The organism is Sunxiuqinia indica, assembly GCF_009847015.1.
GTDB lineage: Bacteria > Bacteroidota > Bacteroidia > Bacteroidales > Prolixibacteraceae > Sunxiuqinia > Sunxiuqinia indica.
In genome coordinates, this window is record NZ_WVEM01000002.1 from 461,996 (window position 1) to 519,666 (window position 57,671).

Genomic DNA, 57,671 nt, shown 5'->3' on the forward strand with positions numbered 1-57,671 from the left:
TAAAGCTTAATTTAGATAAATGAGAGCGAACGGAGAGAGGTGGTTTTTCTTAAAATCTGAATAATGTTATGCAATTTAAGTGTCAGTAAATAATGTTGATATTTGACTAAATGTAAATAGCTTTGTTGTCACTAATTTTAAAAGGATGTCAATTTCGTATGTGAAAAGAAAAATAGGTCAATCCTATCTGGTATGGTTGCAAAACTCGAATTTGTATTTTTTGCTTGAAGAACCAGCGTGGTATGTGTTTAGCCGAGTAGCCAAACGATACAAAACGGAGACAATCGCGAGAGATTTTTCTCATCGTTATTCCGTTGATTTAGCTGAAAGTTTAACTTTTGTGCGAGATATAAGAGCACGAACGGAAAAGATGAACCAAATGAAAGCTTGGGTTGAGGGAGATTTTCAATCCAGTTCCGAGATTTCGAATTTTCGTAATCCGTGTTTTTCGTCGGCTTATTATATCCTCGGCACCAAGGTGATTAGGTTCACGTATGGGAATGAATTATTAGAGAGGTACATTCGACCTTTGATTCGTCATTTGGAAATCACCGCGAACGACGCTGTGGCTCATTTCGAATTGTTCGAGTATGAGGATGAGGTTGTTTTTCGATTGAACAATGAGATTGTAGATGTATGGACAAAGCAAGAGAGCCATTTGGTGAAAGGGCGTGTTTTCATCGAGCTTGTTAATATTCTGCATAATAAGACCAATGAAGATTGGCTAATGACAGTGCATGCCGCAGCGGTCACGAACGAGAAGAAGACGATCCTGTTTTCAGCTTCGCCAGGTAGCGGAAAATCTACATTTTCGGCATTGCTCCAATCTCGGGGCTTTCACCTTATTTCAGACGATTTTGTACCTTTTGCTAAAGACTCGCTAAACGCTTACCCTTTCCCGGGTGCCATGTCGGTAAAAGAAGGCGCGATGGGATTGTTGAAAAACTATTACCCGGAGTTGGAAGGTCAGCCCCTTACACAAGTCACTCCGGAAAAGAAAGTTAGGCATATTCCTATCGCCAATGAAAAGATGGATTTATTATTTCCAGTTTCCGAAATTGTATTTATCAAGTATGATCAGGCTGTTGAGTTTGAATTGGAGGAGCTGGATTTTACCCAGGGGTTGAGGTTGTTGTTACAACAAATCTGGGTTCCGCCAAAGCCGGAGAATGTTGAGATCTTATTCGATAAACTTGAACAACTTTCCTTTTTACAGCTAACCTATTCGGACACTGACAGAGCTTTGGAAACCATTGAAGATATATTTGCTCATGAATAAAAAGGAGCTTTTTTATTTTGTCGGTAAATGTTTGACAATTCAAAAGCACTCTGACTTCAGGGACGAGTTGATTCGAAAGGTTGATCAGGTCGATTGGTATGACTTTGTATCCTTGTGCAGTGATCATCTTGTAATGCCTGCAATTTACGTCCGGTTCGATAAAGCTAATGTCTTAGGATATCTCCCTGATGAGTTGGTCGATCATCTGCGCCAGATTTATGAGATGAACACCGGAAGGAATCGCAAAATTCTGACACAGGTTTCGGAGATTACAGCGTTATTGAATAAGGAAAACATCAAGCCCACCTTCCTAAAGGGCGTTGCCTACATTTTAGACGATGTTTATTCAGACGTTGGTGAGCGTATGATGAATGATATCGACTTTTTGGTTGATGAAAGGGATTATCTCAAGTGTGCAGGATTGCTGAAATCAAAAGGATATCAGCAAGAGGAAGAAACGCCGGGATACATTGATGTGGCTGATTCGAAGCATTATCCTCGACTTTTTCATCCGGAGTGGGGTGCCGCAGTGGAAATTCATCGCATCCCTGTGGATCAGGCATATTTGAATCAGTTTAATTCGTCGCTAATCGATCGGGAAAAAGTATTCGCAAAGAAATTATTGGGATGCTATGTTCCATCTGATAAGCATAAGCTGGTGCATTCATTTATACATAGTCAGCTTTCGAATGAAGGGCATTTGTACGGAATGATATCATTGCGCGGTTTGTGCGATTTGAGCAAACTTGCTGAACGTTATTCGTTAAACGAGGCGTTGTCATTCATAAAGCCGAAGCACAAAGCGATTGCCTATTTTGCTTTAGCTGATAGAATATTAGGAGAAGAACGAGCGTTCTTCGAGCACCGAAATATATCCTATTCTATTTTGAAGACGAAACATATATTGGGTATTCGATTTAAAATCTTCCGAACTATTTTTCGAAGCCTTATTTTCTTTTCGCAGCGTATTATTGGCGGATATATTTTGCTGCCAATATCAGCCATTTTCATTAAAAGAAAGAGAGAGTATCTAATGCGTAGGCTTCGTGATGACAGTTGGCTTAAGAACCATCGTCAGATCTGGGGGCAATTCTTTAATCGACGATTGTAACTTGTAGCTTCGATGAAAATAAAGCGAGGCTATTTTAGTTTTTCGCTCTATTGTTTATTTTTCTTTAATGGAAAATACTTTCTTCCGACTAATTGTCCACCAAAAAATGCCCCTACAAGAATTGGGTAAGTATATAGAGCAAACCCGATGTCGCTATAGATGCGAAGCAGAATAACAATCGGTACGGGGATGTGGATATAAATCCACCACATGAGGCTGAACTTTTTGTGCTTGGAGCGAAGTGCCCCAAACGGAATATTAACTAGAAAAACGATCAGTGCGACGAGAAGTATCTTCATTAACCTATATTTGAGGTGTAAATCTAATAATTATTTACACGCAAAAAACTGTCGTTCAAAGTGTGTTCATTTGCCCGGATTTGCTGCTATATTCTTACTTTTTATATCCGCTTAATTTTCGATTCATTAACATCAAGTTTACATGCGATGGGCATCAATATAATATGTTGAAAATAAAACTACCTTTGCAGCTCAATTTTTGGCATCGATGGCATAGGGGTGTAGTTAAATGTATTTTTTATTGTCATCAGTGCTTATTGGGTACGAAGAACATGTTGTTCTTCGATTAAATAAATACAATGATGACATTTGAACAGACGGGTATTAAACCCGAACTGCTTAGCGCCATTTCAGAAATGGGCTTTGAGCAACCGACTCCTATTCAGGAGAAAACCATTCCACATCTTATCAATAATAAAAACGACTTGATTGCACTGGCGCAAACGGGTACAGGTAAAACTGCGGCCTTTGGCTTGCCTATTTTGCATAATTGCGATGTAAACAAAAAGGATATTCAGGCTTTAATTTTGTGTCCGACCCGCGAGTTGTGTTTGCAAATTAGTCGCGACTTGGATGCTTTTTCCAAGAATCTGAAAGGATTTAAAAATATTCCGGTATACGGCGGTGCTGATATCGGCAAGCAAATGCGTGAATTGCGAAATGGCGGGCAGGTTGTTGTAGGAACGCCTGGGCGTGTTCATGACCTGATTCGTAGAAAGGTATTAAATGTGAGCCAAATTCGTTGGATGGTTTTAGACGAGGCTGACGAAATGTTGAACATGGGTTTCAAAGAGGAGCTTGATGCTATCTTAGCACAAACTCCTGCGATTAAGCAGACCTTGCTTTTTTCGGCAACCATGCCGAAAGAGATTGCCAACATGACTAAAAAATATTTGAATTCGCCGGATGAAATCGCTGTTGGGCGTAAAAACGAAGGTGCTGCAAATGTGGAGCATCATTACTATGTTGTGCATGCAAAAGATAAATATGCTACCTTGAAACGAGTGGCTGACAATTATCCAAATTGTTATGCGATTGTTTTTTGCCGTACCCGCATGGAAACCCGTGATGTGGCTGAGAAATTGATGGCTGATGGTTACAATGCTGATGCTTTGCATGGCGATTTGTCGCAGGCTCAACGTGATTATGTGATGAGCCGTTTCAGAACAGGACAGTTGCAGATGTTGGTTGCCACCGATGTGGCCGCTCGTGGATTAGATGTTAACAGTCTGAGCCACGTGATCAATTATAGTTTGCCGGATGATCCTGAAGCATATATCCACCGTAGTGGGCGTACCGGTAGAGCGGGGAAAAGCGGAATTGCGGTTTCGATTTTGCATATGCGCGAAACCGGAAAACTGAAACAAATTGAACGGATCTCAAATAAAAGGTTCGAACGCAAAGAAGTGCCCGGAGGAGAGGAAATTTGTAAGGTTCAATTGATGCACCTTGTTGATAAAGTTGCTGAAATTGAGGTGAACGATTCGAAGATCGATCCTTACATGGTTGAAATCATGGATAAGTTTGCAGGCTTGAGTGCCGAAGAAATCTTAAAGCGATTTGTTTCGGTAGAGTTCAATCGTTTCCTGGATTATTACAAGAATGCTCCGGATTTGAATGTTCGTGGACAGGAACGGAAAACTGTTGACAAGCGTGGAGGACGACGTGGCGAATCGGGAGGAGACAGCATGAATTTTAGCCGTTTATTCGTTAATGCGGGTAAAAAACAAAATCTGAATGCATCTCGCCTTTTAGGTTTGATCAATGATCACTCTACACGAAAAAATATAGAGATTGGTAAGATTGATATTCAGCGTAAATTTTCTTTCTTCGAAATCGACAGCCGATTCGAAAAGGAACTGATTCAATCCATGAACCAGTCATCAATTGATGGACATCAGCTTGAAGTTGATCGGGTGACAGGTGAGGAGCGGGTGTCACATCCGAAAATAAAAGCGAAAAAGAAAAATCAATTTGAAGGCAAGCGGCCTGCAAAGCGAAAAAGAACCAGACGATAATAAATCAAAAAAGAACAGGCTTCACATTAATGTGGAGCCTGTTCTTTTATTTATAAGTTTCGTTTTTTTAGTGGACTTCGTCAGCCAGTAATTCTTTGGCCCGCTCTAATATTTTTGAATCATCGATTAATACAACTCCTCCATTGGGACCTGGCTCGATATGGAGACCTACTGATTTACCACGGTCGTAATTTGCGCCTCCAAAATAATTCCTGACGGTTTCTACTTCAATGTCAAACTCGTGCGCAAGTTGGCGGATTGAACCGTCAGGCAAACTGTCTTTAATTTTACGCAATTCATTAAAAGTGATTTTTTTATCCATGGCAGTAAAATTTTATGGGTTATACAACTATTCGTTACTAATAACTCCCTTAAAGTTAAAATTAATAAATTAATAACGTATAGATGTAACTGAAGACCGATATAAAATTTGTATGTTTTTTAAAAGGTTTGCTAAATCAAATCGTTTTTAATCATTTTGGAAGCTTTAAATAATGGGCGTTTGGTGAAATGTGTCTTGATATATAGGGGGTTAGATGTTAAAAAACATTTAACGTTTTTTAGCAAATGATTTTTACAATGACTTTGTTTACGAGCCCAAAAATTTCAACTTCTGTAAAGGTTGATCTTGATTCTTATTTCAAACTATCGTAAAGCACTTGATGTAGAGCCGGTCTAATGTTTAAATCGAAAAGTCCGGAGTTTTCACGTGTCGGATAAACCCGATTGGAAAAGAAGATAAATAATAGATCGTTTTCCGGGTCAGCCCAGGCAAAGGTTCCGGTGTAGCCGCTATGCCCAAAGCTTTCAGGACTTGCACTTACAGCCGGATACGCATCTTTTAGTTTATTTTCCCGATTGTCGATATAGGGTTTGTCAAACCCTAGTCCCCGGCGATTTTCATTTTCAGGGTATTGAATACGAGTGAACTCACGGACACTGGCCGAATCGAGTAATTGCTGGTTAGCGTATTTTCCATACTGCAAGTACATCTGCATAATTTTAGCCAAGTCAGTTGCTGTTCCAAACAGCCCTGCGTTTCCCGAAACACCGCCCATCATAGAAGCTCCTTCATCGTGAACGAAACCTTGCAACAACTCTTTTCTGAAAACATTGTCTTGCTCTGTAGGCACAATTACTTGCTGAGGAAAATATCTATACGCATTGTATGTCACCGAGCTTGCTCCCAGCGGAAGATAAAACTCTTTTTTGAGGTAATTCTCGTAATTCTCGCCTGTTAAATCCTCAATCACTCTAGGGAATAGATAGAAACCCAATCCGGAATAAGTATATTTTTTTCGCGGAAGTAACCTGGAATCTCTTATTTCCGAGTAAATTTCATCGACATAGTGGTTGTTCATATATAGATGAGAGGACACCCTTAAATTAAAAGTTGTCGTTGGATGATCTCTGAAAACAGAACTCTTTAGTTGGCCGTTTTTTCGAACCGTTTTTTCGTAGTAATTGATCCAGGGAAGGAGGCCGGCTTGATGAGCCAAAATCTCACGACTGGTTATTTTGTCCTTGTTGGAGTTCCGAAAATCGGGCCAATAAAAAGAAAATGGCAGGTCAAGATCGATTTTTTTTTCGCTGTGAAGTTTGATCAAAGCCGGCAGTGGGCCGGTAATTTTGGTTAGCGAGGCCCAATCATAAATGTCCGTCTTTTCAACCGATCGTTTTTTGTCGTAAGTGAAGTAACCATAGCATTTGTGAAATACAACCTGACCATCTTTGGCTACTAATATCTGACATCCGGGAAAAGCCTTCTCTTTCAGCCCGCGGTTAACAATACTGTCAATCTTGAAATTCAGAAAAGATGAAGACATCCCAACTTCTTCAGGTATGGAATATTTAAAGCGGCCATTTTTTTTTATCGAGATGCCTTGGTTCATTAAAAAGTCGTCATTGACGCGCACCGGAAGTTTCCCATTCACATCAATCCCCCCAAATATTGCCTGAGCCGCTAGTTCTTGAGTGGTTTGGTTTTCCTGATAGGTGATTAGCAGGGCATCCGAGTGTTTCGCATTATTTAGGTAATTCAATGCATAAGGATTACCGAACAGAACCGTTATCTGTTTTGTCGGCGAAAAAGCTTCCAGGGCATTATTAATAATTGGGCTAAGTCCATAATGCCCGGAAATACTGAGCCGCATGTCATGAATGCCAACAACAATTAAATTGTACGGTTTCAGTTCGAGCTTCAGTTTTTCGATATCTTTTTGAGTCGCATTTTTAGCAAGATTGAAAAAATCTACGGCCATGTAATTAGCCAGCATTTTCTGAAAATAGGTTTCATGAGCTGTCCCAATCGAAATGGCAGCAATTTTTAACGTATCCAGTTTTTGCAGAGGCAATAACTGGTTGTTGTTGTTTAACAGCGTTAACGATTGCTCGTGCAATTGCCTTTTTGTCGCCTGGTATTCAGGTTTGTCGTAATCTGTAGCTATTCCATCAATGACGCATTTTTTGTATTCATCGAGCTTGAGCCACTTTTTCAGAGCCAGGATTTTACGGCATTTGTGATTGATGGCATCTTCAGACAGGTCGCCATTTTCGATGGCTTGCTTTACAGCTTTTATTCGTTCCCCCAGGTTGGGAACAATCTCCATCATATCGTTTCCGGCTATAAGCGCTTTTACAGTTGCTTCCCCATCTGAAAATTGTTTGCTGACACCATGCATGTTCATCGCATCAGTTATCACCAGTCCCTGAAATCCAAGGTCGTCAATTAGTTTATTCTGCACCAGATTAGTTGACAGTGACGCCGGAATGTTGCTTTCCGGATCGTATGCTTCGACGTGTAAATGTGCGGTCATTATTCCACCAACGCCTTTCTTAATCAGGTAGGTGAAGGGGAAAAGTTCAATGGAGTCAAGTCGTTCAATACTGTGCTTAATGACAGGCAGTCCCAAGTGCGAATCGGTTTGAGTATCTCCATGTCCGGGAAAGTGCTTGGCAACGGCTAAAATCCCCGCATCCTGCATCCCTTTGGTGTAAAGCCAGGTTTTTCGAGCAACATTTTGCGGGTCTTCTCCAAACGATCGGTAGTTAATCACCGGATTATCCGGGTTGCTGTTTACATCGGCAACAGGTGCAAAATTAATGTGCACCCCAATGCGTTTCATTTGTTCACCAATTTCGTAACCCATCTGATAGATTAAGCTATCTTGTTGAATGGCTCCAAGTGCCATCTGAACAGGATACTTGGGTGCTCCTGTTAATCGGAATCCGGGTCCCCATTCGCCATCCATCGTAATCAACAAAGGAATTTCACTTTCAGCTTGAAGTTGATTGGTGATTTTAGCTTGTCGTTCAGGGGTGCCTTGCATGAATATTATTCCACCAATATGAAAGTCTTTTATTTTACTTAAAATTTCAGCATTTTCAGGGAGGTCTTTTTGGGAGTAAACCTGTGCAATAAACAGCTGACCAATCTTTTCGTCCAAACTCATTTGTTTCAGGGTGGAGTCTACCCATGAGTCATTGGTATAGTTAAGAAAATCGGGCTTGTTTTCTGCAAAAGAAAATAAAACAGGCAAGCACAGAAAGACCGAAAATAAGAGTCGGGTTAGGATTTGCATAAATCTATTTTTACAAGCTTCAAAATTAACAAAGATTGATCAACAGCGAAACATTGCAGTGGGTTTCAATGATGTTTTCATACCTTCGTGATAAATAAAACGACTAGCTGTTATGCGTATTGTATTGCTTGTGTTTTTAGTTATCTGTTTTGAATTTGCTACAGGCGGGATCAAGCCGGGTTCCGATCAGCCCGAGAAGTATTTACCATTATTGGAGGGTAAAAAAGTGGGTTTGGTTGTTAATCATACTTCAATGGTTGGTGAGCAGCATTTACTTGATTTTTTGCTGTTAAAAGGAGTGACTGTCATGCGAGTGTTTGCGCCAGAACACGGTTTTCGCGGGAAGGCTGATGCCGGTGAAACAATAACGGATGGCAAAGACGCAGAAACGGGTGTTCAAATCGTTTCGCTATATGGCAATAATAAAAAGCCAAAAGCAGAGCAGTTGGACGATTTAGATGTTGTGGTTTTTGATATTCAGGATGTTGGAGTTCGTTTCTACACCTATATCAGCACCATGCACTATGTGATGGAGTCTTGCGCTGAAAATGATAAGTCATTAATTATTTTCGATCGCCCCAATCCCAATGGCGATTATGTTGCCGGGCCGGTGCTTGATCTGAAATTTAGGTCTTTTGTAGGCATGCATCCTATTCCCGTTGTACATGGTTGCACAGTAGGCGAATTGGCATTGATGATTGATGGCGAAGGTTGGCTCAATGACCAGATAAAGTGTGATTTGAATGTGATTCCAGTGGCGAATTACAACCATAATACGCCTTATTCACTGCCCGTAAAACCGTCGCCGAATTTGCCAAATGACCAAGCCATTCGTCTTTATCCTTCACTTTGTTTTTTTGAAGCTACCAGCGCAAGTATTGGGCGGGGAACTCAATTTCCGTTTCAGGTGATTGGTTACCCTGATGAGCAGTTTGGCGATTTCGTGTTTACACCCAAAAGTATTGATGGAATGGCGAAGAATCCAAAGCAGGAAGGTGTTACATGTTATGGTATTGATTTGCGAAATTCGTCATGTGGTAAGAAATTTACGTTATCTTACTTCCTGGAGTTTTATCATAAGTTTGACGATGAGTCTGTTTTTTTAACTCGTGAACGCTGGTTTAACTTGCTTGCGGGGACCGACAAGTTAATTCAGGAAATAAGAGCTGGTAAAAGTTGTCAGGAGATTGAAGCAAGTTGGCAAAGAGAACTGAATGAATATCTGGCTATCCGAAAGAATTATTTATTGTACCCTGACTTTGATTGATTTGCAGTGATAAGCTCTAATTATTGATGTCGTACCCGAATCATTTTTTATTCAGGAATGAGTCAATAAATATTCAAAAATGCTCCTGAACTGAGTTTGTCAATGGTTGGGGCTGAACTAATTCCCTCGTTTATGAGATCAGAACCTTAATGAAAACAATTATTTAATGAATGTTGAGGTTTGTGTATTTGATTGATAATGAGGCGTTAGTGTTTCGGGTGATGGCTGCTCACTTTTTTGAAGATAATTTTCAGTAGCATGTTTTGGTGAAATGTTAAAATTTGTAAAAATCATTTCGTATTTTTGGAATACTAAGTAGGCATTTTTTGCGTTAAACCTAAAACCCATTTGTGAAAAGATATTTATACATAACCTTCTCTTTTCTCTGCATTTTCTATTTTATTTCTTGTGAAGACGAAAAATATATTTCTTCGAATGATGTGCAGTTGGAGTTTTCTTCGGATACGGTTATGTTCGACACAATCTTTACGACCGTTGGTTCTACAACGCAGCATCTAAAAGTCTATAATCCATACGATCAGAAAGTATTAATATCGTCAGTTCGGCTAGCCAGAGGAGAAGAGTCTAATTTTCGACTAAACATTAATGGTACAGCTGCTAATGAGGTGCTGGACTTAGAGATTCCTCCCAAAGACAGCATCTATATTTTTGTTGAAGTTACGGTAGATCCTACCGGAAATAATCTGCCAATGGTTGTACAAGACTCGATCGAGTTTTCAACGAATACCAGGTTGCAGGATGTTGACTTAGTGGCATGGGGACAGGATTTTAATTTGATAAAAGATAACCATATCAAGACAACAACGTGGACGGCAGACAAGCCTTATCTGGTATATAATTCTGCCTATGTTGACAGCGGTGAAGTTTTGACAGTTGAACCTGGAGCAAAAATTTATTTTCACAGTAAATCGGGCCTTTATGTCAAAGGTACGATAAAAGCAATGGGCGAATTTAGTCAACCAATTGTATTTCAGGCCGATCGGCTGGAAGATGTTTATAAAGATGTTCCTGACCAATGGAATGGAATTGTGTTATTCTCGGGTAGCCACAATAATATTTTCAATTTTGCTGAAATTAAAAATGCAAACATCGGGTTGCAGGTCGGAAATATTGAAGATGAAGGATTTGCTAGTGTCGAGCTGGCCAATTCGAAAATAATGAATCATGCATATGCTGGTATTTTTTCGTTGAAATCTGAGATAAAGTCATACAATTGTGTGATTGCAAACTGCGGTTTTTATGCTGCTGCTTTGCTTGCAGGAGGTAGTTACGATTTCTATCATACAACTATTGCCAACTATTGGGGAGGGTATACCAATACTGGCACACGCACAACTTCATCATTGGTTATTTCCAATGTGCTTATTATCGATCAAGCATCGGGTGGAAGTGTTAGCTATGTTGGCGATTTGAACAAGGCGAATTTTTATAATAGCATTATTACCGGTAATATCGCTAATGGAAACGAGTTGGCGTTGGGACGTACTGAAGAGGCGGAGTTTAACTTTAATTTTGATCATTGTATCATGCAGTTAGCTGATACATTTAATATCTCAAATTCAGATAATTTTACTGAAATTCAGAAAGGAGTTGATCCTAAGTTTAAAGATCCTTACGATAAACTCGATTTTGAACTTGATACCTTAAGCCCTGCCAAGGATGCCGGTTTGAAAATAATTGGTCAGCAATTTCCTTTAGATCTGCTAACTCAAAGCCGTATAATGGATTCAAATCCTGATCTCGGAGCCTACGAACGAATTGAAAAAGATCCAACAGAAGAATAATTCATGTTTCGTTTCTTTTTAGCATCTCTTTTTCTTTTGTTTTACGCTGAATTACTTGCTCAAACTTCAACGCAGGAGATCAATATTCTTTTTTATAATACTGAAAATCTTTTTGATATCGAAGATGATCCAACTATTGAAGATGATGAGTTTTTGCCGGAAGGAGATCGTCATTGGAATTCGTATCGGTTAAGACAGAAACTGAATAGTTTGAGTAAGGTCATTTTGAACTGTGCCGGATTTATCCCTCCGGATATCGTTGGTGTATGCGAGGTTGAAAACCGAATTGTACTCGAACAGTTATTAGCAAATACACCTTTAAACCGCTATAACTATTCAATTATTCATAAAGACTCACCTGATGAACGCGGGATTGACGTGGCCTTGTTTTTTCGAGATGATCAACTGACTCCATTGACTTACCATTATGTCCCGATTTTAGATAAAAACCGTCAGGTAGAAGAAACGCGTGAGATTTTATATGCGTCGTTTTTATGTGCCGAAGGGCAAGATACGCTTCACTTGTTTTTCAACCATTGGCCATCTCGCTATCGCGGGCAGGCTGCTACCGAAGAAGATCGGATGCAAGCTGCTATTACGTTGAGAAAAGAAGTTGATCGCCTGATAGCAATTGATTCGAAAGTAAAAATCGTAATTATGGGCGATTTTAACGATCAGCCACGAAATAATAGCTTGATTAAAGGACTGCAAGCGCGAGAGAATGACAATTTATCAGAACATGGAGAATTACTAAACTTATCCGCAGGTTGGAAGCAGGGGACAATAAAATATCGTCAAACATGGTCAGTCTTTGATCAGATCATTGTATCCGATGGATTACTGCAAGCTGAATCGTGGAATACATCCTATGATGGAGCTTCGGTCGTTTCGCTTCCTTTTTTGTTTGTTGAAGATGCCAAATACAAAGGGAGGAAGTTATTTCGAACCTATAATGGATTTTCCTATCAGGGAGGATTTAGTGATCATCTTCCAATTCTTTTGAAAATTAAAAAGTGATTAGCTCTTCTCTGGTTTCAGCCCCATTTTCTCTGCCACCTTCAGCATAAAATCAAAGGCTTCGTCGTGGTCGTTCTGAATCTCACCTTCCAAAATCGCTTCCTTAATGGCATTTTTTATATCGCCCACTTCACGCGAAGGCTTTAGATTGAATACTTCCATAATTTCTTCACCGGAAACTGGTGGTTGAAAATTGCGAATGTGGTCTTTTTCTTCTAAATCTTTCAGCTTTTGTCGTACCAACTGAAAGTTTTTCAGGTAGCGCTTTACCTTTTGCTCATTTTTTGACGTGATATCTGCTTCACAAAGGGTCATTAAATCGTCGATGTCATCGCCTGCTTCAAACAATAAACGGCGGATAGCAGAGTCGGTTACTTCATCTTCGGAAAGGACAATTGGCCGCATGTGAAGCGAAACCATTTTCTGGATGTACTTCATCTTTTCGTTGAGCGGAAGCTTCATTTTTCGAAAAATCCCGGGAATCATTTTTGCCCCAACAAAGTTATGTGCATGAAATGTCCAGCCTTGATTTTTAATGAACTTCTTGGTGCGTGGCTTCGCAATATCATGTAATATGGCCGACCAGCGCAACCATAAATTGTCGGTATTGGGGACGATGCGATCTAAAACTTCCAGAGTATGAAAGAAGTTGTCCTTATGGCCAACTCCATTAATTTCCTCCCGACCTTTCATTTGGTGCAATTCCGGGAAAATCAATTCTAAAAGCCCTGTTTTATCCAACAACTTAAAACCTTTTGAGGGCTTGTCAGCCAAAACAATCTTGTTCAATTCGTCGATAATTCGCTCTTTCGAGACGATTTTTATTCGTTCCTTGCTTTCCGAAATCGCATTCAGGGTGTTTGCTTCAATTTGAAAATTTAGTTGGGTTGCAAACCGAATGGCTCTCATCATCCTCAATGGGTCGTCGGAAAATGTAATTGCTGGTTCCAGCGGAGTTCGAATAATTTTATTCCCCAGGTCTTCAATTCCGCCAAAAGGATCAACTAATTCACCAAAACCCTCTTTGTTGAGGCAGATTGCTAAGGCGTTAATCGTAAAATCGCGTCGTTTTTGGTCGTCTTCCAGTGTTCCGTCTTCTACAATCGGTTTCCTCGAATCCGTTTGATAGGATTCCTTCCTTGCTCCAACAAATTCAACCTCCAGGTCCTGATATTTTAGCATTGCAGTGCCAAAATTTTTGAATATGCTCACTGGGGTTTTTGGGCCGACTCTTTTTGCAATTCTCTTTGCTAGCTCAATTCCGCTGCCTAGTGTTACCACGTCAATGTCCTTTGAGTTTCGCTTCAATAATAAATCTCTGACAAAGCCACCGATTACATAACAAGGCTGTCCAATCTGATCAGCCTCCTCTGAGATGATCGAAAATACAGGGTGTTTCAAATGTTCCTTCATGAATAATAAGCTGGTTTTAAACTTGATTACAAGAAAAAAGTATGACAAATTGTTTAAAACTGTGCCAAAATTACAATTATTTCAATACCTTAAAGGGATTTGAGAAGTTTAATATCAAATGGCACAAACGTTGATATGTATATATGTAAAAAAATGTATATTTGTATTCATTAAAAAAAGATAAGCATGTTAGAACATTTAACGAAAGAGACATTTAAAGAGAAAGTATTCAATTTTGAGCAAAATAAAGATTGGAAATACGAAGGTGATTCACCCTGTATAATTGATTTTTATGCTGATTGGTGTGGCCCGTGTAAAACGGTTGCTCCTGTTTTGGAAGAGTTGCAAAAGGAATATGGAAATTCATTAACGATTTATAAAGTTGATACGGAAGATCAGCGAGAATTGTCGGCTATGTTCGGTATTCAAAGTATCCCAAGTTTGCTTTTTATTCCTAAAGAAGGACAGCCACAAATGGCTCAGGGAGCACTACCCAAAGAAACGTTGGAGCAAGCATTTGCTGAGGTCTTAAAAGTGGAAAAGCCAGCGAATTAATTTCTCAAAATTAGTTTATAACCGATTAATTAGAGTGTTTCAGAGCTGTCCTAAGCGCTTTCAGACTGAACTGTCAGGTTTATTTTGTAGGTGCTCTGGACAGCTTTATTTAGATTTTTAAGAGTCAATTCTCCAATCAAGTATTTTATTTTATAAGTGAAAGCAATGGGACGGACTTTAGTTGTTCTGTTGTTGCAAGAACTAATTGCCAAATTAATCTTGCGAGGGTAAATCCAGGTTAGTTAAGTGTAAAACGAACAATGAAATTAGAGCCTTTACTGGCTTCTGATTCAACCCATATTTTCCCTCCCAGGCGTTCTGTTAATCCCTTTGCAATAGCGAGTCCCAAACCTGCCCCTTCTACTTTCTGATTGTCTTGATTTCGGGTTTGATGGAAACTCTCAAAAATAAAGTCGTATTTGTCTTTTGGTATGCCGGAGCCCGAGTCTTTCACAAAAAAAGATATTTGATGATCAGCCGCTTCTGCTCCGATTACAATTTTACCTTTCTTTGTAAATTTAAATGCATTATCCAACAGATTTTTAAGTATCTGGTAGAGTCTGTCTTTATCTGTCTTCATTCTGAAGTCGTCGTTCAGGTTGTGGTCGACGATAAACTGTACAGATTCCAGTTTGTCCTTTTTGGTCGTTTGATAAACCAACTCAATATCTTCCAATATTTCTTTAGGATTACATTCTTTTAAACGGATAGGAAGTTGGTTTGACTGGATCATTGAGATATCAAGAATGTCATTGATGATGTTGAGTAGCTGGGCACTACTTTTTTCTATGATCTCGTTAAATCTGATTTTCTCCTTTTGAGCTAAGTCTTTGTCTGCCATCATACTGCTAAATCCAAGTATTCCGTTTAACGGAGTTCTGATTTCATGGCTCATATTGGCTAAAAAGGCTGATTTTAATTTGTTGCTTTCCTCTGCCTGTTCTTTGGCTATCGTTAATTCACGAATTAAATCTACTTTATCAGTGATGTCTGTAAGTGTAACAATAATATTCTTGGTGTTATTATCACTGGAATTAATCGCACGCGCATTTATTCTGAAATGTCGACTGCCTAAACTTCCCATTTCGGTTGTAAGTTCATAGTCTTCAAGAACTAAATTTTCTGAACATAGTTTGGATAGATGATCTTTAAGCATTTCATCGTTCATTGACTCATCCAGTATTTCAAAGAATAATTGATTAATAACGTTTTCCCTGTTGAGTTTAAGTTTCTTAAATAAATACTGATTGGTTGAGATGACCTTAAATTGATCATCCAGCACAAATAAATAATCCTGAAGAGAATTGATAATACTCTCGGCAAAATTCCGGGCAGATTCGATCTCACGAAGGTGTTGTTTTTCTTCGGTTTGGTCTCTAAATACCAGAACTACACCCAGAATATTTCCATCGGCGCCTCTTATGGGAGCCGCACTGTCAGCAATTGGGGTTTCTGTGCCATTTTTTGAGATTAACATCGTATGGTTGGCCAAGCCTACAACTACTCCTTGTTCTAATACAGTATCTACCGGATTGTGAGCTTTCTCACGGGTATATTCATTTACAATATTGAAAACCGATTCCAGTGGCTTGTGTTTGGCTTCTTGTTCTGTCCAGCCGGTTAACGACTCCGCCACTTTATTGATTTGTTTTAACTTCCCGCTTTTGTCAACCGTTATTACGCCATCACCAATACTATACAAGGTTGTTTTAAACTCTTCCTGTGTTTTCCACAAGGTTTTGAAAATCTTTTTTTGGCGCAAATTATAAAACAGAATCAACCCGATTACAAAAGATAAAATAATTAGAGAAGTTGTAACAAATATAAAAGTACCCGCCGTAACTGCTTGTTGAAAGAGTTCTTTGGTATCGACTTTAGCTACTATGTACCAATTCGTTTCAGGGATATGTCCGACATAGGCCATCACTTTTTCATTTCGATAATCTATTCCTTCCACGATTCCGGTATATCCCTGCGCTGCAACAACTGCAGGAAGTGTTTCTTGAGTGAGAGGTATTCGAAGTTTTAAAGCAGTTTCTTTTTGATGGCGTAATTCATTTAGAAAAAGGACATGCCTATCATCTTTTCTAATAAGCAATGATTCGGCTGTTTTACTTGGGGTCGGCCACGATTGGATGAGTGGGTACAGATATCTTGCCGGATCAATCCTAAACACGATTGCCGCTATTGGGGTGCTTTGTCCGCTTGCAGTAATGGGAGCAATAATATCGTAGAGTATAGTGCTGTCTTTTTCACTAAAATAAAAGTCGGTTGATGTTGTTCGCCCGGTTGAAATGGAGGCATCTATTTGCTGCATTAGTTTATGGCCAATTAAGCTTTTCGAGGGGGTGGAAGAGAGTAGAAGTTGATATTCCGGAGTTACTAAAAAAACCGACTGATAACCATATTCTTCTCTAGGAATTGATAGTCGTTCCAAAAGATAGTTTGTCCGGTCGCTATCTGGCCTGTCTTCTATATGTTCCAGAACTGCATTTCCAAAAAATGTTGAGTTGGAGAAAAGTTTTATATCGGCAAATCTTTCTTTTCGCCACTGGATAAGCTCATTAATCTTAAATTGTGAAATCGTGGCAAGATCCTTCGCTTTTTCTTTGTGAATATTCCTTTGGATGTTAAGATAGAACAGGTTTGCTGCCACAACTATAATGACAGAAAAGATTAGAATTAAAAACGTAAGCACTCTTTTTGTCAGTTTCATTGGCTCATCTTTTTACAGAATCGATGAAAGATAGGCATTTATTTCATTTCCTTTTTATATGTGAAATGAAGTGAGTCAAATTTAAACTGATTCCAAATAAGAATATTAGAAGCAAAAAAATCCCCGAAAGCATCGCCTTCGGGGATTTTTGTATTCGTTATTATGGTTGTTATTTCACTTCTTCAAAGTCAACATCAGTTACTTCGCCATCTTGGTCATTTCCTGACGACTTACTGCTTCCACCTTGACCTCCGGCATTCGCTTGAGGTCCTCCTTGTGGCTGGCCTTCGGCTTGCGCCTGTGCATTATACATCTCCTGAGAAGCGGCTTGAAATACTTCGTTTAATTCTGCTGTTGCAGCATCAATAGCAGCTAAATCTTCAGCTTTGTGTGCTTCTTTCAGCTTGTTCAATGCATCTTCAATTGGTTGCTTTTTGTCGGCTGGCAACTTGTCACCCAACTCTTTCAATTGTTTATCGGTTTGAAAAATCAAACCATCAGCCTGATTCATTTTATCAACCTTTTCGCGAGCTTGCTTGTCGGCATCTGCATTAGCTTCGGCTTCGGCCTTCATCTTTTGAATTTCATCATCACTCAAGCCTGAAGAAGCTTCAATACGGATTGATTGTGATTTGCCGGTAGCTTTGTCTTTTGCGTGAACATGCAAAATACCATTGGCATCAATATCAAACGATACTTCAATTTGAGGTACGCCACGTGGGGATGGAGGTATTCCATCCAGGTGGAATCGTCCGATGGTTTTGTTTCCGTTGGCCATTGGACGTTCACCTTGCAACACGTGAATCTCAACTGAAGGTTGGTTATCAGCCGCAGTTGTGAATGATTCTGATTTTTTGGTAGGAATTGTTGTATTGGCTTCAATCAATTTAGTCATTACACCACCCATGGTTTCTATACCCAATGACAGAGGAGTAACATCAAGCAATAATACATCTTTGACCTCGCCGGTTAATACGCCACCTTGAATAGCAGCACCAACAGCTACAACTTCGTCAGGATTTACCCCTTTTGAAGGTGCTTTGCCAAAGAAAGCTTGTACTTTTTCCTGGATAGCCGGGATACGCGTTGATCCACCAACCAATAAAATTTCATCAATGTCAGAAGCTGACAAACCAGCATTCTTCAATGCTTTTTTACAAGGTTCCATGGTCGCATTGATCAAGCTATCTGCCAACTGTTCAAATTTTGAACGAGTCAATGTTTTTACCAAGTGTTTTGGTACTCCGTCAACCGGCATAATATATGGTAGGTTGATTTCAGTTTGTGTTGAGCTTGACAATTCGATTTTTGCTTTCTCAGCAGCTTCCTTCAAACGTTGAAGTGCCATTGGGTCTTTGCGCAAGTCAAGACCTTCATCGTTTTTGAATTCGTCAGCTAACCAGTCGATCAATACCTGGTCAAAGTCGTCACCACCAAGGTGGGTATCACCATCGGTTGATTTTACTTCAAATACACCGTCACCTAATTCAAGGATTGAAATATCGAATGTACCACCACCAAGGTCGAACACAGCCACTTTCATGTCTTTGTCTTGTTTGTCAAGACCATATGCCAGAGAGGCTGCTGTAGGTTCGTTAATAATACGACGTACCTGAAGACCTGCAATTTCTCCGGCTTCTTTAGTTGCCTGACGTTGCGAGTCGCTAAAGTAAGCAGGAACTGTAATAACAGCTTCAGTTACTTCCTGTCCCAGGTAGTCTTCAGCAGTTTTCTTCATTTTTTGAAGAACCATGGCTGAAATTTCCTGTGGTGAATATTTACGATCATCAATTTGTACGCGAGGCGTATTATTGTCACCTTTTACAACTTTATAAGGAACACGGTTAACCTCTTTCGTCACTTTATCAAAAGTTTCTCCCATGAATCGTTTGATTGAAGCAACGGTTTTCGTTGGATTGGTAATCGCCTGACGTTTTGCAGGGTCTCCAATTTTACGTTCACCATTCTCAATAAAAGCAACGATTGATGGTGTTGTTCTTTTTCCTTCGCTGTTAGGGATAACAACCGGCTCATTTCCTTCCATTACGGAAACACATGAGTTTGTTGTTCCTAAGTCAATTCCAATTATTTTTCCCATTGTATTTAATTTTTATGATTTCGTATTTCTCAATTGTTTTAACGGTCAGCAAAAGATCAATGACTGTGCCAATGAAAAAACAGTTGAATTAGGTGCAATATTGACACGATGTTCTGACTGAATGAAAATCTGCCTGACATATTTGGTGACAAAAAGACATAGAAGAGGGTGCGTCGTCTCGGTAATCGTTAAGCTGAATCAGGTTTTTTTAAGAACTCATCGTGTCAATGTATAAATTCTTACTTTTGTAAGCGAATTGAATACTCATTGTTATGTCAGTACATAAAAAAGCAATAAAACGTGTAACCACTCACGTCCTTTCTGAAATGAAATTGAAAGGCGAAAAAATATCAATGCTAACCAGCTATGATTACAGTATGGCCAAACTTGTTGATGAAGCAGGTATTGATGTCATCCTGGTAGGTGATTCCGCATCAAATGTAATGTCGGGAAATGAAACGACACTGCCAATTACCCTTGATCAGATGATTTATCATGGAACTTCGGTTGTGAAGGCAGCTAACCGCGCTCTGGTTGTCGTAGATATGCCGTTTGGAACCTACCAGGGAAATAGCAAAGAAGCGTTGAGTTCGGCTATTCGAATCATGAAAGAAACTGCTGCCGATGCCATCAAACTTGAAGGAGGGAAAGAAATCATCGAGTCAGTTGACCGGATCTTGTCAGCGGGGATTCCAGTGATGGGGCACCTGGGGTTGATGCCTCAATCGATTCATAAATATGGAACTTACACGGTTCGTGCGAAACAAGATGAAGAAGCAGCCAAACTGATTGCTGATGCCCAGTTGCTGGAAGCAGCCGGCTGTTTTGCGATTGTTTTGGAGAAAATTCCAGCTGAGTTGGGGCAAAAGGTCGCGGAGTCGGTCAAAATTCCAATTATTGGGATTGGTGCCGGAAGCGGAGTTGATGGGCAGGTTTTAGTGATTCATGATATGCTGGGAATTACGCAGGAATTTTCACCTCGCTTTTTGCGTCGTTATCACAACTTAGCTGCCGAAATAAAAGGTGCTGTTGGTAGTTATATTGAAGATGTAAAAGCTGTCAGCTTTCCAAACGAACGTGAACAGTACTAAACGTAGAAGGAACAGAGTTGCGAGAAAAGTGAAGATAACGCTTGTCAAACTCAAAATTTGAAACTAATGCTATGCAAGTAATATACGAAGACAATCATATCATCGCTGTGAATAAAGCTTGTGGTGAAATTGTGCAGGGAGACAAAACTGGTGATGAAACGCTGATTGATCAGGTTAAAGCATACATCAAAGATAAATATAAAAAGCCTGGCGATGTATTTTTAGGATCGCCACACCGACTGGACCGGCCAACAAGTGGAGTCGTTATTTTTGCCCGTACAAGTAAGGCACTTACTCGTTTGAGTGAAATGTTTAAAGACAAGGAGGCCATCAAAAAAACATATTGGGCGGTGGTTGACACACTACCCGAAAATATGGAAGATACACTTGAGCATTACCTCTGGAAAGATGAAGGCAAAAACAAAAGCTATGCTTCGCCAACTCCGAAACCTAAAAAGGGAGCTAAGCATTGTAAATTGTCGTATACGCATCGGGCGAGCCTTAATCGGTATCATTTATTGGAAGTTGACCTGCAAACTGGTCGTCATCATCAAATACGGGTGCAATTATCAAAAATAGGTAGCCACATTAAAGGAGACTTAAAATACGGAGCTGCCCGGAGCAATCAGGATGGAGGTATTCATTTGCACGCCCGGAAATTGGAGTTCATTCATCCGGTTCAAAAGAAAATGATAAAAATCGTTGCTCAACCACCGAAAGGAGATGCTATTTGGAATGAGTTAATTCAAATAAAAGAGTTGAAAGAATAAATCCTAACCGATTGATTTTAACGAATCACCATTAAAACTTAGCGGTAGCAGGCTTTTTGCATTTTCAAGGATTTCAATTCCATTGGAACTATCCAGAATAACGCGCATACTTTTACTATACCTGTGTTCGCATTCCACCATAACTTGTCGGCAAGCGCCGCAGGGGCTAACGTTTTTTGCCGCGCTTCCGTTCTGGTCAACAGCTGTAACCACGATCGTGTCAATGGCTAAATCGGGATAATTGGCATTAGCCCAGAAAATTGCTGAACGCTCGGCGCATGTTCCAAGGGGAGAAGACGCATTTTCCTGATTGTTGCCGGTGACGATTGTTTCATCTTCGAGCCGAAGGGCAGCACCAACCAAATAATTTGAGTAGGGAGCATAGGCCAGGGAAGCGGAGGCTCTTGCTTTTAAAATCAATTCCTGATCTTCGGGAGATAATTCTCCTGGATTTTCGAATTGTGATATACTAATTTTAATTTCTTTCGTTTTCATTTTGAGGCTTTGTCAAATTTACATTTTTTTAGGTAGTTATACCAACGCATAAAAGTCGGCTATTTTTTTATTTTTGTTTAAAATTTGATTTCTATGACCCGAAGGATTGCGCTAAGTATCTTTTTTCTTACTCTTACTTTAATTGGATTTGGTCAGCGGATAAATACCCGCGAAGAATACATTGAAAAATTTGCGCCGCTTGCCGTAAGCGAAATGATCCGAACCGGAGTTCCAGCAAGTATCACTTTGGCACAAGCTTGTTTGGAGTCTGGAGATGGAAACTCAGAGCTCAGTGTAAAAAGCAACAATCATTTTGGGATTAAGTGCAAAAGTAGCTGGAGAGGAAAGCGTGTTTATCACGACGATGACGCCAGAGGAGAATGCTTCCGGAAGTATAGTTCAGTAGAAGCGTCTTTTATCGATCATTCTGATTTTTTGACACTGAATTCGCGCTATGCAGGTCTTTTTACATTAAAGCTGACCGATTACAAGGGCTGGGCTCGAGGCCTGAAAAAGGCCGGTTATGCCACGAATCCTCATTATGCCAATCTTTTAATTAAGATTATCGAAGACCATAAGCTTTATTTGTACGACGAAGGTTTGGATAAGTCTCAAATAGCACGTATTCAACAATCCAATCAACCTGTCGACGGTCGAAATCTGATTAATCCATATCAAGCTCGAAAAGTTGTTTTAAGGAATGACCTGCGATCGATTGTTGTTAAAAAAGGCGACACCTTTCAGAAAATTGCTCAGGAGTTTGATTTAAAAGAGTGGGAGATTTATGCCTATAACGATTATCAAAAAGGTCAACAACCCCAGGAAAACGAGATTTTATATGTCGAGCCAAAGCACAGGAAGGCAAAAAAATCCCATAAAACTCATCGTTTTGAGTCGGATGATACGATGCATTTTATCTCTCAACGCTATGGCATAAAGTTGAAACGCTTATATCGGTTAAATCGACTGAAGCCGGGCGAGCGCCCCGAAGTTGGCTCTTTTGTGCACTTGCGTAAGAAAAAACCTCGCCGCTAGATGTTTTGACGGTATTCTTGTTTCTTCTTTCCCGACTTTATAAAAAGCATCACCGGGAAAATCGATTCACCCGCTTGTGGCAATAGGGGGTGCCGCCTTTTTTCTCGTAATAATCCTGGTGGTATGCTTCGGCTTGCCAGAAAGCAGCTGCCGGTGTTACGCGGGTAGCCACATCGTAGCCCTTCAATTCCAACATGCCAATTAGCTTTTCGGCGATCTGCTTCTGTTGTACTGTGCGAAAAAAGACTTCTGACCGGTACTGCGACCCCACGTCAGGTCCCTGTCGGTTTACTTGCGTGGGGTCGTGAATTTCGAAAAACAATTTTGCTAAGTTTTCATAATTCGTTTCCGACGGATCGAAAATCACACGAACCACCTCCGCATGGCCCGTATGTCGATAGCTTACATCCTCGTATGACGGATTATTCTTATTTCCTCCCATGTAGCCAGACTCAACAGACGATACTCCCGGCTCCTGTTCCAGGTAATATTCAACTCCCCAAAAGCAGCCCCCTGCAAAATAAGCCGTGTCACTGGTAGCTTTATTCGAAGTGCCAGCCGGAATAAATTCCAAGGAAATGGAATTGACACAATGCCGGGTATTCTTGTTGGTGAATCCCTCGTTTAAAAAAACATGCCCTAAGTGAGCACCACAGTTATTGCAGGTGATCTCTGTACGCATACCATCAGGATCAGGTGTTCGTTTCACGGCGCCCTCGATTTCGTCATCAAAACTAGGCCATCCGCAACCTGAATCAAACTTGTCTGATGAGTGATACAACTCGGCACCACATCGTTTGCAAACGTAGGTACCCTCTTCGTAAAACTTATCGTATTTTCCGGTAAACGGACGTTCTGTTCCCTTATGAATAATCACCATTTCTTCTTTAGCTGTTAATGGTCGGTAGTTCGGTGAATCTTGTTTCTGCTTCTGATTTTGGGCGCACCCTGTGAGTGCTATCAGGCTAAACAGCAATACATACATCATTCGTTTCATAATCGTTTCCCTTTCAAATCTTGTTTTCTTCGCTTGCTGAACTCTATTTACTATTCAAACATCATTCCGAAAGTAATATCGGTGTTCGGTCAAAGATCCGTAGTAAATATCACCACAGAATCACAAAAAGTTCATTTTTTTCAATAATAAACTAGGTCCGTTTAGCTGTAGGAAGTTCAAAAACGAAGGTGGTTCCTTTTCCAAATTGGCTGAATACCTGAATCGTGGAGTTATGCAGTTCGACCATTTTTTTTACAATGGCCAGTCCCAGTCCGGTGCTTTGATGGTCATCATGGGCTTTATAGTAACGCTGGAATACATTTTCCAGGTCTTCTTGTTTAATTCCCTGTCCTGAGTCAGCAACACGCACTTCTACTTTTTGTGGGTTCTTCGTATCAATCTCAATATTGATCGTGTCCCCTTTATGACAGAATTTCACGGCATTATCAATCAGGTTTTGCAATACGCGGTCAATCATGGAGATATCAGCTTCAACCAATGGCACATCTTTGGCGATTACCGTATTAATGCTAATCCCTTCCTTTTGCGAGATGATCCGGTACTTGCTGGCAATATCGTGCACCAACTCAGCAATCGAGAATGGCTCGGTATGAGGTTTGACTTGCTGTGCCTGCAACTTGGAAAGCTCAAACAAATCTTCAACCATTTTTTTCAGGCGGCCACAACTGTTGTATATCACCTCCAGGTACTTCTCCTGTTCTTTGGGTTGAATGGTATCCTTTTTCAACAACAAGGTTTCGGCATATCCCTGGATGGAGGCTACGGGTGTGCGTAAATCATGCGATACATTGCTAATCAATTCCCGTCGCAGGTTATCCACGCCTTTCAGCTCCTGAATGTTGTGTTCTATGGTATCTGCCATTTCATTAAAAACCAGTCCAATTCGATCCAGTTCCCCATCAGATTTGATATCAATCCGGGTATCCAAATGACCATCTCGAAATTCGTTTATTCCTTTGATGATCGGATTGAGCTTGTTGGTTATCACCCAAATAGCCAGCAGTCCAATCAATGCTGAAATAATCAAAATTGTGATGATTGAACGAATGGAAAGTCCTAAAATGTAACTACCTAACAAGGCTTGCGAAGCCGAAACGTACTTCTGACTTGCTAGCACAATGTAGATGTAGCCCGTCAGTTGATCGTTTTCCATTACGCGGGCTGCTGAAAATATTTTGTGTTCTCCCGGATTGCGGGGGTCATCGCCATAAATAATGCTGTGCGCAGGATCGTCCAAAAAGGATTTGACAGGCGCAAGGTTCACTTCTTCCAGTTTAACCACTTTGTCAGGAGCCACATACTGCAAAATTTTTCCTTCGGGATTTAGCAAATAAACCTCCACAATCGGATTGATCACCATCATGGAGTGCATAATGTCTTTCACCCCATCTTCGCTAATGGTGCCATCTTTAATGAACGGATGAAGCATCGAAATGGTGTTTTCTGCCAGCTCACGGTTTAGCTGCTGGTTTACCTCAATGGAATACTTTCGTGCCGATTCCACCGAAACATACAAAACGATTGCAGTGAAAAAGAATAACACCAGCAGGAAAATTGCTGAAACCTGTAAATACAGGCGGTTAAATATTTTTGGCTTGGCAAATTGCATTTGACTATATTTTTACTCAGGCTTCCCTGAATTTATATCCTACGCCCCAAGTGGTTAAAATGTATTCCGGCATGCTCATGTCCTTTTCAACTTTTGAGCGAAGTCGGTTGATATGAGAGTTTACGGTATGTTCAAAACCTTCAAATTCGTATCCCCAAACTTTATTGAGAAGCTGCATGCGCGTATAGGTTTTCCCCGGATTGGAAGCCAGCAGAACCAATAAGTCAAACTCTTTTGGTGAAAGCTCAATACGCTCTCCGTTTATCTCAACAATACGCATACCCACGTTAATGTACAACTGTTCGCAGCGTATCTCAATCTCATCCTGATCTTCTCCCTGTAGCATCCGTTCGGTTCGCCTTAAAACAGCTTTCACCCGTGCTAATAATTCCCGAATTCCAAATGGCTTCGAAATGTAGTCGTCGGCTCCCATTTCCAGTCCTAACACTTTATCAATCTCCTCCGATTTGGAGGTAATCATTAAAATGGGTGTGTTGTTTTTTTCCATCCGAAGTCGCTTGCAAATTTCGAACCCGTCGAGCTCGGGTAACCGAATATCTAACAGGATAAACCGATAGTGATTATTCATCGCTTTCATCAGGCCGTCTTTGCCATCGAATGCTTTATCCACTTCCATGTTCATGTCAGCTAAGTGAATGGAAATAAGTTCGGAGATATCCTTGTCGTCCTCAATGATTAACGCCTTTTCCATAATCGTTTTTTTTCTTAGAACAGGCGAAAGGTATGATGTGTTTATCACAGAAGTATCACAAAGTCATAAAATTACCGGAGAATTGGCAAAGGAGTCGTTTTTCAGAGCCCTTTTTAGAAAAATACTTCGGATCAGGCAATGAAAGGCCAGCTGACGTAACCTCTCAACGCATCGATAAAGGGACAAAGGATGACTAGTCAATCCGAATTTCTTTTGTTGCCAAATTGATCGCTCCACTCTGGTCCACAGCGTGTACAACAATTATGTATTCGCCTGTATTGTCGCCTGTGTTAAACCGAATGCTGGTCGAGCCCGTTTCATCAAGCTGAACGGACGGATTCCAATACAAGCAATTCCGAAGATCGGGAACATGCTCGTCTGTCAACTTCTTATCAGCGATATTACGACTACCTTCCGAAAGCATGTTATAATTGATAAAACGTCCGGTCGCGGGAAGATCGATACCCGCCAAGTCTCCTTTTCGAGAGAAGAAACTGACAACGCCTCCATAAGTTACATCTCCCCGAATAAAAGGAGAAAGAATAACCTCAATCCGTTGTATTCTTTCAGGAGGTAATGACAGTACCTTGTCAACATCAAAAACGGATACCATGTCCACCAAAATAAGCGGATCATAAATCGACATTTCAGGATTTGCCCCCATCACTTTCAGGCTTGACTTACCTCCTTGTTGCCGGCCCTTTACACTGGGCACCAACTCATAAAAATACTCGGACAAGGAAGGGAGCTGAACGTAGTCGTCCAATATAAGTGAAAAATCGGGTTGCCCATAAAAAGCAGTATCCGATAAAAAAGGTTTCGGTTGATTCAAACCCTCCATTTCCCCTCGCTCTTCTTCGTGATACAAAGCTTGAATCTGGCTGGTAAAATTCAGGGTTTGGTATAATTCCCGGCTTTCATTTGATAAATCAACCGGAATATACGGCAATTGAATCTTAGCCGAAGAAAAATCATTATCGACTAAGATGAGTGGAAAATTTGAATCTTTATCCGCTTTTGCTGAAATAAACAACTCATATTCCCCTTTCAAGAAGGACAAGTCAAAGAAGAAACGGCCTTTTTCATCCGTGATCACATTCAAATTTTCCGGCTTCTCCTTAAAGACAGTCAAGGCAACCAGCGTGTATGGAAGCGGAATCGAATCATTGGCATTTACTGCTTTCCCCGATACAGACAGCCCCCTGGTTTCGGGAATAAATTTAGGCGTATAACTGACTCCCGAAGTTCGTGTTATCTTGGGAACCGAGTTGTTAGCTGCTCCTTTTCGTACCACCGATACCGCTAGCTTTTCATGGAATTTCTGCGGTTTTTTGGTACGAACTTCCACCACAATCTGTTCTCGCTTACCGAAAACAGGTTCATTGGAAGGGATGCGAATATCAATGAGATTAGTTTCTTTGGGCGTTTCAAAGCTTTCGCCTTCCTTGACCTCTTGATCGACTGTTGGTTCCAACAAGACGGAACGAAACGGGTTAACAATTTTGATCACTTTGTAGAAGTAGTTGTATGGCGAGAAATCACGCATCCACCGGGTGTAGGCCCGGAGATAATAATTTCCGGTGAGTATCCAATCAGGAATAACAATCACTCCATGTACACCATCAGGACCGTAACTGTACTTTTTTTGCAATACGCTTTCCCCGTCAGGCGTGATAATTTCAATATACAAGATGTTACTCCACTTGATATCGCGTAAGTCGGCTGAGGACAAATTATAGGCTGAAAATAAAAGATCTTCTCCAACACAGTAAATCTCCCGATCGGTAACAACATGCATCCTTTCAATCAACTCCTTCTCGCTGGTATCCGACTGTGCGTTGGCCTTATTCACACTGAACCAGGCAGCAACGATAACCAATGAAGTAAATAACAGGTATTTTAGTACTTTCTTTTTCATGATTATTCCCAATAGGATGGTTTTTCTAATGTTCCTCCATGCATGGTGCAAATAAAGCAGCCTGAATTAGCATATCCCCATTCCAACTTCTGATTTTCATCAGGAACCTGCGTGAAATAAGCTGGAAAATCGTCTTCATCTGGGAGTTCTTCCATATCTTTTTCAAGCGTCACCGCACAAACTGGCAATTCATAAAAATGCAAGTCTTCAATACCATCTACTTGAATTCGCTTTGACGATACCGAGGACACGCTAAAATAGCCTAAGGCAGTTTCCAGTGAATCTTTTGCATTAAAAATATTTCCTCGAACACTAACAGGCTGCTTCCCAAACATATCGACCGATTCCTGATTGTTTTTTCTTAATTTTTCCCAATAACTCCAAGCTTCTTCAGTTAAAGAATATTGCTTAACCAGCAAACTATATTGATGTTTAAGCCTCTGAGTATGATCATTCACAAAATGTAATGGAAACATTTCGTAACTATTATCCTTAAGACCCCTGGTCGAAAGTAAAAAAAGCTTTTTTATATCTTCAGTCCTATAGCATGTGTAGAAAGAATAATCTTCACCATAGTTATGCCAGCCCTCCTCATCAAGATACCTTGTGATAGGGAAGCTAGAGTGGTACTCCCATGTTTCTTGTAGTTTCCACCGAAAAAAGCGCCCATAGCTATCTCCCGCATTCAAATCAATATAGAATTGGGCTCCTTCTTCATTAATGTTGGGATCGTTTGTTGGCTTCGACTCCAATTCATAATAGACGGATTCGATTGGCGGGCAGGGCAACATTTTCTCAAACCTACTGACATATTGTTCACCATCAGGCAAATCGATTAACAACCGAAATTCAGAACCGGTTCTTAAATATTGATCACCAATGATTGCCCGATATTCACCGCTGCCAGTCGATTCATTAAAATAAAGCTGATTTCCTTGCTTGTCCTCGACTCTTACAACACAGCCTGATACCGGTTGGAAGATTGCAAATTCAGGATCAGCCGACCAAGAAATGACAATCTTCTGTTCACCTCCGTCATTTGTTATTGTTGCATCCACAACCAATCTTGGGTTCAATTCCCTATCGGAATCAAGGTAATATCGCTCAATACATGAGGACAAGGCAATTCCAATTAATACAAAATAAATGAGTGCTTTAGTTATTTGCATAGTTTCCTAGTTTCCAGTTCCATGAAATCGTAAAAATCGGTACCCCGATAACAGAATATTGATATCCGCGCAGATGACCATCCTCAGAAGTGAAGAAAATAGAATTGGCATTGCTTCGACCAGTCAGGTTATAGATGCTGATCTGCCAATAACTGTGCATCAACTTTTTGGACTTTAAATTTCCTTCCAGTTTAATCGAGGCATCCATTCTAAAATAATCGGGTATCCGGTAGGCATTTCGTTCTGAGTAATCTACAAAAGGCTGATGTTCGATATGATAAACACCTTTTGGCAAAGTAATTGGCCGGCCCGTATTGTAAAAGGTATTCAATGAAAATGAGATGCGTCGCAATAATTTATAGTTTAACACCAAATTCGCGACATGTGGCTTATCAAAATTAGACGGATAAGTTTTCCCTTGGTTAATATCTTGAAAATTGTTTGCCCCGTCAACTGTTATCAACGATCGCGAGTAGGTATATGAAGCCCATCCATTGAACCTACCTGTTGTCTTGTTCAGCATAAACTCGGCTCCATAAGCTTCCTGCTTTCCTTGCAGAATCGTTGTTTCAACATACGGCGTTGTCAAAAAATCAGCGCCATCCTTGTATTCAACAACATCCTTGGCTTGCTTGTAGTACACTTCCCCGGTAAATGACAGGCCAGTTCTTGGGAAATCGTGAAAATACCCCGCCGAATATTGAATTGATCTCGGTGGGTTAATGTGCGAATCAACCATCTTCCATTGATCATTGGGAGCAATGGAAATCGTATTGCTGAGCATAAACAAATACTGGGTCATTTGATTAACCGACAGTTTCATTGAGCTATTTCTCGTAAACTTAAAATCGAGTGCAGCTCTCAATTCAGGATTTTGAAAACTTACAATCTTCTCATCTTTTTCATACGTGTTGATCTCAGCGACATTAATATCATCGAAGGCTGCTCCCGGTAAATATTGCCTCACTGTTTTAGGACCAATCTCTGAAAACATGCTGTACCTAAGTCCTACATTTAAACTTAGTCGTGGTCCGATAGCAATATTGTCGTCAACAAAGAAAGCCGTTTCCATCCCTTTTTCATTCCCCAGGTCGACAGGTAGTTTCATTGACTCATTTCCATACGGGTTAACCTGGCCCCTGTCCAACTGGTACAAAATAAGATCAGCACCGGCAGTTACCTGATGATTTTCATGCGGGACCCAGTTCCATTTTGTTTTAATCTCATAATGATCAAGCGAATAAGCATGGGTGTAGGATTCGGTAGCCAACCGCTTTTCAGTCGTTGAGAAGTTATAGTTTGATGCCACGGCAGATAACGTCGATTTTAAGGCCGGAGAAAATCGGTGCACATAATTAACCGAACCACCTTGGTTCCCATATTGGTAGTCAGTATAGTCATTTAAATCAAATTGATCGTGACTGTTGTAGACAAATACCGCCACTTGATCATTGTCATCTAACTGAAAATCAAGAGCTGCAGCAAAATCATAAAAAGAGGCCCGGCTATTTCTCAAATCAGGATCATCCAATCGTTTCAATATCCAGTCTGAATAGCTGGAACGAGCACTCAACATCATCGATACCTTGTCTTCAACAATGGGCGTTTCAATTTCAGCATTTGCAGAAATCGGACTTATGCCGCCTTGCGTAAAAAATTTCTTTTTGTTTCCTCTTCTGGTTTGAACATTAAAGACAGAAGATAATCTGCCACCAAATTCAGCAGGCACCTGCCCCTTATAAATCGAAAAGTTCTCCACTATTCCTGAATTAATCGACGAGAAGAAGCCAAAAAGGTGAGAGCTATTATAAATCGGGATATCATTGATGTAGAATAAGTTTTGATCTGCATTACCGCCCCGCACATTTACTCCGGCTGATCCTTCGCCCACACTCACTATTCCGGGCAACATTTGGGCGACCTTCAAAATATCTTTCTCGCCCATGAGCGTCGGCAGCTCTTTCATGGTTTTTACTGAAACACTCTCCATTCCAAGCTTGGAACCCCGGGTTTGTTCTTCGTCTCCTGCCACAACAATCTCTTCAATTGTTTGCAACTGTGGCTCCATACTCAGGCTGAAATCCCCCATCGAACGAACATCCAAGTTTCCTTTTACTTGCTTCATGCCCATATTTTGGAAGACCACCGAATAAACTCCCGGTTTGAGCACCAGGCTCATTAATCCATTGCTACCTGTGGCCGCCCCCTTTTTCAGGCTCGGAATATACATGGTTGCCCCAATCAATGGCTCTCCTGATTCAGTGTCGGTAAGATGCCCCTGCACGACTACCGGTTTTCCATTTTCAGCCTTCTCCCTGCTTCCAACAACAATGGTTTCGATCATATCCGGCTGGCGGCCCTGCAAATACTTCTCCTCTATTTTGGTGGTTACACTCGCCTGCGGGGACAGATCCTCGCCGACCGGACTATTGTATGGTGGAATTGGAGTAAGGTAATTTTTTTCAGGTAATAAGAAAACGATACCTGGTGACTGATAAACGAAGCCTAACTTCGTATTGGCAAGCAAATAGTCCATCAGGTCCGGTACTGGTATTTTCTGCGCCGCAATTGAAACCGTTAAATCATCCACCCATTCCTTTTTGAAAAAGAAACGAATAGGATTGCTCCGCTCAATTTCCTTCACCAGGTCAACGAAGGAAACAGTATCGTAGGTTCTGCTAATTTGAATTTGTTCCACTTGCTGCGCCCACAAGCTACAAGGAAGTAGGATTAAAAATAGAATTAGGTAGGTTAGTTGCTTCATGTTAGTTCAAAATACGTTCAGTGAAAGCGATTAACTCTTTTAGCTCTTCATCTGAAATGTCTTTAAATTTGATCCGCCTGGATGATATGTATTTTCTAATTGCTCGCTTCTTTTTTTTGGGGAAGATCCGCAAAAAAGTATTTTTCTTTTGAAACGGATACACCTTATCTTCTAGTATCAGGTAGTATTCTCTCTCTTGGTCCGAAAATTCATGCCCAATAATTTCTCCTTGGGATTGAAAATGCAATTCCTTTTTTACAGCAGCATAGCAGGCAAGCTTCTCCTTATAAATAACGCTTAAGAACGGGTAATTAATTTGAGGATATAACGCATTCTTTACAAACAAAAAATCTTTTCCCCGAACGGAATCAATGACTTCTGTATTTAAAATAATCTGATGGGGCAGCTTGTTGTAATCCTCATAATGCAAAATGAACTCTTGCTTATATAAATTGTATCTGAGCCGTTGATTTGGATAAGCTACTCCGCCAATAAAAACATGAGCGGTGAATTCATCTTGGTTAAGCCAAAATGGATGCCCTTTAATCGGATGAACTTCTTTTGAATATTTCTTCCCACTGTAAAGTGCCATATCCAAACCATACTTCTGGTCGAATGCTGCATGCAGTGAATCAATTTGTTCAGACTGCCCCATGGCAGTGCATATCACACCGGCTAACAGCAAAAAAGAATAAATTACTTTTCGCATAGAAACGCATTAATTTTCATTTTTTTGTATGAAAAAAACAACTGATTATTTTTATCGGCTCCGAGTTTCAGATTCCCCCCAGAATACAAAAGCTTCCGTTAAGCCGCCCCCCCTTTTAATGGTCGCCATAAAATACGGCGCAGCATTTAAAATGTATTAGAATATATCTTCTTTAAGTAAGGATGCTAAGCTACATAATATATCCCCAGGAACAAAAAAAAAAATCAAACAAAAATTCCCGGTATTTTTACAACATCGGGAATTTTTGGGAATTTTGTTCGGCAAATGCTTTTTCGCTAGTTATACAAGAATCGTTTAATTTTAAGAGTAGGTGTTTTCTCAAAAGGTACCGGCTGTAAGACAACCTGCTGAACCCGGGAGAATTTATTCACTTCCTCATTCACTTTGTGTTGAATCTCATTTAATATGTCATCAACCCGTGAATTCATTTTGCTGACTGCTTCATCTCGTAACGACTTCATGTTTCGCACTCGCTGTTCGATCTCTTCCATGTTTAAATGAACCATGGCCACCAAGCGGCCTTTTTGCTCAACAACAAGCGACTCGAGAACATACTCCATCCTGTTAATGACCGATTCTATTTCTTCCGGATAAACATTTTCCCCGCTGGCACCAACAATCATATTTTTGATACGCCCTTTGATGTATAAAAATCCGGAGCGATCAAATTTTCCTAAATCACCGGTACGAAACCAGCCATCATCCGAAAAAACATCCTTGGTTAAATCAGGCTGTTTGTAGTAGCCTTTCATCACATTAGCTCCTCGTGCCTGAACTTCACCTTCGCCGGTTACCGGATCTGCATTTGCAATTCGCAAATCCACACCTTCGAGTGGTACGCCAGTTGACAAATAGCGAATATTATCGCCTACAGCACCAGCCAGTAATGGCGATGTTTCGGTTAAACCATAGCCAATCGCCAGTGGAAATTTTGCATCCATCAAAAAGCGTTCAACCTGATTGTCGAGCTTTGCGCCGCCAATACCAAAAAACTTTAACTCGCCACCAAACGTATCCAGCAATTTTTTACCGGCAATGCGGCTCAATATCTTTTGGAAAGGACGAATTTTGTATAGATTTCGTGTGATTGATTTACTGTTTATTTGAGGTAATATTTTGCCCTTATAAATCTTTTCAATGATTAGTGGTACCACCAACATGATCGTGGGTTTCACTTCGGTCAGGGCTGGCATTAAAACAGTGGCTGTCGGGGGTTTTTTCATGTAAAAAACCGATGCCCCATATGTCAATGGAAAAATCAGTCCCAATGTATTTTCGAAAGTATGTGAAAGCGGAAGAACGGACAAAAACCGGTCGTTCGAATCGATATGCTGAAATGTGATACTTTGCCTGGCTGTCCATACAATATTTCGATGGGTCAGCATAACTCCTTTTGAGGTTCCGGTTGTTCCGGACGTGTAGATGATCGAAAGTAAATCTTCCTCTTCAACCGGCTCATAATGAAACTGCTGGTCTTGCTCAGATTCAGCATTCGGGTAATCCTCAGCGTGCTGTTCTTTCAGCGTTTCAATGTGGATGATTTTTAGCATTGGATACTCCTCGGTATTCAATTTATTGATCAGGTTTTCAGAAACGAAAACGAGCTCCACTTCAGCATGTTGCAGAATATTGCTTACTTCTTTTGTATGAAAATCGGGTAGGATAGGAACGACAACGCCACCAACAGCTGCAATGGCCAGATAAGCCACGCCCCAGTTAGGCATGTTTGTACTTAGAATGGCAACTTTTGTTCCTTTTTCAACACCAAGTTCCCTCAAATAAATACCTAATTTCTCGACTTCCTTTTGAAGTTGACGATACGTTTTCTTATCGCCTTCCACCAACGAGAGCGAGTTGTGATCAGCATATTTCTTAAAACTGGCCTGCAACATGGCAGGCATCGTTAATTTTCTTTCTTCTTTCATTTTTAAATAATCGCAATCAACTTCCTCTATAACAACCTGAACAATAATAAAGATTAGCAAAACTAATCAATTCTGAAATACGTTTTCAAATTTTAACATGTTTTAGTACCCGCAAATAAGTCTATTTTATTTGTTAAGGCATTTTTTCATCACAAAGATCCAGTTCTTTGTTTACGGTGATCATCCTGGTCAATTAAGCTAGTAATTCGACAGATATTATATAGCTTTGGTTCGCTTATGAAGATGGAGAACACAATACAGGAAACAGCCCAATACATTCAACAGCAATTTGAGCATGATGCCAGTGGACACGACTGGTGGCACATTTATCGGGTATGGCAGTTATCGAAGTCGATTTCGGAGTGTGAGGGAGGTGATTTGTTTATCGTTGAGATGGCTGCACTTCTGCATGATTTGGATGACTGGAAACTCTCGGCAGAAAATGGAACAAAAGCAACGGATTGGATGAGCCGGATTGGAATTGATCCTGATGCCAGCGATCAGATTCAAACGATTATCCGGGAAGTCTCGTTTAAAGGAGCAGGAGTTGAGACAAAACCGAATAGCCTGGAAGCAAAAATCGTTCAGGATGCCGATCGGCTGGATGCCATGGGAGCAATTGGTATTGCGCGTACCTTTGCATACGGCGGTCATAAAAACCGATTGATTTATGATCCGGCGATAGAGCCGGAAATGCATCATTCGTTTTCGGATTATAAAAAGTCGGTTGCCCCTACAATAAACCATTTTTACGAAAAGTTGTTGCTGTTGAAAGATCGGATGAATACCGATACGGGGAGAAAATTAGCTCTTCAGCGCCATCAATTTATGGAGGAGTATTTGGAGCATTTTTTCTCAGAATGGAATCTGAAAATCAATTCATAACACCTAAAATACAACCTGATGAGAATTTCACATTTGGCTATTTGGACATATAATCTTGAGGGAATGCGAAATTTTTACATTCACTATTTTGATGCGAGTTCCAGTGAAGCCTATTACAATCATTCACGCGATTTTAAATCCTATTTAATCAAGTTTGATGGGGATTGCTCAATTGAGCTGATGCAAATGCCCGGAATCCCCAAAACGAAGAACGATACCCGAAAGGAATATACAGGTCTGGTACATTTCGCTGTTCAGACCGGATCGAAACAAAAGGTAGATGATTTAACTGAACAGTTGCGAAATGATGGTTTCTCTGTTGTTGGAGAAGCACGCACTACCGGCGATGGATTTTATGAATCTACCATTCTTGATCCTGATGGGAATCGGGTTGAAATTGTCGCTTAAACAAAAGCTTTTCTCATTTATTCCGAGATTTGCTTCCAGGGTTTTTCCTTCGCAGCGTATTCCAACTGCTCGTACCATTTTTCTCCATATTTTCGGATTAGTGGTTCTTTCAGAAATTGATAAAGAGGCAATTTCTGCCCGATGCCGCACACGCGTCCCGGCTTGCAGATTTTCAATTCCTGATAGTTAACAGCATCAAAGCGTTTGTATTCGGTAATTCTTATCGGAAACAAATGACAGGAAACTGGTTTCCGGAAGTCAATTTTTCCATCAAAAAAAGCTTTTTCAATGGCGCATTTAACAATGCCACGTTCGTCTTTAAACGTGTAAGCGCATTCCCGGTTGTTTACCAGTGGGGTAACCGTATCTCCGTCGGAATCAACCATGCTGGGGCCCTGGTGAGCAATCACTGCCTTCCCCTCCGGAGTCATATACTCTTCAATAATTGGATAGATTTTCTCCAGTTTCACAGCCTCCTCGTTTGTTAGCGGTGCTCCCGAATCTCCTTCAACACAGCATGCTCCTTTACACTTCGCCAAATCGCAAAGAAAGTGTTCTTCCAGCACATCAAAACTCACTATCGCTTTACCAATCTCCAACATATCGCATAAAATAAAAAGCCCTCCCGCATCATACGAGAGGGCTCAAAGATGTCTAAAAAACTATCGTTTTATCAAAACTTTACCGGTCATTTCCGAAGGAATTTCCAAGCCCATTTCAGAAAGTAAGGTTGGCGCAACATCAGCCAAAATGCCACTTTCAATGGTCAGGCTTTTATCATCACTCACATAAATACATGGAACCGGATTCAGAGAGTGTGCAGTATTGGCCGATCCATCAGGATTCACTGCATTGTCAGCATTCCCGTGGTCAGCAATAATCAGTACGTTATAGTTGTTGGCACGTGCAGCTTCAACCACTTCTTTAGCACAGGCATCAACGGCGGCAACTGCTTTACTGATTGCTTCGTAGTCGCCAGTGTGTCCTACCATATCGCCATTGGCAAAGTTCAGACAAACAAAGTCTACCTCGCCTTTTTGCAATTCAGGAACAATAGCGTCCTTAATTTTTGGAGCCGACATTTCGGGTTGAAGGTCATAGGTTGCAACTTTGGGTGAAGGAATCAGAATTCGGCTTTCACCATTAAATTCTTCTTCGCGACCACCGCTAAAGAAGAATGTTACGTGTGCATATTTTTCTGTTTCAGCAATCCGGATTTGCTTTAATCCGGCATTCGAAACAATTTCACCCATGGTGTTGGTTGGGTTTGTTTTTTCAAAAATAACATTCACGTTCTTAAAATCAGCTTTGTAAGTCGTCATGGTGTACCACTCCAGGTTCATGGTGTGCATGCCATATTCAGGTAAATCTTCCTGAGTAAATGCAATTGTTGTTTGACGCAAACGGTCGGTGCGGAAGTTGTAGCAGATAACCACGTCACCCTCTTCAATCACTCCAACAGGGCTTCCATCTTCTTTTACCATGCAAATTGGCTTGATAAATTCATCAGTTACACCCGCATCGTACGACGCTTGAATTGAAGCTAACAAGTCGGTTGACTTTTCACCTTCACCTTTGGTATATAAATCGTAAGCCAGTTTTAAGCGATCGTAGTTTTTATCACGATCCATACCGTAATAACGACCAATGATTGAAGCGAATTTACCGTTGGTTCCTTCTAACCCTTCCAGAGCGGTTTCCAGAAAACCATAACCTGAGCGAGGGTCGGTGTCGCGACCGTCAGTCAGACCGTGCACAAACACATCTGTCAATCCCATATCGGTTGCCATCTGGCTAAGTGCGATCATGTGTGTGCTAAGTGCATGAACTCCTCCGGGGCCAATCAGACCAATGAGGTGTACTTTTTTATTGTTGTCTTTAGCGTAATTATATGCTTTCAGCAATTGTGGGTTTTCCCACATCGATTTATCCTTGATAGCCTTCGTGATTTTCACCATATCCTGGTACAGAACACGTCCGGCACCAATATTTAAGTGACCAACCTCAGAGTTCCCCATTTGCCCATCGGGCAAGCCAACATTTTCGCCGGAAGTAAGCAATTGTGAATTTGGATATTCTTTTTGCAATGAGTCGATAAATGGAGTTGGAGTCGTTGCCACAACATCATTTTTTGATCCGTCGCCGATTCCCCAGCCATCCAGGATCATCAGTAAAGTTTTTTGTACGTTAGCCATAATTTATAATCGTTTTAAATAATTTGCTTAATGCGGCACAAAAATATCCTTTTTTGAGGTGGATCGGAAATTAACGGCAATCACTTTGGAAGAATTAACAAATATTAAATAAGTCTGTTAGCTGTACACAGCGGCAGGTCATTATTTTGTTTTAGAGATTGACCGGAGCCAAAAACTTATCCCGCAGTGTATTCGAACAAATTCTTACGCACTTTTAACCTTTACCACACCTCTTTGGTATGCTTCCAACAATCGATTTAAATCTGCAATTTGGCTTTTGATATGGACACCGTCGTCTGTATCGCCTACCATGATACGATCAGTTGATCGCTCAATCATACTTCGGATAGAGACAATATCGTGTTCCTCCTGAATGGCATTTCGCCTGGATTCGAACGGAGCATGTTCGGCAAGAATTAAGCTATACGAATCATAGATCAGGGTGTATCCGGCAATCCCGGTTACTTTTTGATAGGGTTTCGACATTCCGCCATCAATAACAAAAAGCCGTCCTTCTGCTTTCACCGGGCTTTCTCCTTTACCAACTTTTACAGGCACATGCCCGTTGATGATGTGTGATTTTTCAGGGTCGAGTCCAAACTCTTCTAAAATCCGGACACAGGTTTCTTTATCGTCGCGTAATTTATAGTATTTATTGCTCTCTTCATATTGGGCTTCTTTGTCATCCAGGAAATAGCGTTCGAAGGTGGCCATTTTCTTTTTACCAAACAATGGTGAATCAGCCCCGCACCACAAGTACCACATATAATCCCGGTCTTTGTTCCTTTTTTCGGGCCGCTCACGATTATAATATGCCCGGCGCGAAACTAAATCAAATTGTTCGCACAATGCTTTCCCTTTGTATTTTTTATCGTGAAGGGTTACTTCCTTGAAATCGCCATTAGCATCGAGTGGGATACACCCGTGGTACAATAAATTTGAGTTGTAAGTCAGAAATGTGCTCCCCTTCGAAAACAGTGTTTTTACATGTCGTTGCAAGCGTTCGCAGTTTAAAAACGAGAAGCGAAGTTTCTCGGCCAGCTCCTTTTCTTCCGGAGATAATTCATACGGATTGTTGGGATCAATGGTCGGAAAATTCGTGTCGGTTAGCTTCAACTCGCGCCCATCAATGGTGATGGTGCCTTTTTCGTAATTAATTTTATTCAGCAAAAGACGATCCTCCATATGCATCTCCGGACATCGTTGCACAATTTCTCCAATAAGCTTCTCCTCAATAACCATAATGGCCTTGTGCATTTTGCTGATAAGCTTGACATGGGTCGATCCAATGTTTTCAGGAGGTGTATTAACGGGAATAAAAGCCTCGCAGGGATCTCCCTCATAAACCCTCATTGCAAAGGTGGCCAGTGGCAGCAGATTTATACCATAGGAATCTTCCAGCGTATCCAGATTGTCGTACCGGGCACTCACCCGGATTACCCCGGCAATACTCGCCCGAATGCCAGAGGCTGCTGCCATCCAAAAAATATCATGATTACCCCACTGAATATCGACCGAATAGTGGTTGTGAATCAGATCCATGACCTGATCAGCATGTGGCCCACGATCAAAAACATCGCCAATAACATGGAGCCGGTCAATAAGAAGACGCTGTATAAATTTACTGATAGCAACAATGAAGTGATTTGCGCGACCAACATCGATGATTGATTTTATGATGCTATTAAAATATTGCTCTTTTTTAGCGCCGTGCTCGTACAACAACTCGTCAATTACGTAAGCAAAATCCTCAGGCATGGCTTTTCGTACTTTCGAACGGGAGTATTTGTCAGCCGAAACCCGGGCAACTTCAATCAACCGATGCAAGGTAACGGAATACCAACTTTCAAGGTCTTCTTCCTTTTTTGTAATGATTTCCAGTTTTTCTTCCGGGTAATAAATCAGCGTAGCCAGCTGCCGTTTTGTTTTTTCATCGAGAGAATACTGATATACGGCATCAATTTTCTTGCGCACCATGCCCGAAGCGTTTCGTAAAACATGACTGAATGTTTCGTACGCCCCATGGATATCTGTCAGAAAATGTTCCGTTCCCTTAGGAAGGTTCAAAATAGCTTCCAGATTGATAATTTCAGTACTTGCTGCTTGCACTGTTGGGAACTTTTCAGCGAGTAGGTTCAAATGCTTCAACTCAAGAGTGCTAAAGCCATTTCTATCTGATTCAATTTTTTCGTAATCCAAAACCATGGTTGCAATTAATATTAGGTTGATTTAATTACTAGGTAAACGTTTTTTGTTCTATCTAGTTTAAACGACTTTAAGTATGATACAATATAGTAAAAATGCATCCGGGGTTAATACCAATTGTTGAGGCGTTGCCCCAAACCCGAGTTTCTTTTCTCATCCAAGAGAATGACGAACCCAAAGAATCAAGGCTGACGATGCTTTTGAATGAAAACTACGGGTCAGTCACTGCCCGAAAACCAAACGCCTCCTTTTAGTCATCAAACAAGGTTTTATTAGTGAGTGCAAACTCGAGGAGTTCAATATAGCATTCACTCACCCCGAAGATGCGAGAGTTCGGTAAAAAGGTGCATTAAAGCAGTTCCAACCAAAACTAGTTCTCTTAAAACATGAATTAATTCACCCAAAAGGAGCTTAAAGTAGTTCGAAACCGAGTGAATTCGACTTGGAGCTGAACCAATTCGGTACTGAATAGCAGGAAGCACCTGGTAGATGAACTCATGCAGTTAAAAGCGAAACGGCCGGAGGACAACCTTCAGGTTTAATGTAAAACAGCAGCCGAAAAGTAAGCTACTGTTTTTTTGGAGAAATCTTGTTTGGAGGAATCCCATCTCCCTGTAATAGTTTTATACGTGAAAAAGGAAACTTAAATTTTACAGTTGAGATGATGTGATAAAAAAATCGCTAATTTTTGTTATTTTCGTGCCACCCTGAGACTATGTTCATTTTGGGTTAAAAATAGTTTGCTTTTTAGAGGTTTAAAGAATATGACAATGGGCAATGATAATAAAAGGAGGAGTGCTACTCTAATATCCATTCAGGATTCGCTGGTAAGAGCACGATTTCGAGATAATGTAATAATGGGTGAAACCGCTGAGATTACGGTGGACGGAAAGCTTCTGCAAGCTGAGGTTTTGCAGATATATCCGGATCCGAAAAATCCAGATGCCGGGATTGTTGAAATGCAGGTTTTCGAAGATTTAACGGGGGCACAGATCGGTGACTTGGTTGAATTCAAAGGAACACCTTTATCGGTGCTCTTAGGACCGGGGCTTTTAACCAGTATTTGGGACGGGCTTCAGAATCCGTTATACAAGCTGGGAGAACAGGGCGCTTATTTGGTGCCTGGTATGAAAGCTCCAGCATTGGACGAAGAGAAATTGTGGGACTTTACTCCGAGTGTAAAGGTTGGCGATGAAGTGAAAGGAGGCGATACGATTGGTTCCGTTCCTGAAGGCCGGTTAGATCACAAAATATTGGTTCCTTTTAGCTTTGGTCGATGTAAAGTGGAACGTATTGTCGAGAAAAAATCGCTAAATATTACAGAGGTCGTGGCTGTAGTTGTAGACGAGCAAAAGGTTCGTCACGAACTGAAACTCGTTTTTCGGCAGCCGGTAAAATCACCCATCCCTTTCAAAGAACGAATAATTCCAAGTAAAACGATATCTACTGGTGTTCGGGTAATCGACCTGCTTGCACCGGTTGGATACGGTGGTACCGTTGGAAATCCCGGGCCGTTTGGAGCCGGTAAAACCGTATTGCAGCACTCGCTGTGCAAGTATGCGCTAGCCGACATTATTATTATGGCGGCTTGTGGCGAGCGAGCAGGAGAAGCTGTAGAGGTTTTTAAAGATTTTGCAGAACTTGATGATCCGTCAACAGGTGAATCATTGATGAACAGGATGTGTATTTTCGGTAACACCAGCTCGATGCCTGTGGCAGCCCGCGAAGCCAGTGTGTTTATTGCATTGTCGGTTGGCGAATACTATCGCTACCAGGGATACAATGTTATTCTGTTGGCCGATTCTACTTCCCGTTGGGCACAAGCTCTTCGCGAACGTAGTGGACGTCAGGGTGATATCCCCGGACCTGAAGCGTTCCCGATGGATATACCCGATCAGATTAAGGGAATGTACCAACGTGCCGGAGCCGATGCTGGTACGGGTGGCTCCTTAACTTTTATTGGAACAGTATCGCCGGCTGGCGGTAACTTCCAGGAGCCGGTAACGCAGGCTACAATGGATGCGACAGGAGGTTTCTGGGGATTGTCGCAGGATCGCGCCGACGCTAAAAAATACCCGGCTATCGACCCGTTGGCCTATACAAGTTCGGTTTACGACAGTTTTATTCCATGGGCCGATCGACAAAAAATATTGCAAACCCTGAACGAAGCGGATGGAATCGATCAAACAATTAGTACGATAGGTTTGAAAAAAGTTCCGGTTGATAAATATGTACTCTACCAAAAAGGGCAAACGATCGATTTTTGTGTCATGCAGCAAGATGGATTTCAGAAGGTGGACGCTTGCACCCGTCCCGATCGGTTGAACATCATCAACCAGGCGGTTCAGAAACTAATTGATAGCCCAATCGCATTTCCGAAAAACGGGATGGAAGATGAGGAGCTGAAAGAATCGATTAAAACAAAATTTGATGGCTTGCGCCAATGGTGGAGAGACTGGAATAGTAATGCCACTAGCGAAGAGCAAATTGCTGTTCTTCCTGAAAAAATAGAACAGTTTATTCTACAAGAAGAGTACGCACTATGATACGAAAAGAAATAAGTAAAATAAGCGAAGTTGGTAAAGCTTTGATTTCGGTAGAAGGAAATCCGGGCGTAGCTTTAAACCACGTAGTGGAGTTGCTGAATGCTGATACCAACCAAAGTCTTTCATTTGCCAAAGCCATTAATGTTAACGAAAACTTTACCCGCTTTCAGGTATTTAACGGCACCCAAGGATTGAGTACACAGACCAAAATACGGATGCATGAAGTTCCGTTAACAGCAGGTTTTTCGCACAATATGCTTGGCCGGAGTTTCGATGGAGTAGGAGATGTAGCAGACGGTGGCCCCGAAGTTATATTTGAGAAACAGGTTTCAACACGTTTGGATACCTTAAACCCAACGGTTCGATTGGTGCCTAAACAGCCCATGTGGACCGGTATTCCAATGATTGATGTGTTTAATACATTGGTGAAATCACAGAAAATTCCAATTTTTGCAGGTCCCACCGAACCATACAATCGCTTGTTGTCGCAGATTGCACAGGGTGCTCAGGTCGATATTATCATCTTTGCAGGTATTGGCTTGAAATTCGATGAGTATCATTATTTCAAAGAACAGCTTTCACAATCGGGAAATATTGATAAAACCATCATGTTTACTCACTTGGCAGGCGATTCACAAATTAAGGGCTTAATGCTTCCGGATGTCGCGCTGAGTGTTGCCCGTGAATTTGCAGACGAAGGAAAAGATGTGTTGGTGCTGCTTACCGATATGACCAACTGGTCGAACATTTTGCGTAATGTCGCCAATTACCAAGACCAGATTCCTTCGTTACAAGGCTATCCGGGATCGTTATACTCTGAGTTGGCCCGACGTTATGAAGTGGCGGCAGATGTTGAAGGTGCTGGTTCCATTACAATTATTGGAGCGACTACACTGGAGTCGTTGGAAGATCCGGTGCCCGATAATACCGGTTACATTACAGAAGGGCAGTTCTTTCTGGAAAAAGGAAAATTAAAATTAGCACGTTCACTTTCACGGCTGAAACAGCAGGTAAACGGCAGTACCCGAGGTGACCACCGTCCGATAATGACAGCCATGTCATCGTTACTTGCCGATGCCGAAAAAGCTCACGAAGCAGCAGAAGTTGGTGCGGCCAATGATGTATTCTCCAAAAAGCTCCTTCGCTACCGCGAGGATTTTATTGCAAACATGGAGGAACCGTTTGGAGAGCCCATTCAACTGGAAGCGGCTTTGGATAAATGCTGGGATATTTTAAGAAGGCATTTCGAGCCTTCGGAAACCGGGCTGAGCAAAAAGTTGATTGATGAATATTGGAATAAATAAATAACCACTCGACAATAAATCGATATGAAAAATGATAGGGAAAATCTGGAAGGCATCGTTTCCAAGTTAAAAGAACAAGGAATTAACGCTGGCGAGGATGAGAAACAACGGATCATTGAGCAAGCCAGGAAACAAGCCGAAACGATCATTTCAGAAGCCGAAGCGAGGAAAAACAGTCTGATTGAGCAAGCTAAAAGCAAGGCTGATCAACTGGAAAAGAATGCTCAGATTTCGATTGCACAGGCTTCCCGCGATATGGTTGAAGCCACCAAAATTGCAGTGCTTCAAAATCTGAAATCAGTTTTCGGAAAAGAATGCGACACTATTTTTACACAAGAGCAGTACTTGAAAGAATTGCTGACAGCGGTAATTGGAGATATTTCCGGAAATAAGGAAGTGAAAGTACCCGCTGAAACAGTAAAAGGAATGGAAGCGTTTCTTTTGAAAAAATCATTGGCTAAACAGGTTGAACTAAAACCGTTGACAAGCAGTGAAGCGAAAATTGTGATCAATTCTTCAGAGAAAGAAGGCGTACAGTTTGTGCTAAGCTCGAAGGATGTGGAAGATGCCTTGTTTTCAATTATGAACAAGGACTTAGTAAAACTGATCACTAAAAAACAGGAGGACTAGCGATGTCAAGCATGGTATACCTGATGTGTAGTTTGCCATCATTGACCTATGGGCAGGTGCCGCCAATTTCACTTGACGAGTTTAATGCCGATGCTCAAAAACAGCTCTCTAAAAAGCATTTCAAAGCACTCGAAGCGGTCGACATCCGCCAGACGGATGGGCAGACTAAAGATTTATGTAAAAAGAGCATTCGTGACATGCTAAGCGAGGTACAAGAAGACCTTCTGGAAATACGAAAAGCCAGATCAGAAAATCGTCAACCGAAACTGGAGCGTTTATCGACTGTGGTGATTGCGGCAAATCCGTTAGAACGGGAGAAACAAATCATGCAATCACAGTGGGAAGAGCTGTCTTCTATTGAGGCCGGAAAAACGTTTTCACTTACCGAAGTGATGGTGTACAAACTGAAGTTACAAATTTTATCTCGCATGCATTCGTTTAATGCAGAGCAAGGGGCACAGGTCTTGGCGTCTGTGGTAGATCCATCGATAAAAGATGAAGACTAAGAATGGCAAATTTAAAAATTAGATATACAAAAACAGAGCGAGCTCGTCAAAAGAAGATTTTGAAAGTTTCGGAAAGGATGTTGCCTTTGTTCGAAGCCATGGAAAAATCGTTGATGGCAACCATTAACTCAATTGCTGAGCGAATTGATGAAATTCGGGAGGAGATTGAGCGAAATAGTAAAGCCGCAAAGCCATGGATTGCTGTGATGAGCGATTCTTGGGTCAACATCGATCATTTTATTTCGGTGAACGAAATAATTACTAAACCCATTGATGTTGCAGGTGTTCGGGTGCAGCAGTTCGAAAAAGTTGATTTTAATGTCATGCCAGTTGACGGAGCTACACCGTTGTGGGTTGACGACGCGATTGAACTGATGCAAGAACAATTGCAGTTGCGAGCAGAGATCAAGTGCCTCGAAGAACAGATTGAGTTGCTTGAAGAAGAATTGCTGGATGTGAGAGCTCGTATAAAACTCTTTGAAAACCGACGTATTCCTAATGCAAAAATAGCTATCCGGAAAATAGGGCAAAAACTACAGGATGACGAACGGTTAACAATTGCTACCGCGAAGGTGGTCAAAACCAGTAGACAAAAGGAGGAAAGTGTATGATCGTAAAGATGAAGAAGGTGCTACTTTTCATGCCAAATTCAGCAGATGATCTCGAAGCTGATCTTCAGGAGTTGGGCCAGCTTGGAGTTCTGCACGTTACTCCATTTCAGCCGCCAAAGGATGAGTCCATTGATCGCGTTGCTGAACAAATCAGACAGCTAAATAAAGCGATGTCGATTCTGGAAAGCTATGATGACGAACAGAATTCAGAAGCTTCTTTTAATGAATTTACCGACTACTCGGCAACCAGAAATGGTGAGTTCGTTTTAGTCGAAAAAATAATGGAGGCTGAAAAGCACCGGGAGGAGCTTGAAAAGGATCGGCTCAAATTAACGATTGACGAGGAATGGTATAGCAAGTGGGGGCGTATTCAGCTAAGTGATATGGAGCAGCTAAAGCTAAAAGGTGTTTGGCTTAAGCTTTATTTGCTTACCAATAAAGAGTTAAAGCAGGTTGCAGGTCGTGATAATATTCAGGTGGTTGGCAAACTGGGTGATTTGAACCAAGTGGTTCTTATGGCTGAAGAGGCAGACGAACAACTGGATTTCAGGGAAGTTGCTCTTCCGCAAACTCAACTTGATGAATTAGCCGAATTGTTGCGTAATACCAATAAACAGCTGGAAGATAATAAACAGCTTTTACTTCAACTGCATGCACAAAAGTCAGTGTTGCAGGATGCTCTTGATGATAAAATACAGCATCTTGATCTACATAAATTCCAATACGGCGGAATTGATATCGAACAGAGGGTAGGGTGCTGGAAAGGCTTTATTCCGGAGGATGCGGTACAAGAGCTTGTGGAGACAGCCGAAAAGCGAGACTGGGGATACATGATTCAGAAGCCCGATCAGGAGGACATGGACGACGTTCCAACACTCATTCGGTCAAAAGGGTGGACAAGTCGTATTCAGCCGGTAATGGATTTTATGGGACTGGTTCCCGGCTATGAAGAATTGGATGTTTCAAAAGTGTTTATGCTTTTCTTTACATTCTTTGCCGGAATTCTGGTGGGCGATGCCGGATATGGGCTGATCTTTTTAGTGATCACTTTTCTGGTTCATCGTAAGCAGAAGTTTGTTAAGAAAGTCGAGTTCAGCTTGATGTATACGCTCTCGGTGTCCATCATGTTTTGGGGAATACTCACCGGAACGTATTTTGGAGCTGAAGCGATTGCTGAATTTCCGGTTTTAAGTTCGTTGAAAATAACTCAGTTAGCAAGTTTTGGCGGCGACACTATTTTTATACAGAAATTTATGTTCCTGATTGGGGCAGTGCACTTAACGGTCGGACATTTACAAACCGCTTGGAAATATAATAATAGTGTAAAGGCGATTGCAGAGCTCGGTTGGGTTGCAATCGTTTGGGGCTTATATCTGATTGTTAATCAAATGGTGTTAGGTTTTCCAGCTCCGGAGATCATGGTCTGGTTATTTGCCGGCGGTGGGGTACTCGTTGCTTTGTTTTCCAACCCCGGGAGTAGTTTTGTAAAAGGAGTAATTTCGTCGATTGGTGGTTTGCCACTAAGCGTAATCAATGGTTTTTCTGATATTATCTCATATATCCGTCTCTATGCTGTTGGTTTATCGACCGTATTAATGGCGCTGAGTTTTAACGAAATGGCAATTGGCGATGGTATTTCAACCATTGCTTCCGGTATTGGTGCAGTCGTTGTTTTAATTCTTGGACATACGCTAAACATGATTCTTGCAGCAATGGCAGTACTCGTTCATGGTGTTCGTTTAAATATGTTGGAATATTCCGGGCATGCCGGGGTCGAGTTTTCCGGTAGTGAATACCATCCATTCAGATTAAAAAGCAATAAATTGAAATAAATCTTATAAAGAACTAATATGATGACTTTAACAACAATTTTAACAACGGTAGTTACAGGTTTTGGCGGACATGCTATCGCTTTAGGAATAGCAGGTGTAGGTTCAGCAATTGGTACCGGAGTTGCCGGAATGGGAGCACTGGGGCTCTGGAAACAGGCTATTAAAGACAATAAAAAGCTTCCACCGTTAGCGCTTGCAATGGTCGGTATGCCATTAAGTCAAGTAATCTACGGCATGATCTTTATGAATTCAATGATTGATGCCAATCTGAATCCTGATAGTTACGTGAATCAGATGATTTGGGCATTTTTTATTGGTATTGCCATTGCAGCCTCAGCAATTATGCAGGGGCGGGTTGGTGCCGCGGCTTGTGCAAACCTGGCAGTTAACGAAAAACAAGGTGCAGGTATGTATATCGCAGCAATGGGAATTATCGAAACTGTTGCTTTGCTTGCCATGGTATTCGGAATGGGTGGTATTCCTGGTGCATAAGCACAGTTGATAACCTTAGGAAATCGAATAAGTAGATCTGGATTGATCTACTTTAAGATGGTATTCAGATATGTTCTGATGCTTTCTTTTCGCCCAAAAGCTAGGCATAGTAAAAAATGCACGGCTTGAAGAAATGTGAAATTACTTGCTATAATATAAAATCAGCACACTGCTTGTCGGGGTGCTGATTTTTTTGTTTCTGAATGTCGCAAATGAAATTAAACAGCAGATGATACAATAAAAACTAGTTTGGCTTTCATCTTATGTGTTATTAAAGTAATGTCGACATATTTCTATTAGCACGGAAGAATCAAACATATCGATATTTTTCGATAAGCTGTTTTACATCAGGTATGCATTGTTTAAGAGTGAAATAATATACTTTTGTTTGCTATACTAATCTTTAAACAAAAAAAGAGCATGAAAAAATCAACTTTGCTAACCGTTGTTTTTTTGGGGCTAATACAATCAGTCTGGGCAGGTGGTATCTTAACAAATGCGAACCAAAGTGCGCAATACATCAGGATGCTTTCCCGAAATGCCTCAACTGATATTGATGCGGTTTACTTCAACCCGGCAGGACTGGTAAAGCTAAACGACGGCTGGCATTTTTCATTCAATAATCAAAGTATTTTTCAAACTCGCACGATTGAAAATATGTATCCGTTACTGAACGAATCTACTTATGATGGAGATGTTACCGTGCCTGTTTTCCCTTCTGCATTTGCTGTTTATAAAAAAGATAGAGTTGCTTTTTCTTTCGGATTTGGAGTTAATGGAGGAGGAGGAACGGCTGAGTATAAAACCGGTTTGCCATCATTCGAGATTCCATTTGCTCAACTTCCGGCGGCCTTGGGCCAGCTTGGCATTGTAACCAATGGCTATTCCACCGATTTGTATTTTGACGGTCGCTCGGTATTTTTAGGCACTCAGCTCAATGCCAGTTATCGATTTAATGAGATTTTTAGCGGAGCGATAGGGTTGCGGGTGATTAGTGCGAAAAATACCTACGACGGACACATCAAACAAATCAGCCTAATTGTGGAAAGGGAAGGGCAGCCGCTTTTAATAACAGCTACCGACCTTTTTAATCAGTTAGCTGCCGATGCAAGCGCTGCTGCAGGCCAACTTGGTCAGTACCCCGCTGATGCAACAATGCCTGATGAAACTGCTGCCACCTATGGTTTTCAGAGTGGAACAACCTTTGGCGAAGCAGCACAAACAATGAGCGTGAAAGCAGCTACGGCTAACGCCTATGCATCGCAAATGGGTGATAAGTATGAAAGCTTGGATCAGAAAGGAACCGGATTTACGCCAATCATCGGTTTAAATATTAAACCCAGTGACAAGTTGAACATGGGTTTCCGGTACGAATTTAAAACCGTATTGAAAATGACCAATCATACTGAAAAGGATGACTTAAATGTTTATCGCGATGGTGCTGAATTTCGAAACGATATTCCGGCAATTTTTACCGCGGGGGTAGACTACCAGTTGCTGGATAATTTTAAACTATCCGGATCATTCAGTAATTATTTTGACAAAGCTGCTGATTGGTCTGGAAAGGAAAATGATATTGAGAAAAATTACTATGAGCTGGCCGGAGGTTTGGAGCTTCAACTCAACGAGGTAACCACAATCAGTGCCGGGTTAATGCATTCTGAAACCGGCGTCGGTCGGGGTTATCAAACCGATATTAGTTATAGCTTGAGTTCGAACTCTGTTGGATTGGGTGCAAAGTTTAAAGTAAGTGACGCTTTTGATATGGATCTGGGGGTGCTTAACACAGTCTACGAAAATGGTTATAAGGAAATTGAATATGCGGGAGTAGGAACTTACAAAGAGTTGTACGATAAGTCGAACCTGGCCTTTTCAATTGGGTTAACTTACCATCTTTTATAATAATATTTTGAAGTTAAATATTGAAAGGCCTCTGCGGAGGTCTTTTTTTTGCTAATGAATTATTGATAATTTTGAGTTCTTACAACTGAAAACTTTAGAATAACGCATTATGAAGAGATGGACATTTTTTATAGGCCTTATCTTGCCATTGCTGACTTTCAGCCAGTCGGTTAACCAAAAGAATCTGGATCAAATCAGGTCGTCGTTTGTTAAAGACAACTATACCACCGGCATGCAAAACGCCTTGTCGGCAAATCCAATTACCAAGTTGGCCTGGAGTCGTGAAAATGAAGGTTCGGCCGATCATTATTTCACTTACCGGGTTGATGTCTCGGGAATAACCAACCAAAAGAAATCAGGTCGTTGCTGGCTGTTTACCTCGTTGAATGTTTTTCGTCCAATGGCCATATCACATTTTAATGTTAGCTCTTTTGAGTTTTCTGAGAATTACCTCTATTTCTGGGATTTGTTCGAGAAAGCCAATTTGTTCCTGAATAATATTGTGGAGACTGCCGACCGTTCGATTGATGATGAGAAAGTGCGTTGGTACTTTCGTTCTCCGGTTGACGATGGCGGACAGTGGATCAATTATGTAAACTTGGCCAATAAGTATGGCATGGTTCCGCGCGAAGCGATGGAGGAAACCTACTCAAGCGAGAATACAGCGTGGATGACAAAACTACTCAAGCGTAAGTTGCGCGAGCAGGCATTGGAACTTCGTGAATTGAAAAGCGCCGGTGAAAATAATCAAGCCATTGAAGATCGGAAAGTAGAAATGCTATCGGTGATCTATCGAATGTTGGCTCTCAATTTGGGCGAACCTCCTGTAACTTTCAACTATCGCTACAAAAGCAAAGAAGGGAAGCTTGTTGAAGCGGGTAATTTTACGCCAAAGTCGTTCATGAACGAAGTGCTTGGAGAAGTTAAACTTAACGATTATGTGATGTTGATGAACGACCCGACTCGTCCGTTTTGGAAGCACTTTGAAATTGAAAATTATCGTAATGTTGAGGAAGGCGCAAACTGGCACTATGTGAATTTGCCAAATGATGTGATTAAGGAATTTTGCATCGAATCGATCAAGAACAATCAAGCCATGTATGCCTCATGCGATGTGGGCAAACAGTTGCGTCGTGATTTTGGTGTGCTGGACGTTGATAATTTTAACTACGAGGCGGTTTATGATGTACCGTTCACTATGACAAAAGCCCAGCGAATTCAAAGTCGCGAAAGTGGTTCGAGTCATGGAATGGCACTAATAGCTGTTGAAGTAGATGAGGATGAGCAACCGCTGAAATGGCAATTTGAAAATAGCTGGGGTGAAAAAACGGGAGAAAAAGGGTATCTCACTTTTACCGATGAGTGGTTTAACGAATACATGTTCCGAATCGTGGTGCACAAGGATTTTATTAGCGAAAAAGTATTGGATATTTATGGCGAAAAAGCTGAAATGCTTCCACCATGGGATCCGATGTTTTAAGTAGAAGCGACATCAATCAAAAGGGGCAGCTTAAAGCTGCCTCTTTTGTCTGGATTAAATTAGAACGTGTGGGGTGAAATGAATACTGTTTCAATATTAAAAGTTGTCATCAGGGTAGCCGTCCGTCCCGCGAAAATCAATGAGCCATTCGGTGATGTCGTCGGCGGCACCGGTTTTATTTTTTTGGTAAACATCACCGCGTTGTTGCAGCAAATGTCTTGTTAATGTCTTGTCGCCGGCAGTAGCAGTATAGATGGCATAAACCTCCGCTCCGGCATCAGCCATCACTGATTTCTGTTCGGTTAAATCTCCATACCTCGCTTGTTTTGCAAGCTTCGTCATTTCTTTAATGACACTTCCATCTAATTGTGCAAGCCTGGCTTCTGCTTTGGAAAGATTGCTTTCAAGAGCACTTGTGCTAATTTCGTTATTTTCAGGCCATATCCAACCATCTGGTTTCTCATAGTTGTAAACATTACCCTGCTGATCGATAATGAATCCGTTATGCTGAAATCCCCAGGCGTGGTTCACATACTCAAATTGAAAAAAGACAACAATATCATCGTCAACTCCCACATCATCATGAATGCAAGCCGCAGAAGTCAGAAAAGGGAATAGCAGTAGCAGTATCTTAAATTTATTCATAGCTGTAATCTAGGTTGGTTTGAAAGTATTCGTCGTAATATTCATTTGCTGAGAAGCTGATCGTCACCGGGCTTTCTTCACTTGCTTGTAGTCGGCTGATGTTGAAGGCCAAGGTGTCTGTAATCCAGGCTTCGCATGCATCGCCATTGGCGTTGTGTTTGAGTTGAAACGTTGGTGGAGGTAGAGGCGGTGTGCCACACGAAGGATGAATTCGAGCCAGATTGAACTCGTGCTCAGCGCAACCACCGCTATAACTTAAACTGATAATGAGTTTGTCTCCTTCAATAACCACATCGTTGATGCTAACCGGATCGTTTCTCAAACTGTCGTAGTTGTAAAAATACAGATCGACATACTCTTCGGTTTCTGACTGGGAAATACTCTTGTATTTAAAATCATCAACCGGTGTGGTTTGTTCTTCACAGCCAAGTAGGAAAACAAACAAGGCGATATAGATTAGTTTATTCATTAAGTAGCGGATTATTAACTTTTCCCATAAATAAAATAGCGTTCGTATCTTTTTCGCGGATAGCGAAAACAAAAGGTCGGTTGACATCAAAAACAGGTTCCGGACCAACCGAAGTCACTCCAAAGGTCACGCCTGTAACAGCTGCAGCCTCAGTGCCCTCTTCATCAACTTTAATATAGCTTTTATGTTTTACTTCCGAAATATATAAATCTGGAATGTCCGAAATACCTGAGAAGTCAGAAAGCGAAGCGAAGAACGCATCATTCATGCCTAACGCTTTCAGGTTGTCAACTAGGCTATTGGCGTAGGCGAATTCAAACTTGGGCAAGTAGACTTTTAAATTACGTTCGTGCAAGTTCTCAAGCAAATCATTCAAATTAGACTGATTCATTTCTGCAATGACATCATCGGTCGAATATTCTTCGTTGGGTAAAAGGATGAGCATACTGTATTTCTCTCCGCCATATGGTAATTCCAGTAATTGAAATTGGCTCGTTCCGGTATAGTTTAATGTTGTCTCATCCAGCATCATCGTTGGAACTTGTAATTCGTTTTCATTTTCGGTATAAAATGCACGGTCTGTTGTATTATCTTTTTCAAACTGGTAAGTCCACTGTCCTTTAAAATAAATGGCATTCATCAAATACATCACATCTTCAGCTGAAACCTGATCGATGATTTTCGAGATTTTATTGTTGGTTTTATCCTTTACCCAGCCATTTACGCGGTTGAGCGTGGACGATGAATTGTTGAAATCCAATTCTTCAACTTCGGCATCGTAAAACGTTTGGTTTGTTGAAATAAAATCAGATTTCACACTAAAATCCTGATCGTAAAAAATAGCGTTTACAATAGATAGTTTTACTTTCGGATCATGATCGGTTAAAGATTCCACCAACGTTTGGTAAGCTTCGTTTATTTGATTGGCCGAAAAACCGGCTTTGTGCAACATGTTTTCCATTTGGGTTTTGGTGTTGCCATCGGCTCCATTGTATACCATGGCCAGTGCAAGCGAAATACTCAAGGGTGAAATCATGAGGTTTTTACCTTCATCCAATTCGGCATTTACCTCTTTAAACAGGTCAAGCCCAAAAGCATTGTCGGCTTCAATCAGCTCTTCCGATTTCAAATCCAACTCAATATTGGTCACTTCTTCATTTTCAACAACAATCGAATCTGAGTCGGAGCACGACTTGAGAAGTGGTGATATCAAGAATAAGCCGCAAATAAAAATAAGGTGTTTCATCGTTCTAATGGTTTATTCGAAATGATTTACGTTAAATTAGACTGACGATGCTTGGAAAAGGTTGCGTTCGAGTTTCAAAAAAATAGTTGACGAATTACGCAACCTTTCGGTGGTTTCCCCCATCACCATACTGAAATCACCCATTCTGACTTTTGTCAGAGTAAACTAATTAGAACGGATTACGGAATTGATTGCAAACTATGCGGGCATTCTGTTAATTTTGATCTTAATCAATTGATAGTGTTTTGAAAGATCTCAAGCAGATTATTATCGATAGTGCTGCTGGTAAAACGAAGGCTCAGGCCAGGTTGTACCAGTATCTGGCTCCAAAAATGTTTGGGGTATGTCTGCGGTATTCGAAAGATGAGACTGAAGCAGAAGATAATTTGCAGGATGGCTTTTTAAAGGTCTTTGAAAAAATTGGTTCATTCAGGCATGAGGGGGCGTTTGAAGGTTGGGTGCGACGAATAATGGTAAATGTTGCCTTAGAACGTTACCGAAAAAATCATTTGATGCACCCGGTTGAAGATATGGGAATCTATGATGAGCCTGAGCTAAATGATAATATCATTGCTGAGTTGTCAGCAAGGGATTTGCTAAAGATTATTAATGAATTGCCACCACGTTATCGAATGGTATTCAACCTATATGTTATTGAAGGAATGAATCATCAGGAAATAGCAGATGAAATGAAAATTTCGGTGGGAACATCTAAATCGAATCTGGCACGTGCCAGAGGAATATTGAGGGACAAAGTGGTGAAGGTTTTTGGAGAAACAGAAAATAATTATTCTGCATGAAAAAGAATAATGATCAATTGGATGAGTTGTTCCGTTCGAAATTAGAGAATTTTGAACAGGAGCCGCCTTCATATATCTGGAGTAGGATTCAGGAGCAACAGACGGGGGCGAAACGACGCGCTATTTTTGGTTACTTAAAAGCAGCAGGAATCGCAGCAGCTGTTTTATTAGCCTTTTTGTTAGGTTGGCAGTTGCAGCATTCGCATGAAACAGATGTTCCGGTTTTAACGGAGCAAAACGAGGCGGTTGAAAGATCGTTGCCAAAGTCGGAAGAAGTTGTTGGAGATGAATCGACGGATGAATTGAACGAGGTGAAGGATCCGGTTTTAAATCAGGAGGCACCGATTTTTGCAGAATCCGACCTGAAAAATGATGAGACGCAGATCGCAAACAACGAAGAAGCGAGAATAAATACAGCAGCGAGTTATAGTGCAATCGCCGATGCCTCAAAGGATGAACGACAAATTGCAAACTCAGGAAACAGGAAACAGGAAACGAAATCATTTAGCCTCCTCCGGTTAATCGGAGTAGAGCTAGATGATTCTTTTAAGAAACAAGCTCGATTAGTAGAAACAAATAGAAATTCGCAAACTGAGTCGTTGTTAAGTCAGGTAGAGCTTTCCATGATTGAGGAAAATGCGCGCTTGCTGGCAGCAAACAAACAGAATGTAGAGTCAGCCGGTTGGCAGGTTGGAGCTATGTTAACTCCTGGCTTTGCTGTTAGTCAGAGTTCGCAAAGTAAAGAGTATGCCAGCGCAATGACCTACGACAAGTCAAGTGAAAATTTAAACGTAGGAGGTGGGATTTCAGTTGAGTATAAAACCAATAAAAGATGGAGTGTGCAAAGTGGGGTTTTCTATAGTAAACTCGGACAAACTTCTTCCAATCAGGCTTATCGCTCATCTGACTTGTTTTATTCTCCGGCGTCTCCGACCGAAGGGGACCAAAGTTTAGTTGATGATGTAGGATTTTTCAATACGGCTGTTGCAGTTCGCTCAGGAGAAGTAACGATGAACACTGCTGCAGGGGTTATTGCAATAGAAAATCTTCCAACCAATGCAAAGCTTAGTAGCGGCTTTGAATCAGCTGATGCAAATCGTAACATATTACTTACTGAAACTGAGTTTGAGCAAGATTTTGAGTATATTGAGATTCCGTTAATCTTTCGCTATCAGCTTGTTGATGCTGTTTTTAAAATGCAGTTGTTGGGAGGTTTCAATACGAGTGTGTTAGTCGGGAATGAAGCTTATGCCAATAGTCAGGATGGCCGTCAACGAATTGGAGAAACCAGAGATATGAATTCGGTTAATTACAGCACCAGTTTCGGACTGGGGTTTGGTTACGGAATCACCGATAAAATAAGTGTCCGAATTGAGCCGCAGGTAAAGCATTTCTTAGGGTCATTAAATAGTAATTCTTCAGTCGATTATAAGCCCTATACGGTTGGTGTTTTTACCGGCTTAACCTACGAGTTTTAATGCGTGATGCTCAAGAGAAATATGCCAACAAAAAAGCGAGCACTCTATTTTGAATGCTCGCTTGTTTTGTATAATTGCTTCTGGCGTATTTCTGTTTCCTACTATGGTATGATGACTTTGTTAATCACGTGGATTACGCCGTTTGTTGCCTGCACGTTCGGTGCTGTAACCTTTGCATCGTCAATCATAACTCCATCGCTTAGGTCAACCGTAATTTCGGCTCCGTTAAGAGTTGGGACTGTACCGGCAGAAAGATCTGATGAATAAACGCGTCCTTCAACAACATGGTACAGTAAAATTGCTGTAAGGTCTGCAACAGGAATGTCATCTAAGCTGTTTACTTCAGCACCAAGGTCGTCTAGCAAATCTAGAAATGCTTGATTTGTTGGCGCAAAAACGGTGTAAGGTCCGCCGTTCGCCAAGGTTTCTCCCAATCCGGCTTTCGTAACAGCATCAACAAGAATTGAGAATTCAGGATTGAAACTAATCGCAAGATCGACTAAATTCATGGTTGGAGGCAACAGTACTTCGTTGATTGCGTGGATTACTCCATTGTATGCTTCTACATCAGGAATTCCGACAGTTGCCGAATTAATCATTACACCCGAGCTTAAATCAACTTCAACAGCTGCTCCGTTTAATGTCGGAACAAAACCATTTGAAAGATCAGAAGACATTACTTTTCCATTGACAACATGGTAAAGCAATATTGGAGCAAGTTGTTCTGGCGTTAATTCTTCAACACCGCTGATGCCCATTGTTGAAAAAAGGCTTTCGAATGCTGCATTTGTAGGTGCAAATACAGTGAAAGTTCCTCCGGTGGCCAGAGTCTCATCCAGCCCTGCTTTTACGACTGCATCAACTAAAATTGAAAACTCCGGATCAAAACTGATAGCGGTTTCAACAATGTTTTTTGGAGGAAGCAATACCTTGTCAATCGCGTGAATCACTCCGTTTGTTGCTTGTACATTTGGTATTTCAACAGTTGCGTCGTTAATCATTACTCCGCTCGATAAGTCAACTTCAATCGTTTTCCCATTTAAAGTCGGCACCATTCCGTTTGTCAGATCCATTGAGAATACGCCGCCTTCAACAACGTGATATAATAGAATCTCAACAAGCATTTCCGAATCAATGTCATCTAAACTATTTACGTCTGGTCCAAGATCATTTAGTAAATTCTGGAACGCCAGATTTGTCGGTGCGAATACGGTAAACGGGCCATCGTTTGCCAGGGTTTCTCCCAATCCGGCTTTTGTTACTGCTTCGACAAGGATCGAGAATTCGGGATCAAAATTAATTGCTTTTTCAACAAGATTCATGGATGGCGGAAGTAAAACTTTATCAATAACATGGATAACACCATTCAGAGCTTTAAGGTCAGCGATTTCAACTGTCGCATCATTAATCATTACACCCGATGAAAGGTCAACTTCTATGTATGCGCCATTGACTGTTTCTACGAGTCCGTTGGTTAGATCGCCCGACATGACGGTTCCCGAAACAACATGGTATAGCAAAATAGGTGTGAGTTGTTCTGCTGTTAAGTCATTGATACTACCTACTCCGAGCTCGTCAAGAAGTTGTTCGAAAGCTTCGTCGGTTGGAGCAAATACGGTAAATTCGTTTTGAGCTACAGTGC

45 protein-coding genes (1 of these 45 cut by a window edge) are annotated in these 57,671 nt (G+C 41.1%); 23 read left to right on the forward strand and 22 right to left on the reverse strand.

The features are described from left to right. Nucleotides 1–160: 160 nt before the first annotated feature. Both GR929_RS05115 and GR929_RS05120 read left to right on the forward strand, forming a co-directional pair. Complete coding sequence (locus GR929_RS05115) at nucleotides 161–1,279, forward strand: hypothetical protein (RefSeq protein ID WP_159517850.1); 1,119 nt, start codon at nucleotides 161–163, stop codon at nucleotides 1,277–1,279. Beyond that, the gene (locus tag GR929_RS05120) at nucleotides 1,272–2,390 is read left to right on the forward strand and encodes a nucleotidyltransferase domain-containing protein (protein WP_159517851.1); all 1,119 of its coding nucleotides are present in this window, start codon (nucleotides 1,272–1,274) and stop codon (nucleotides 2,388–2,390) included. The genes GR929_RS05115 and GR929_RS05120 overlap by 8 nt, the downstream gene beginning before the upstream one ends. 47 nt (nucleotides 2,391–2,437) lie before the next feature. On the opposite strand, the gene GR929_RS05125 is transcribed toward GR929_RS05120, so the two are convergent. Continuing rightward, on the reverse strand, nucleotides 2,438–2,689 hold the full coding sequence (locus tag GR929_RS05125) for a hypothetical protein (RefSeq protein ID WP_159517852.1): 252 nt from the start codon (nucleotides 2,687–2,689) through the stop codon (nucleotides 2,438–2,440). A 299-nt stretch (nucleotides 2,690–2,988) separates the two neighbouring features. On the opposite strand from GR929_RS05125, the gene GR929_RS05130 reads away from it, so the two are divergent. Continuing rightward, on the forward strand, nucleotides 2,989–4,707 hold the full coding sequence (locus GR929_RS05130; RefSeq protein WP_159517853.1) for a DEAD/DEAH box helicase: 1,719 nt from the start codon (nucleotides 2,989–2,991) through the stop codon (nucleotides 4,705–4,707). A gap of 67 nt (nucleotides 4,708–4,774) precedes the next feature. On the opposite strand, the gene GR929_RS05135 is transcribed toward GR929_RS05130, so the two are convergent. Both GR929_RS05135 and GR929_RS05140 read right to left on the reverse strand, forming a co-directional pair. Continuing rightward, nucleotides 4,775–5,029, reverse strand: coding sequence for a DNA-binding protein (locus tag GR929_RS05135; protein WP_159517854.1), 255 nt, complete (start codon nucleotides 5,027–5,029; stop codon nucleotides 4,775–4,777). A 313-nt stretch (nucleotides 5,030–5,342) separates the two neighbouring features. Continuing rightward, the gene (locus GR929_RS05140; RefSeq protein WP_159517855.1) at nucleotides 5,343–8,288 is read right to left on the reverse strand and encodes a glycoside hydrolase family 3 N-terminal domain-containing protein; all 2,946 of its coding nucleotides are present in this window, start codon (nucleotides 8,286–8,288) and stop codon (nucleotides 5,343–5,345) included. A 112-nt stretch (nucleotides 8,289–8,400) separates the two neighbouring features. Between GR929_RS05140 and GR929_RS05145 the strand changes: the two genes are divergently transcribed. The 3 genes from GR929_RS05145 to GR929_RS05155 all read left to right on the forward strand — a co-directional run bounded on the left by GR929_RS05145 (nucleotide 8,401) and on the right by GR929_RS05155 (nucleotide 12,377). Next, on the forward strand, nucleotides 8,401–9,555 hold the full coding sequence (locus GR929_RS05145; RefSeq protein WP_159517856.1) for an exo-beta-N-acetylmuramidase NamZ family protein: 1,155 nt from the start codon (nucleotides 8,401–8,403) through the stop codon (nucleotides 9,553–9,555). A gap of 350 nt (nucleotides 9,556–9,905) precedes the next feature. Beyond that, nucleotides 9,906–11,360, forward strand: a complete 1,455-nt coding sequence (locus GR929_RS05150; RefSeq protein WP_159517857.1) for a right-handed parallel beta-helix repeat-containing protein — start codon at nucleotides 9,906–9,908, stop codon at nucleotides 11,358–11,360. 3 nt (nucleotides 11,361–11,363) lie between these two features. Continuing rightward, a complete protein-coding gene (locus tag GR929_RS05155; protein WP_159517858.1) occupies nucleotides 11,364–12,377 on the forward strand; it encodes an endonuclease/exonuclease/phosphatase family protein in 1,014 nt (337 codons plus the stop codon). Here the strand turns inward: GR929_RS05155 and GR929_RS05160 are convergent, their stop codons facing one another. Next, nucleotides 12,378–13,790: a CCA tRNA nucleotidyltransferase gene (locus tag GR929_RS05160; RefSeq protein WP_159517859.1), complete on the reverse strand. Its 1,413-nt coding sequence runs from the start codon at nucleotides 13,788–13,790 to the stop codon at nucleotides 12,378–12,380. A gap of 186 nt (nucleotides 13,791–13,976) precedes the next feature. Between GR929_RS05160 and trxA the strand changes: the two genes are divergently transcribed. Further along, on the forward strand, nucleotides 13,977–14,345 hold the full coding sequence (gene trxA / locus GR929_RS05165) for a thioredoxin (RefSeq protein WP_159517860.1): 369 nt from the start codon (nucleotides 13,977–13,979) through the stop codon (nucleotides 14,343–14,345). A 238-nt stretch (nucleotides 14,346–14,583) separates the two neighbouring features. On the opposite strand, the gene GR929_RS05170 is transcribed toward trxA, so the two are convergent. Both GR929_RS05170 and dnaK read right to left on the reverse strand, forming a co-directional pair. Continuing rightward, nucleotides 14,584–17,061 carry a PAS domain-containing sensor histidine kinase gene (locus GR929_RS05170; RefSeq protein ID WP_159517861.1) on the reverse strand — a complete coding sequence of 826 codons (2,478 nt, stop codon included), beginning with the start codon at nucleotides 17,059–17,061 and terminating at the stop codon, nucleotides 14,584–14,586. A 169-nt stretch (nucleotides 17,062–17,230) separates the two neighbouring features. Continuing rightward, entirely contained in the window at nucleotides 17,231–19,159 is a 1,929-nt protein-coding gene (gene dnaK, locus GR929_RS05175; protein ID WP_159517862.1) for a molecular chaperone DnaK, read from the reverse strand. Nucleotides 19,160–19,431: 272 nt separating this feature from the next. On the opposite strand from dnaK, the gene panB reads away from it, so the two are divergent. Together panB and GR929_RS05185 are read left to right on the forward strand one after the other, a co-directional pair. Continuing rightward, on the forward strand, nucleotides 19,432–20,250 hold the full coding sequence (gene panB, locus GR929_RS05180) for a 3-methyl-2-oxobutanoate hydroxymethyltransferase (protein ID WP_159517863.1): 819 nt from the start codon (nucleotides 19,432–19,434) through the stop codon (nucleotides 20,248–20,250). Nucleotides 20,251–20,321: 71 nt separating this feature from the next. After that, a complete protein-coding gene (locus GR929_RS05185; RefSeq protein ID WP_159517864.1) occupies nucleotides 20,322–21,020 on the forward strand; it encodes an RluA family pseudouridine synthase in 699 nt (232 codons plus the stop codon). A gap of 3 nt (nucleotides 21,021–21,023) precedes the next feature. Here GR929_RS05185 and GR929_RS05190 read toward each other — a convergent pair whose 3' ends face one another. Continuing rightward, nucleotides 21,024–21,515 carry a cytidine deaminase gene (locus GR929_RS05190; protein ID WP_159517865.1) on the reverse strand — a complete coding sequence of 164 codons (492 nt, stop codon included), beginning with the start codon at nucleotides 21,513–21,515 and terminating at the stop codon, nucleotides 21,024–21,026. A 93-nt stretch (nucleotides 21,516–21,608) separates the two neighbouring features. On the opposite strand from GR929_RS05190, the gene GR929_RS05195 reads away from it, so the two are divergent. Further along, nucleotides 21,609–22,550, forward strand: a complete 942-nt coding sequence (locus GR929_RS05195; RefSeq protein ID WP_159517866.1) for a glucosaminidase domain-containing protein — start codon at nucleotides 21,609–21,611, stop codon at nucleotides 22,548–22,550. Nucleotides 22,551–22,599: 49 nt separating this feature from the next. Here the strand turns inward: GR929_RS05195 and GR929_RS05200 are convergent, their stop codons facing one another. The 8 genes from GR929_RS05200 to GR929_RS05235 form a co-directional block, all read right to left on the reverse strand. After that, the gene (locus GR929_RS05200; protein WP_159517867.1) at nucleotides 22,600–23,547 is read right to left on the reverse strand and encodes a bifunctional methionine sulfoxide reductase B/A protein; all 948 of its coding nucleotides are present in this window, start codon (nucleotides 23,545–23,547) and stop codon (nucleotides 22,600–22,602) included. Nucleotides 23,548–23,698: 151 nt separating this feature from the next. Further along, complete coding sequence (locus GR929_RS05205; protein WP_159517868.1) at nucleotides 23,699–25,177, reverse strand: sensor histidine kinase; 1,479 nt, start codon at nucleotides 25,175–25,177, stop codon at nucleotides 23,699–23,701. Nucleotides 25,178–25,193: 16 nt separating this feature from the next. Further along, complete coding sequence (locus GR929_RS05210) at nucleotides 25,194–25,889, reverse strand: response regulator transcription factor (RefSeq protein ID WP_159517869.1); 696 nt, start codon at nucleotides 25,887–25,889, stop codon at nucleotides 25,194–25,196. A 193-nt stretch (nucleotides 25,890–26,082) separates the two neighbouring features. Continuing rightward, a complete protein-coding gene (locus GR929_RS05215) occupies nucleotides 26,083–27,807 on the reverse strand; it encodes a hypothetical protein (RefSeq protein ID WP_159517870.1) in 1,725 nt (574 codons plus the stop codon). A 2-nt stretch (nucleotides 27,808–27,809) separates the two neighbouring features. Beyond that, nucleotides 27,810–28,976: a DUF4249 domain-containing protein gene (locus tag GR929_RS05220; RefSeq protein WP_159517871.1), complete on the reverse strand. Its 1,167-nt coding sequence runs from the start codon at nucleotides 28,974–28,976 to the stop codon at nucleotides 27,810–27,812. Beyond that, nucleotides 28,963–31,740: a TonB-dependent receptor gene (locus tag GR929_RS05225; RefSeq protein WP_159517872.1), complete on the reverse strand. Its 2,778-nt coding sequence runs from the start codon at nucleotides 31,738–31,740 to the stop codon at nucleotides 28,963–28,965. Before GR929_RS05225 ends, GR929_RS05220 begins: the two co-directional genes overlap by 14 nt. A 1-nt stretch (nucleotide 31,741) precedes the next feature. Further along, the gene (locus GR929_RS05230) at nucleotides 31,742–32,449 is read right to left on the reverse strand and encodes a hypothetical protein (RefSeq protein ID WP_159517873.1); all 708 of its coding nucleotides are present in this window, start codon (nucleotides 32,447–32,449) and stop codon (nucleotides 31,742–31,744) included. Nucleotides 32,450–32,745: 296 nt separating this feature from the next. Beyond that, a complete protein-coding gene (locus GR929_RS05235) occupies nucleotides 32,746–34,395 on the reverse strand; it encodes an AMP-binding protein (RefSeq protein ID WP_159517874.1) in 1,650 nt (549 codons plus the stop codon). A 243-nt stretch (nucleotides 34,396–34,638) separates the two neighbouring features. On the opposite strand from GR929_RS05235, the gene GR929_RS05240 reads away from it, so the two are divergent. Continuing rightward, complete coding sequence (locus tag GR929_RS05240; protein ID WP_201300908.1) at nucleotides 34,639–35,280, forward strand: HD domain-containing protein; 642 nt, start codon at nucleotides 34,639–34,641, stop codon at nucleotides 35,278–35,280. An 18-nt stretch (nucleotides 35,281–35,298) separates the two neighbouring features. After that, nucleotides 35,299–35,688 (forward strand): VOC family protein, encoded by a 390-nt coding sequence (locus GR929_RS05245; RefSeq protein WP_159517876.1) that lies wholly within the window; start codon nucleotides 35,299–35,301, stop codon nucleotides 35,686–35,688. A gap of 17 nt (nucleotides 35,689–35,705) precedes the next feature. Here GR929_RS05245 and GR929_RS05250 read toward each other — a convergent pair whose 3' ends face one another. The 3 genes from GR929_RS05250 to GR929_RS05260 form a co-directional block, all read right to left on the reverse strand. Beyond that, nucleotides 35,706–36,290, reverse strand: a complete 585-nt coding sequence (locus GR929_RS05250; RefSeq protein ID WP_159517877.1) for a DUF3109 family protein — start codon at nucleotides 36,288–36,290, stop codon at nucleotides 35,706–35,708. 60 nt (nucleotides 36,291–36,350) lie between these two features. Then, nucleotides 36,351–37,883 (reverse strand): 2,3-bisphosphoglycerate-independent phosphoglycerate mutase, encoded by a 1,533-nt coding sequence (gene gpmI, locus GR929_RS05255; RefSeq protein ID WP_159517878.1) that lies wholly within the window; start codon nucleotides 37,881–37,883, stop codon nucleotides 36,351–36,353. Between the two features lie 204 nt (nucleotides 37,884–38,087). After that, nucleotides 38,088–40,082 (reverse strand): fructose-1,6-bisphosphatase, encoded by a 1,995-nt coding sequence (locus GR929_RS05260; protein ID WP_235934066.1) that lies wholly within the window; start codon nucleotides 40,080–40,082, stop codon nucleotides 38,088–38,090. 776 nt (nucleotides 40,083–40,858) lie between these two features. On the opposite strand from GR929_RS05260, the gene GR929_RS05265 reads away from it, so the two are divergent. The 9 genes from GR929_RS05265 to GR929_RS05305 all read left to right on the forward strand — a co-directional run bounded on the left by GR929_RS05265 (nucleotide 40,859) and on the right by GR929_RS05305 (nucleotide 51,391). Further along, on the forward strand, nucleotides 40,859–42,634 hold the full coding sequence (locus GR929_RS05265; RefSeq protein WP_159517880.1) for a V-type ATP synthase subunit A: 1,776 nt from the start codon (nucleotides 40,859–40,861) through the stop codon (nucleotides 42,632–42,634). Then, nucleotides 42,631–43,938 (forward strand): V-type ATP synthase subunit B, encoded by a 1,308-nt coding sequence (locus GR929_RS05270; RefSeq protein ID WP_159517881.1) that lies wholly within the window; start codon nucleotides 42,631–42,633, stop codon nucleotides 43,936–43,938. Before GR929_RS05265 ends, GR929_RS05270 begins: the two co-directional genes overlap by 4 nt. A gap of 24 nt (nucleotides 43,939–43,962) precedes the next feature. Then, on the forward strand, nucleotides 43,963–44,568 hold the full coding sequence (locus tag GR929_RS05275; protein ID WP_159517882.1) for a hypothetical protein: 606 nt from the start codon (nucleotides 43,963–43,965) through the stop codon (nucleotides 44,566–44,568). Nucleotides 44,569–44,570: 2 nt separating this feature from the next. Then, the gene (locus GR929_RS05280; protein ID WP_159517883.1) at nucleotides 44,571–45,074 is read left to right on the forward strand and encodes a DUF2764 family protein; all 504 of its coding nucleotides are present in this window, start codon (nucleotides 44,571–44,573) and stop codon (nucleotides 45,072–45,074) included. A gap of 2 nt (nucleotides 45,075–45,076) precedes the next feature. Then, a complete protein-coding gene (locus GR929_RS05285; RefSeq protein WP_159517884.1) occupies nucleotides 45,077–45,685 on the forward strand; it encodes a V-type ATP synthase subunit D in 609 nt (202 codons plus the stop codon). Then, nucleotides 45,682–47,517, forward strand: a complete 1,836-nt coding sequence (locus tag GR929_RS05290) for a V-type ATP synthase subunit I (protein ID WP_159517885.1) — start codon at nucleotides 45,682–45,684, stop codon at nucleotides 47,515–47,517. Before GR929_RS05285 ends, GR929_RS05290 begins: the two co-directional genes overlap by 4 nt. An 18-nt stretch (nucleotides 47,518–47,535) precedes the next feature. Then, nucleotides 47,536–48,009 carry a hypothetical protein gene (locus GR929_RS05295; protein WP_201300909.1) on the forward strand — a complete coding sequence of 158 codons (474 nt, stop codon included), beginning with the start codon at nucleotides 47,536–47,538 and terminating at the stop codon, nucleotides 48,007–48,009. Nucleotides 48,010–48,429: 420 nt separating this feature from the next. Next, nucleotides 48,430–49,911, forward strand: coding sequence for an OmpP1/FadL family transporter (locus GR929_RS05300; RefSeq protein ID WP_159517886.1), 1,482 nt, complete (start codon nucleotides 48,430–48,432; stop codon nucleotides 49,909–49,911). Between the two features lie 109 nt (nucleotides 49,912–50,020). Next, a complete protein-coding gene (locus GR929_RS05305) occupies nucleotides 50,021–51,391 on the forward strand; it encodes a C1 family peptidase (RefSeq protein ID WP_159517887.1) in 1,371 nt (456 codons plus the stop codon). Between the two features lie 96 nt (nucleotides 51,392–51,487). On the opposite strand, the gene GR929_RS05310 is transcribed toward GR929_RS05305, so the two are convergent. Genes GR929_RS05310 through GR929_RS05320 form a run of 3 tightly spaced genes read right to left on the reverse strand, consistent with a single transcriptional unit; the run spans nucleotide 51,488 to nucleotide 53,751 of the window. Beyond that, entirely contained in the window at nucleotides 51,488–52,036 is a 549-nt protein-coding gene (locus tag GR929_RS05310) for a hypothetical protein (protein ID WP_159517888.1), read from the reverse strand. Then, nucleotides 52,029–52,505 carry a hypothetical protein gene (locus tag GR929_RS05315; protein WP_159517889.1) on the reverse strand — a complete coding sequence of 159 codons (477 nt, stop codon included), beginning with the start codon at nucleotides 52,503–52,505 and terminating at the stop codon, nucleotides 52,029–52,031. Before GR929_RS05315 ends, GR929_RS05310 begins: the two co-directional genes overlap by 8 nt. Beyond that, complete coding sequence (locus GR929_RS05320; protein ID WP_159517890.1) at nucleotides 52,498–53,751, reverse strand: serpin family protein; 1,254 nt, start codon at nucleotides 53,749–53,751, stop codon at nucleotides 52,498–52,500. The genes GR929_RS05315 and GR929_RS05320 overlap by 8 nt, the downstream gene beginning before the upstream one ends. Nucleotides 53,752–53,996: 245 nt before the next feature. On the opposite strand from GR929_RS05320, the gene GR929_RS05325 reads away from it, so the two are divergent. Continuing rightward, entirely contained in the window at nucleotides 53,997–54,551 is a 555-nt protein-coding gene (locus tag GR929_RS05325; protein WP_235934068.1) for an RNA polymerase sigma factor, read from the forward strand. Next, nucleotides 54,548–56,029, forward strand: coding sequence for an outer membrane beta-barrel protein (locus tag GR929_RS05330; protein WP_159517891.1), 1,482 nt, complete (start codon nucleotides 54,548–54,550; stop codon nucleotides 56,027–56,029). Before GR929_RS05325 ends, GR929_RS05330 begins: the two co-directional genes overlap by 4 nt. Nucleotides 56,030–56,130: 101 nt before the next feature. On the opposite strand, the gene GR929_RS05335 is transcribed toward GR929_RS05330, so the two are convergent. Next, nucleotides 56,131–57,671: the 3' portion of a fasciclin domain-containing protein gene (locus GR929_RS05335; protein WP_159517892.1), read on the reverse strand. Its footprint extends 280 nt past the window's final position; only the last 1,541 of its 1,821 coding nucleotides appear in the window; its start codon lies beyond the right edge, outside the window; its stop codon occupies nucleotides 56,131–56,133.

Bases quoted from the DNA above. Each gene is read 5' to 3' on its own strand.
- GR929_RS05120 (WP_159517851.1), top strand. From the start codon at position 1,272: ATGAATAAAAAGGAGCTTTTTTATTTTGTCGGTAAATGTTTGACAATT.
- GR929_RS05125 (WP_159517852.1), bottom strand. From the start codon at position 2,689: ATGAAGATACTTCTCGTCGCACTGATCGTTTTTCTAGTTAATATTCCG.
- GR929_RS05130 (WP_159517853.1), top strand. From the start codon at position 2,989: ATGATGACATTTGAACAGACGGGTATTAAACCCGAACTGCTTAGCGCC.
- GR929_RS05135 (WP_159517854.1), bottom strand. From the start codon at position 5,029: ATGGATAAAAAAATCACTTTTAATGAATTGCGTAAAATTAAAGACAGT.
- GR929_RS05140 (WP_159517855.1), bottom strand. From the start codon at position 8,288: ATGCAAATCCTAACCCGACTCTTATTTTCGGTCTTTCTGTGCTTGCCT.
- GR929_RS05145 (WP_159517856.1), top strand. From the start codon at position 8,401: ATGCGTATTGTATTGCTTGTGTTTTTAGTTATCTGTTTTGAATTTGCT.
- GR929_RS05155 (WP_159517858.1), top strand. From the start codon at position 11,364: ATGTTTCGTTTCTTTTTAGCATCTCTTTTTCTTTTGTTTTACGCTGAA.
- GR929_RS05160 (WP_159517859.1), bottom strand. From the start codon at position 13,790: ATGAAGGAACATTTGAAACACCCTGTATTTTCGATCATCTCAGAGGAG.
- trxA (WP_159517860.1), top strand. From the start codon at position 13,977: ATGTTAGAACATTTAACGAAAGAGACATTTAAAGAGAAAGTATTCAAT.
- GR929_RS05170 (WP_159517861.1), bottom strand. From the start codon at position 17,061: ATGAAACTGACAAAAAGAGTGCTTACGTTTTTAATTCTAATCTTTTCT.
- dnaK (WP_159517862.1), bottom strand. From the start codon at position 19,159: ATGGGAAAAATAATTGGAATTGACTTAGGAACAACAAACTCATGTGTT.
- panB (WP_159517863.1), top strand. From the start codon at position 19,432: ATGTCAGTACATAAAAAAGCAATAAAACGTGTAACCACTCACGTCCTT.
- GR929_RS05185 (WP_159517864.1), top strand. From the start codon at position 20,322: ATGCAAGTAATATACGAAGACAATCATATCATCGCTGTGAATAAAGCT.
- GR929_RS05190 (WP_159517865.1), bottom strand. From the start codon at position 21,515: ATGAAAACGAAAGAAATTAAAATTAGTATATCACAATTCGAAAATCCA.
- GR929_RS05195 (WP_159517866.1), top strand. From the start codon at position 21,609: ATGACCCGAAGGATTGCGCTAAGTATCTTTTTTCTTACTCTTACTTTA.
- GR929_RS05200 (WP_159517867.1), bottom strand. From the start codon at position 23,547: ATGAAACGAATGATGTATGTATTGCTGTTTAGCCTGATAGCACTCACA.
- GR929_RS05205 (WP_159517868.1), bottom strand. From the start codon at position 25,177: ATGCAATTTGCCAAGCCAAAAATATTTAACCGCCTGTATTTACAGGTT.
- GR929_RS05210 (WP_159517869.1), bottom strand. From the start codon at position 25,889: ATGGAAAAGGCGTTAATCATTGAGGACGACAAGGATATCTCCGAACTT.
- GR929_RS05215 (WP_159517870.1), bottom strand. From the start codon at position 27,807: ATGAAAAAGAAAGTACTAAAATACCTGTTATTTACTTCATTGGTTATC.
- GR929_RS05220 (WP_159517871.1), bottom strand. From the start codon at position 28,976: ATGCAAATAACTAAAGCACTCATTTATTTTGTATTAATTGGAATTGCC.
- GR929_RS05225 (WP_159517872.1), bottom strand. From the start codon at position 31,740: ATGAAGCAACTAACCTACCTAATTCTATTTTTAATCCTACTTCCTTGT.
- GR929_RS05230 (WP_159517873.1), bottom strand. From the start codon at position 32,449: ATGCGAAAAGTAATTTATTCTTTTTTGCTGTTAGCCGGTGTGATATGC.
- GR929_RS05235 (WP_159517874.1), bottom strand. From the start codon at position 34,395: ATGAAAGAAGAAAGAAAATTAACGATGCCTGCCATGTTGCAGGCCAGT.
- GR929_RS05240 (WP_201300908.1), top strand. From the start codon at position 34,639: ATGGAGAACACAATACAGGAAACAGCCCAATACATTCAACAGCAATTT.
- GR929_RS05245 (WP_159517876.1), top strand. From the start codon at position 35,299: ATGAGAATTTCACATTTGGCTATTTGGACATATAATCTTGAGGGAATG.
- GR929_RS05250 (WP_159517877.1), bottom strand. From the start codon at position 36,290: ATGTTGGAGATTGGTAAAGCGATAGTGAGTTTTGATGTGCTGGAAGAA.
- gpmI (WP_159517878.1), bottom strand. From the start codon at position 37,883: ATGGCTAACGTACAAAAAACTTTACTGATGATCCTGGATGGCTGGGGA.
- GR929_RS05265 (WP_159517880.1), top strand. From the start codon at position 40,859: ATGGGCAATGATAATAAAAGGAGGAGTGCTACTCTAATATCCATTCAG.
- GR929_RS05270 (WP_159517881.1), top strand. From the start codon at position 42,631: ATGATACGAAAAGAAATAAGTAAAATAAGCGAAGTTGGTAAAGCTTTG.
- GR929_RS05275 (WP_159517882.1), top strand. From the start codon at position 43,963: ATGAAAAATGATAGGGAAAATCTGGAAGGCATCGTTTCCAAGTTAAAA.
- GR929_RS05280 (WP_159517883.1), top strand. From the start codon at position 44,571: ATGTCAAGCATGGTATACCTGATGTGTAGTTTGCCATCATTGACCTAT.
- GR929_RS05285 (WP_159517884.1), top strand. From the start codon at position 45,077: ATGGCAAATTTAAAAATTAGATATACAAAAACAGAGCGAGCTCGTCAA.
- GR929_RS05290 (WP_159517885.1), top strand. From the start codon at position 45,682: ATGATCGTAAAGATGAAGAAGGTGCTACTTTTCATGCCAAATTCAGCA.
- GR929_RS05295 (WP_201300909.1), top strand. From the start codon at position 47,536: ATGATGACTTTAACAACAATTTTAACAACGGTAGTTACAGGTTTTGGC.
- GR929_RS05300 (WP_159517886.1), top strand. From the start codon at position 48,430: ATGAAAAAATCAACTTTGCTAACCGTTGTTTTTTTGGGGCTAATACAA.
- GR929_RS05305 (WP_159517887.1), top strand. From the start codon at position 50,021: ATGAAGAGATGGACATTTTTTATAGGCCTTATCTTGCCATTGCTGACT.
- GR929_RS05310 (WP_159517888.1), bottom strand. From the start codon at position 52,036: ATGAATAAATTTAAGATACTGCTACTGCTATTCCCTTTTCTGACTTCT.
- GR929_RS05315 (WP_159517889.1), bottom strand. From the start codon at position 52,505: ATGAATAAACTAATCTATATCGCCTTGTTTGTTTTCCTACTTGGCTGT.
- GR929_RS05320 (WP_159517890.1), bottom strand. From the start codon at position 53,751: ATGAAACACCTTATTTTTATTTGCGGCTTATTCTTGATATCACCACTT.
- GR929_RS05330 (WP_159517891.1), top strand. From the start codon at position 54,548: ATGAAAAAGAATAATGATCAATTGGATGAGTTGTTCCGTTCGAAATTA.